The organism is Pseudoalteromonas sp. CO342X (genome assembly GCF_004208915.1).
GTDB classification, from domain to species: Bacteria; Pseudomonadota; Gammaproteobacteria; order Enterobacterales; family Alteromonadaceae; genus Pseudoalteromonas; species Pseudoalteromonas maricaloris.
Genome location: NZ_SGPH01000030.1, coordinates 1 through 57,671 on the forward strand (window position 1 = coordinate 1; position 57,671 = coordinate 57,671).

The 57,671-nt window shown below is 44.5% G+C and carries 56 protein-coding genes and 1 tRNA gene (1 of these 57 running past the window's edge); 24 read left to right on the plus strand and 33 right to left on the minus strand.

What is annotated here, in order from left to right; genetic code table 11:
• Positions 1–254: 254 nt before the first annotated feature.
• From parC to EXT47_RS13465, 7 genes are all read right to left on the minus strand, one after another.
• Positions 255–2,558, minus strand: coding sequence for a DNA topoisomerase IV subunit A (gene parC / locus EXT47_RS13435; protein ID WP_039494472.1), 2,304 nt, complete (start codon positions 2,556–2,558; stop codon positions 255–257).
• Between the two features lie 8 nt (positions 2,559–2,566).
• Entirely contained in the window at positions 2,567–3,676 is a 1,110-nt protein-coding gene (locus tag EXT47_RS13440) for a sorbosone dehydrogenase family protein (protein ID WP_130126807.1), read from the minus strand.
• A 1-nt stretch (position 3,677) separates the two neighbouring features.
• Positions 3,678–5,567: a DNA topoisomerase IV subunit B gene (parE, locus tag EXT47_RS13445; RefSeq protein WP_095727170.1), complete on the minus strand. Its 1,890-nt coding sequence runs from the start codon at positions 5,565–5,567 to the stop codon at positions 3,678–3,680.
• Between the two features lie 77 nt (positions 5,568–5,644).
• Positions 5,645–6,208, minus strand: coding sequence for a YqiA/YcfP family alpha/beta fold hydrolase (locus EXT47_RS13450; protein ID WP_045989149.1), 564 nt, complete (start codon positions 6,206–6,208; stop codon positions 5,645–5,647).
• A complete protein-coding gene (locus EXT47_RS13455) occupies positions 6,193–6,969 on the minus strand; it encodes a metallophosphoesterase (RefSeq protein WP_130126808.1) in 777 nt (258 codons plus the stop codon). The genes EXT47_RS13450 and EXT47_RS13455 overlap by 16 nt, the downstream gene beginning before the upstream one ends.
• Positions 6,956–7,411 carry a DUF1249 domain-containing protein gene (locus tag EXT47_RS13460; protein WP_039494466.1) on the minus strand — a complete coding sequence of 152 codons (456 nt, stop codon included), beginning with the start codon at positions 7,409–7,411 and terminating at the stop codon, positions 6,956–6,958. The genes EXT47_RS13455 and EXT47_RS13460 overlap by 14 nt, the downstream gene beginning before the upstream one ends.
• 22 nt (positions 7,412–7,433) lie before the next feature.
• The gene (locus tag EXT47_RS13465) at positions 7,434–8,036 is read right to left on the minus strand and encodes an NUDIX domain-containing protein (protein ID WP_039494465.1); all 603 of its coding nucleotides are present in this window, start codon (positions 8,034–8,036) and stop codon (positions 7,434–7,436) included.
• 247 nt (positions 8,037–8,283) lie between these two features.
• On the opposite strand from EXT47_RS13465, the gene tolC reads away from it, so the two are divergent.
• The 3 genes from tolC (at position 8,284) to EXT47_RS13480 (ending at position 11,294) form a co-directional block, all read left to right on the plus strand.
• The gene (tolC, locus tag EXT47_RS13470) at positions 8,284–9,630 is read left to right on the plus strand and encodes an outer membrane channel protein TolC (protein ID WP_069020922.1); all 1,347 of its coding nucleotides are present in this window, start codon (positions 8,284–8,286) and stop codon (positions 9,628–9,630) included.
• Positions 9,631–9,735: 105 nt separating this feature from the next.
• Complete coding sequence (gene lpxL / locus EXT47_RS13475; protein WP_130126809.1) at positions 9,736–10,659, plus strand: LpxL/LpxP family Kdo(2)-lipid IV(A) lauroyl/palmitoleoyl acyltransferase; 924 nt, start codon at positions 9,736–9,738, stop codon at positions 10,657–10,659.
• 26 nt (positions 10,660–10,685) lie between these two features.
• Positions 10,686–11,294, plus strand: coding sequence for a TcpQ domain-containing protein (locus EXT47_RS13480; protein WP_128728608.1), 609 nt, complete (start codon positions 10,686–10,688; stop codon positions 11,292–11,294).
• Here EXT47_RS13480 and glnE read toward each other — a convergent pair.
• A complete protein-coding gene (glnE, locus tag EXT47_RS13485) occupies positions 11,291–14,086 on the minus strand; it encodes a bifunctional [glutamate--ammonia ligase]-adenylyl-L-tyrosine phosphorylase/[glutamate--ammonia-ligase] adenylyltransferase (protein ID WP_130126810.1) in 2,796 nt (931 codons plus the stop codon). The genes EXT47_RS13480 and glnE overlap by 4 nt on opposite strands.
• A 79-nt stretch (positions 14,087–14,165) precedes the next feature.
• On the opposite strand from glnE, the gene EXT47_RS13490 reads away from it, so the two are divergent.
• The 6 genes from EXT47_RS13490 to ruvX all read left to right on the plus strand — a co-directional run bounded on the left by EXT47_RS13490 (position 14,166) and on the right by ruvX (position 18,451).
• Positions 14,166–15,059 (plus strand): hypothetical protein, encoded by an 894-nt coding sequence (locus EXT47_RS13490; RefSeq protein WP_045989157.1) that lies wholly within the window; start codon positions 14,166–14,168, stop codon positions 15,057–15,059.
• Between the two features lie 11 nt (positions 15,060–15,070).
• Positions 15,071–15,568, plus strand: a complete 498-nt coding sequence (locus EXT47_RS13495; protein WP_039494456.1) for a hypothetical protein — start codon at positions 15,071–15,073, stop codon at positions 15,566–15,568.
• Positions 15,569–15,630: 62 nt separating this feature from the next.
• Positions 15,631–16,365 (plus strand): 16S rRNA (uracil(1498)-N(3))-methyltransferase, encoded by a 735-nt coding sequence (gene rsmE, locus EXT47_RS13500; protein ID WP_010379040.1) that lies wholly within the window; start codon positions 15,631–15,633, stop codon positions 16,363–16,365.
• A 57-nt stretch (positions 16,366–16,422) separates the two neighbouring features.
• Entirely contained in the window at positions 16,423–17,382 is a 960-nt protein-coding gene (gshB, locus tag EXT47_RS13505) for a glutathione synthase (protein WP_130126811.1), read from the plus strand.
• A 19-nt stretch (positions 17,383–17,401) separates the two neighbouring features.
• Positions 17,402–17,959 (plus strand): YqgE/AlgH family protein, encoded by a 558-nt coding sequence (locus EXT47_RS13510; protein WP_130126812.1) that lies wholly within the window; start codon positions 17,402–17,404, stop codon positions 17,957–17,959.
• A 42-nt stretch (positions 17,960–18,001) separates the two neighbouring features.
• Entirely contained in the window at positions 18,002–18,451 is a 450-nt protein-coding gene (gene ruvX, locus EXT47_RS13515) for a Holliday junction resolvase RuvX (RefSeq protein ID WP_017217006.1), read from the plus strand.
• Between the two features lie 316 nt (positions 18,452–18,767).
• Here the strand turns inward: ruvX and EXT47_RS13520 are convergent, their stop codons facing one another.
• From EXT47_RS13520 to EXT47_RS13530, 3 genes are read right to left on the minus strand one after another with little or no spacing between them, the layout of a single operon-like run.
• Positions 18,768–19,652: a hypothetical protein gene (locus EXT47_RS13520; RefSeq protein ID WP_130126813.1), complete on the minus strand. Its 885-nt coding sequence runs from the start codon at positions 19,650–19,652 to the stop codon at positions 18,768–18,770.
• Positions 19,630–20,751 carry a PilT/PilU family type 4a pilus ATPase gene (locus tag EXT47_RS13525; protein ID WP_010607713.1) on the minus strand — a complete coding sequence of 374 codons (1,122 nt, stop codon included), beginning with the start codon at positions 20,749–20,751 and terminating at the stop codon, positions 19,630–19,632. The genes EXT47_RS13520 and EXT47_RS13525 overlap by 23 nt, the downstream gene beginning before the upstream one ends.
• 14 nt (positions 20,752–20,765) lie before the next feature.
• Positions 20,766–21,812: a type IV pilus twitching motility protein PilT gene (locus EXT47_RS13530; RefSeq protein ID WP_130126814.1), complete on the minus strand. Its 1,047-nt coding sequence runs from the start codon at positions 21,810–21,812 to the stop codon at positions 20,766–20,768.
• A gap of 30 nt (positions 21,813–21,842) precedes the next feature.
• Here EXT47_RS13530 and EXT47_RS13535 point away from each other — a divergent pair, with 30 nt between their 5' ends.
• The 7 genes from EXT47_RS13535 (at position 21,843) to EXT47_RS13565 (ending at position 28,002) form a co-directional block, all read left to right on the plus strand.
• Positions 21,843–22,526: a YggS family pyridoxal phosphate-dependent enzyme gene (locus tag EXT47_RS13535; RefSeq protein ID WP_130126815.1), complete on the plus strand. Its 684-nt coding sequence runs from the start codon at positions 21,843–21,845 to the stop codon at positions 22,524–22,526.
• A 13-nt stretch (positions 22,527–22,539) separates the two neighbouring features.
• The gene (gene proC, locus EXT47_RS13540; RefSeq protein ID WP_039494449.1) at positions 22,540–23,361 is read left to right on the plus strand and encodes a pyrroline-5-carboxylate reductase; all 822 of its coding nucleotides are present in this window, start codon (positions 22,540–22,542) and stop codon (positions 23,359–23,361) included.
• A 9-nt stretch (positions 23,362–23,370) separates the two neighbouring features.
• Positions 23,371–23,904 carry a YggT family protein gene (locus EXT47_RS13545; protein WP_010379021.1) on the plus strand — a complete coding sequence of 178 codons (534 nt, stop codon included), beginning with the start codon at positions 23,371–23,373 and terminating at the stop codon, positions 23,902–23,904.
• Positions 23,905–23,914: 10 nt separating this feature from the next.
• Positions 23,915–24,349 carry a DUF4426 domain-containing protein gene (locus EXT47_RS13550; RefSeq protein ID WP_130126816.1) on the plus strand — a complete coding sequence of 145 codons (435 nt, stop codon included), beginning with the start codon at positions 23,915–23,917 and terminating at the stop codon, positions 24,347–24,349.
• An 8-nt stretch (positions 24,350–24,357) separates the two neighbouring features.
• Positions 24,358–24,951, plus strand: coding sequence for an XTP/dITP diphosphatase (locus EXT47_RS13555; RefSeq protein ID WP_039494445.1), 594 nt, complete (start codon positions 24,358–24,360; stop codon positions 24,949–24,951).
• Positions 24,948–26,084: a radical SAM family heme chaperone HemW gene (gene hemW / locus EXT47_RS13560; protein ID WP_039494444.1), complete on the plus strand. Its 1,137-nt coding sequence runs from the start codon at positions 24,948–24,950 to the stop codon at positions 26,082–26,084. The genes EXT47_RS13555 and hemW overlap by 4 nt, the downstream gene beginning before the upstream one ends.
• Positions 26,085–26,169: 85 nt before the next feature.
• On the plus strand, positions 26,170–28,002 hold the full coding sequence (locus EXT47_RS13565) for a DUF885 family protein (RefSeq protein ID WP_039494442.1): 1,833 nt from the start codon (positions 26,170–26,172) through the stop codon (positions 28,000–28,002).
• Positions 28,003–28,403: 401 nt separating this feature from the next.
• On the opposite strand, the gene EXT47_RS13570 is transcribed toward EXT47_RS13565, so the two are convergent.
• The 5 genes from EXT47_RS13570 to EXT47_RS13580 all read right to left on the minus strand — a co-directional run bounded on the left by EXT47_RS13570 (position 28,404) and on the right by EXT47_RS13580 (position 32,618).
• Complete coding sequence (locus tag EXT47_RS13570; protein ID WP_039494441.1) at positions 28,404–30,206, minus strand: HAMP domain-containing sensor histidine kinase; 1,803 nt, start codon at positions 30,204–30,206, stop codon at positions 28,404–28,406.
• Between the two features lie 44 nt (positions 30,207–30,250).
• Positions 30,251–31,642 (minus strand): diguanylate cyclase, encoded by a 1,392-nt coding sequence (locus EXT47_RS13575; RefSeq protein WP_039494440.1) that lies wholly within the window; start codon positions 31,640–31,642, stop codon positions 30,251–30,253.
• 329 nt (positions 31,643–31,971) lie between these two features.
• A complete protein-coding gene (locus tag EXT47_RS24195) occupies positions 31,972–32,103 on the minus strand; it encodes a hypothetical protein (protein ID WP_276319736.1) in 132 nt (43 codons plus the stop codon).
• 57 nt (positions 32,104–32,160) lie between these two features.
• Positions 32,161–32,307 (minus strand): hypothetical protein, encoded by a 147-nt coding sequence (locus EXT47_RS23855; protein ID WP_165383816.1) that lies wholly within the window; start codon positions 32,305–32,307, stop codon positions 32,161–32,163.
• 226 nt (positions 32,308–32,533) lie between these two features.
• A tRNA-Leu gene (locus tag EXT47_RS13580) sits at positions 32,534–32,618 on the minus strand.
• A 317-nt stretch (positions 32,619–32,935) separates the two neighbouring features.
• Between EXT47_RS13580 and EXT47_RS13585 the strand changes: the two genes are divergently transcribed.
• Positions 32,936–33,433: an RDD family protein gene (locus EXT47_RS13585; RefSeq protein ID WP_130126817.1), complete on the plus strand. Its 498-nt coding sequence runs from the start codon at positions 32,936–32,938 to the stop codon at positions 33,431–33,433.
• Positions 33,434–33,526: 93 nt separating this feature from the next.
• Here EXT47_RS13585 and lptG read toward each other — a convergent pair whose 3' ends face one another.
• Together lptG and lptF are read right to left on the minus strand one after the other, a co-directional pair.
• Positions 33,527–34,594 carry an LPS export ABC transporter permease LptG gene (lptG, locus tag EXT47_RS13590; protein ID WP_017217017.1) on the minus strand — a complete coding sequence of 356 codons (1,068 nt, stop codon included), beginning with the start codon at positions 34,592–34,594 and terminating at the stop codon, positions 33,527–33,529.
• Positions 34,591–35,703 carry an LPS export ABC transporter permease LptF gene (lptF, locus tag EXT47_RS13595; RefSeq protein ID WP_039494438.1) on the minus strand — a complete coding sequence of 371 codons (1,113 nt, stop codon included), beginning with the start codon at positions 35,701–35,703 and terminating at the stop codon, positions 34,591–34,593. Before lptF ends, lptG begins: the two co-directional genes overlap by 4 nt.
• Positions 35,704–35,899: 196 nt before the next feature.
• Between lptF and pepA the strand changes: the two genes are divergently transcribed.
• The 3 genes from pepA to EXT47_RS13610 all read left to right on the plus strand — a co-directional run bounded on the left by pepA (position 35,900) and on the right by EXT47_RS13610 (position 41,393).
• The gene (gene pepA, locus EXT47_RS13600) at positions 35,900–37,411 is read left to right on the plus strand and encodes a leucyl aminopeptidase (RefSeq protein ID WP_010377415.1); all 1,512 of its coding nucleotides are present in this window, start codon (positions 35,900–35,902) and stop codon (positions 37,409–37,411) included.
• A 665-nt stretch (positions 37,412–38,076) separates the two neighbouring features.
• Positions 38,077–38,523: a DNA polymerase III subunit chi gene (locus tag EXT47_RS13605; protein WP_010377414.1), complete on the plus strand. Its 447-nt coding sequence runs from the start codon at positions 38,077–38,079 to the stop codon at positions 38,521–38,523.
• Between the two features lie 20 nt (positions 38,524–38,543).
• Complete coding sequence (locus tag EXT47_RS13610; protein WP_039494436.1) at positions 38,544–41,393, plus strand: valine--tRNA ligase; 2,850 nt, start codon at positions 38,544–38,546, stop codon at positions 41,391–41,393.
• A gap of 88 nt (positions 41,394–41,481) precedes the next feature.
• Here EXT47_RS13610 and rpoS read toward each other — a convergent pair whose 3' ends face one another.
• From rpoS to EXT47_RS13660, 10 genes are all read right to left on the minus strand, one after another.
• Entirely contained in the window at positions 41,482–42,462 is a 981-nt protein-coding gene (rpoS, locus tag EXT47_RS13615) for an RNA polymerase sigma factor RpoS (RefSeq protein WP_017217021.1), read from the minus strand.
• A gap of 63 nt (positions 42,463–42,525) precedes the next feature.
• On the minus strand, positions 42,526–43,347 hold the full coding sequence (locus tag EXT47_RS13620) for a peptidoglycan DD-metalloendopeptidase family protein (RefSeq protein ID WP_130126818.1): 822 nt from the start codon (positions 43,345–43,347) through the stop codon (positions 42,526–42,528).
• 125 nt (positions 43,348–43,472) lie between these two features.
• Positions 43,473–44,111, minus strand: a complete 639-nt coding sequence (locus tag EXT47_RS13625) for a protein-L-isoaspartate(D-aspartate) O-methyltransferase (protein WP_130126819.1) — start codon at positions 44,109–44,111, stop codon at positions 43,473–43,475.
• A 9-nt stretch (positions 44,112–44,120) separates the two neighbouring features.
• Positions 44,121–44,861 carry a 5'/3'-nucleotidase SurE gene (gene surE / locus EXT47_RS13630; RefSeq protein ID WP_010377409.1) on the minus strand — a complete coding sequence of 247 codons (741 nt, stop codon included), beginning with the start codon at positions 44,859–44,861 and terminating at the stop codon, positions 44,121–44,123.
• 35 nt (positions 44,862–44,896) lie between these two features.
• Positions 44,897–45,934, minus strand: coding sequence for a tRNA pseudouridine(13) synthase TruD (truD, locus tag EXT47_RS13635; RefSeq protein ID WP_130126820.1), 1,038 nt, complete (start codon positions 45,932–45,934; stop codon positions 44,897–44,899).
• Positions 45,931–46,407, minus strand: coding sequence for a 2-C-methyl-D-erythritol 2,4-cyclodiphosphate synthase (gene ispF / locus EXT47_RS13640; RefSeq protein WP_130126821.1), 477 nt, complete (start codon positions 46,405–46,407; stop codon positions 45,931–45,933). Before ispF ends, truD begins: the two co-directional genes overlap by 4 nt.
• Complete coding sequence (gene ispD / locus EXT47_RS13645) at positions 46,400–47,098, minus strand: 2-C-methyl-D-erythritol 4-phosphate cytidylyltransferase (RefSeq protein ID WP_130126822.1); 699 nt, start codon at positions 47,096–47,098, stop codon at positions 46,400–46,402. Before ispD ends, ispF begins: the two co-directional genes overlap by 8 nt.
• Complete coding sequence (gene ftsB / locus EXT47_RS13650) at positions 47,082–47,375, minus strand: cell division protein FtsB (RefSeq protein WP_010377404.1); 294 nt, start codon at positions 47,373–47,375, stop codon at positions 47,082–47,084. The genes ispD and ftsB overlap by 17 nt, the downstream gene beginning before the upstream one ends.
• Positions 47,376–47,407: 32 nt before the next feature.
• A complete protein-coding gene (locus tag EXT47_RS13655; protein ID WP_205991262.1) occupies positions 47,408–48,052 on the minus strand; it encodes a hypothetical protein in 645 nt (214 codons plus the stop codon).
• Between the two features lie 84 nt (positions 48,053–48,136).
• The gene (locus EXT47_RS13660; RefSeq protein ID WP_045962078.1) at positions 48,137–48,607 is read right to left on the minus strand and encodes a DUF2947 domain-containing protein; all 471 of its coding nucleotides are present in this window, start codon (positions 48,605–48,607) and stop codon (positions 48,137–48,139) included.
• Between the two features lie 84 nt (positions 48,608–48,691).
• On the opposite strand from EXT47_RS13660, the gene EXT47_RS13665 reads away from it, so the two are divergent.
• Genes EXT47_RS13665 through EXT47_RS13675 form a run of 3 tightly spaced genes read left to right on the plus strand, consistent with a single transcriptional unit; the run spans position 48,692 to position 50,995 of the window.
• Positions 48,692–48,928, plus strand: a complete 237-nt coding sequence (locus tag EXT47_RS13665; RefSeq protein WP_130126823.1) for a DUF1653 domain-containing protein — start codon at positions 48,692–48,694, stop codon at positions 48,926–48,928.
• Positions 48,929–48,974: 46 nt separating this feature from the next.
• Positions 48,975–49,808, plus strand: a complete 834-nt coding sequence (locus EXT47_RS13670) for a MoxR family ATPase (RefSeq protein ID WP_130126824.1) — start codon at positions 48,975–48,977, stop codon at positions 49,806–49,808.
• Between the two features lie 2 nt (positions 49,809–49,810).
• Positions 49,811–50,995 (plus strand): VWA domain-containing protein, encoded by a 1,185-nt coding sequence (locus EXT47_RS13675; RefSeq protein ID WP_130126825.1) that lies wholly within the window; start codon positions 49,811–49,813, stop codon positions 50,993–50,995.
• A 47-nt stretch (positions 50,996–51,042) separates the two neighbouring features.
• On the opposite strand, the gene EXT47_RS13680 is transcribed toward EXT47_RS13675, so the two are convergent.
• Together EXT47_RS13680 and acs are read right to left on the minus strand one after the other, a co-directional pair.
• Positions 51,043–51,696, minus strand: coding sequence for a response regulator transcription factor (locus tag EXT47_RS13680; RefSeq protein ID WP_010377395.1), 654 nt, complete (start codon positions 51,694–51,696; stop codon positions 51,043–51,045).
• An 86-nt stretch (positions 51,697–51,782) separates the two neighbouring features.
• Positions 51,783–53,723, minus strand: coding sequence for an acetate--CoA ligase (gene acs / locus EXT47_RS13685; RefSeq protein ID WP_017217030.1), 1,941 nt, complete (start codon positions 53,721–53,723; stop codon positions 51,783–51,785).
• A 319-nt stretch (positions 53,724–54,042) separates the two neighbouring features.
• Here acs and EXT47_RS13690 point away from each other — a divergent pair, with 319 nt between their 5' ends.
• Positions 54,043–55,203 carry a DcaP family trimeric outer membrane transporter gene (locus tag EXT47_RS13690; RefSeq protein WP_039494423.1) on the plus strand — a complete coding sequence of 387 codons (1,161 nt, stop codon included), beginning with the start codon at positions 54,043–54,045 and terminating at the stop codon, positions 55,201–55,203.
• 432 nt (positions 55,204–55,635) lie between these two features.
• On the opposite strand, the gene EXT47_RS13695 is transcribed toward EXT47_RS13690, so the two are convergent.
• The 3 genes from EXT47_RS13695 to hflK form a co-directional block, all read right to left on the minus strand.
• Positions 55,636–55,914 carry a hypothetical protein gene (locus EXT47_RS13695; protein ID WP_039494421.1) on the minus strand — a complete coding sequence of 93 codons (279 nt, stop codon included), beginning with the start codon at positions 55,912–55,914 and terminating at the stop codon, positions 55,636–55,638.
• 91 nt (positions 55,915–56,005) lie between these two features.
• Positions 56,006–56,884: a protease modulator HflC gene (gene hflC, locus EXT47_RS13700; RefSeq protein WP_039494419.1), complete on the minus strand. Its 879-nt coding sequence runs from the start codon at positions 56,882–56,884 to the stop codon at positions 56,006–56,008.
• Between the two features lie 5 nt (positions 56,885–56,889).
• Positions 56,890–57,671: the 3' portion of an FtsH protease activity modulator HflK gene (hflK, locus tag EXT47_RS13705; RefSeq protein ID WP_039494418.1), read on the minus strand. 394 nt of this gene lie beyond the right edge of the window; 782 of the gene's 1,176 nt are visible here — the last part of the coding sequence; the start codon falls outside the window, past its right edge; the stop codon is at positions 56,890–56,892.

Here is a 57,671-nt window from a genome sequence, read left to right on the forward strand (position 1 = left end):
CAAGAGCCCGGATATAAGCACGCAATCACACTAATAATGCTAAAAGTGGCTTGTACAATTGGAGGAGTCCATATAAGCGAGTTCACCTCGCGATGTTCTAAACTGCTAAAAGATCGCCGGGTGAACCGGCTCAGACACAAAGTTCAATGGGTGAACAGACACCTACACTGAGTGATTAATTTGGTGGCAGCGAGTTTACCTCGCGATGGTTTTCAAGAGATAAAAATAAGGCCGCGGTGGGCGGCCTGTATCGGTTATTCTTCGGTATCTACGCTAGCGTCATTGTCTTCTGGTGTCTCGACACCATTGTGCTCCAGATCATAGCTATCAACGCGCTGTAATCCGCGCGGTAACTTATTACCTCTGCGCCCTCGCTCGCCGTAATAGTGCTCTAAATCACTCGGCTTTAAGGTTAGCTTGCGCTTACCTGCATGTAAGGTAACAGAAACGCCTTCAGGTACTACCGCTAACACTTTGACAAACTCTTCGCGGCTTTGCACTTTCGCGCTAGGGATAGAGATAATCTTATTCCCCTTACCTTTACCAAGTTTAGGTAAATCACGTAATGGGAATAGCAGCATTCTGCCTTCGCTCGAAATCGCCATACACATATCGGTGGCAACATCGAATACCTGAATAGGTGCCATCAAATGCGCACCTTTTGGCACGCTAACAAACGCTTTACCATTTTTGTTTTTGCTCACCATATCAGCAAAGTCACTGATAAAACCGTAACCGCCATCGGTCGCCATCAGGTAAGTCGACTTCTCTTCGCCCATGACCACATGTTCAAAGTTACATCCTGACGCCAAGTTAAAGCGGCCCGTCATCGGTTCACCCTGACTCCGAGCTGAAGGTAAGCTATGCGCATCGGTTGCAAAGGCTCTCCCTGAGGTATCTAAGAACACCGCAGGCTGATTACTCTTACCTTTTGCAGAGGCTTTATAACTGTCTCCTGAGCGGTAGCTTAGCCCTTCGGCATCGATATCATGGCCCTTCGCAAAACGCGCCCAGCCTTTTTCAGATAGCACAACAGTTACAGACTCTGATGGGATCAAATCCTTTTCGCTAAGCGCTTTGGCTTCGCCACGCTCAACTACCGGTGAGCGTCTATCATCGCCATACAATTCAGCAGCTTCTTGGATTTCCTTTTTCATTAATGTCGACATGCGACGCTCAGAGCCTAAGGTTTTTTCCAATCCATCACGCTCTTTTTCAAGCTCATCCTGCTCACCACGGATCTTCATTTCTTCAAGCTTTGCAAGGTGGCGTAATTTCAGGTCTAGAATTGCTTCAGCCTGCTTATCTGAAAGACCAAAACGCGCTATCAACTCTTCTTTTGGTTTGTCTTCGTTGCGAATGATTTCGATGACTTCATCGATATTCAAAAATGCAATCATCAAACCTTCAAGAATATGCAAACGCGCAAGCACTTTGTCTAAACGATACTGCAAACGTCTACGCACCGTTTCACGACGGAATACTAACCACTCAGATAAAATCTGACGCAAGTCTTTAACTTGTGGACGCCCGTCTAAACCAATCATGTTGATGTTAACACGGTAGTTCTTTTCAAGATCCGTCGTGGCAAATAGGTGCGCCATTAATGGCTCGACCTTAACTCGATTTGAGCGCGGTACGATGACGATACGCGTCGGATTTTCATGATCCGATTCGTCACGTAAATCCGCTACCATAGGGAGTTTCTTCGCTGTCATTTGTGCCGCTATCTGCTCTAGCACCTTGGCACCCGAACATTGATGTGGCAACGCGGTGATCACCACTTCGCCTTGCTCTTCGGTGTACACAGCACGCATCTTGATTGAGCCACGACCTGTGGTGTAAAGCTTTTTGATCTCTTCTTGCGGCGTAATGATTTCCGCATCGGTTGGATAATCTGGCGCTTTGACCAATTCTAGAATTTCTTCTAGTTCGGTTTTAGGCTTATCCAATAACAAACAACAAGCTTCAGCAACTTCGCGTACGTTATGCGGCGGAATATCGGTTGCCATCCCCACCGCAATACCTGTCACCCCATTCAGCAGGATATGTGGTAAACGCGCGGGTAACACTTGTGGCTCATCTAAGGTGCCATCAAAGTTAGCGGTCCAATCAACCGTACCTTGACCAAGCTCTTTCAGCAGTACTTCTGAGAACTTAGATAAACGCGCCTCGGTATAACGCATCGCAGCAAATGATTTAGGATCATCCGCAGCACCCCAGTTACCTTGGCCATCCACCAGCGGATAGCGATAAGAAAACGGCTGCGCCATGAGTACCATGGCCTCATAACAAGCACTGTCGCCATGAGGGTGATATTTACCCAATACGTCACCGACGGTACGGGCAGATTTTTTGTATTTTGCTTGAGCAGACAAGCCCAGCTCACTCATCGCATATACAATACGACGTTGTACAGGCTTCAGGCCGTCACCAATATGTGGCAACGCCCTATCCATGATCACATACATGGAATAGTTCAGGTAGGCGTCTTCAGTAAAACGCCCCATCGGAAGTTGTTCAATGCCTTGCAAGGACAAGGCTTGAGGATCTGTCATGTTACACCTTACTTGTTGTTGTAGCTGATGCGATATATCGCATTGGCGTAATCATCGGAAACGAGCAGGCTACCGTCATCGAGCTCTGCAATTGCGGCTGGTCGACCATAGGTTGTTTCGTTTTCCATAAAGCCGGTAAGGAAAGGCTCATAGCCTCGAATTTGGCCATCTTGCACGTTTGCTCGCATTACTCGATAGCCCACTTTTTTGCTGCGGTTCCAAGAACCATGTTCAGCAACAAAAAGCTGATGCTTCATTGCCTTTGGAAATTGCTCGCCACGATAAAAGTGAATGCCCAGCGGTGCAACGTGCGCTTGTAGTGCAAGTGCTGGCATGGCGTAGTCAGTCACCGATTTACCCTCACCAAATTCAGGGTCTAGCACACTGCCGCCATGAACATACGGGAAGCCAAAATGCTGACCTATTTCGTCAACGCGGTTGATTTCACATGGTGGAATATCATCTCCCATCATGTCGCGACCGTTATCGCTAAACCATAACTTTCCGGTTACTGGGTGATAATCGAAACCCACTGAGTTACGCACACCTTTGGCAATCGTCGAAAGCTTTTTTGTCTCAAGATTTAGTGAAAATATACGGCCAAACTTAGGGTCTTCGGCACAAATATTACAAGGCACGCCAACAGGAATGATCAGTTCGCCTTCAGGCGATACTGTTAGGTACTTCCAGCCGTGGTGGCGTTTGTCAGGCAAATCATCAAACACCACTTCTTTTACCGGTGCCTTAAGGTTTTTTGCAATTTGCTTAAAACGCACAATACGCTCTACTTCAGCAACGTATAAGTCACCGTCTTTTAGAGCAATACCAGAGGGCATATTCAGCCCTTCAGCAACCAAGATTTTCTTGTCGGCTACGCCATCACGGTTATTGTCAATAAGTGCGTGAACTTTACCTGCTTTGCGAGAGCCAACATACACAGTGCCATCTTTGCCCACCGCCATTTGTCTTGCATTTTCAACATCTTTCGCAAAATAGCTCAGCTCATACCCTTTAGGTACTGAAAGGCGCGAAAGTATATCGTTTGCCAGCGCTGGTGAGCTTAATAACGCAACTGCCAGTGTCGTCGCTACCTTGGTCAATTTGCTATGTATTTTCATGTTAAACCTCTGCCTTATCTCCGTGCTGCTCAAGCCAAACTTTACGGTCGCCAGAGCGCTTTTTAGCTAACAGCATATCCATCATTTCGAGGGTTTGTTCAGGCTCATCTAATGTCAGCTGAACTAAACGTCTAGTATTTGGATCCATGGTGGTTTCACGCAATTGCAACGGGTTCATTTCACCCAACCCTTTAAAGCGCTGTACGTTGACTTTACCGCGTTTCTTTTCGGCCTCAATACGATCTAATATGCCCTTTTTCTCATCTTCATCAAGGGCGTAGTAAACTTCTTTACCAACATCAATACGAAATAGCGGCGGCATGGCAACAAAAACATGGCCCTTACGAACAAGCTCTGGGAAGTGCTTCACAAAGAGTGCGCATAATAAAGTTGCAATGTGAAGCCCGTCAGAATCCGCATCCGCGAGGATACATACTTTGCCATAGCGCAGGCCTGATAAATCTTCAGAGTCTGGGTCAATACCTAAGGCAACAGAAATATCATGTACTTCTTGCGAGGCTAAGATCTGTCCAGATTCCACTTCCCAAGTATTTAGGATTTTACCGCGCAGTGGCATGATTGCTTGAAACTCACGATCTCGTGCTTGTTTTGCCGAGCCACCTGCTGAGTCCCCTTCCACCAAAAAGATTTCTGAGCGTTCGGTTTCACTTCCAGAACAATCGGTTAATTTACCCGGTAAAGCTGGACCCGAAGTGACTTTTTTACGAACCACTTTTTTCGCAGCACGCAAACGTTTTTGCGCATTGCTGATACACAGCTCAGCAAGTAACTCTGCCGTTTCAGTGTGTTCGTTTAACCATAAACTAAAGGCGTCTTTGACAATGCCTGATACAAAGGTAGCGCACGAACGTGATGACAGCTTTTCTTTGGTTTGACCGGCAAATTGTGGATCTTGCATTTTAACCGACAAGACATAACTACAACGGTCCCAAACATCATCAGGCGTCAGTTTAACGCCACGCGGGATCAGGTTTCTGAATTCACAAAACTCACGCATCGCTTCAAGTAAGCCTTGGCGTAACCCATTTACATGAGTTCCGCCTTGTGCCGTTGGAATAAGGTTTACGTAGCTTTCAGCGATGGATTCGCCGCCCTCTGGCAACCAATGAAGCGCCCAATCAACCCCTTCGGTTGAGCCACTGAAACTGCCTGTAAATGGGGATTTCGGCAGCACTTCATAGCCTTCAGCGCTGTCTTTTAGGTAATCCTCAAGACCTGCCTCGTAGTGCCATTCTTGCGTTTCTTTCGTCTGTTTATTTACAAAACGAATTCTAAGCCCAGGACACAATACAGCCTTGGCTTTGAGCAAGTGGTTTAACTTAGTAATTGAGAAGTTAGCTGAGTCAAAATAACTCGCGTCGGGCCAAAAGTGTACTGAGGTGCCGGTATTACGCTTACCAACACTGCCGGTCACTCTTAAGTCTTCGACTTTATCGCCGTTTTCAAATGCCATTTCATAGATTTGCGCATCGCGTTTAACGGTAATTTCGACTCGAGTCGACAACGCATTAACAACCGATATACCCACCCCATGTAGACCACCGGAGAACTGGTAGTTTTTATTGGAAAACTTGCCCCCAGCATGAAGTTTGGTCAAGATCAATTCAACCCCAGGCACGCCCTCTTCTGGGTGAATGTCCACTGGCATTCCTCGACCGTCGTCGATGACTTCAAAGGAGTTATCTTCGTGCAAGATCACGTCAATCTTGGTGGCATGTCCGGCTAAGGCTTCATCGACACTGTTATCGATAACCTCTTGACCTAAATGATTAGGTCTGGTGGTATCGGTATACATGCCAGGACGGCGCTTAACTGGCTCTAAGCCATTGAGTACCTCAATAGCTTCGGCATTATAGTTTTGCTGACTCATAGGCTAGTTCTAGTTATCTTTTTATCCGCTAGTATATGCACAACGTACAGTTTTGAGCAGAGCTTTGTGCATAAATTCTAATTTTTGATAGTTAAAAATTTGGTGATGGTGTCAAAATAGCGTGGAAATTCAACAAAGCTATGATCCCCACCAAACTCAATAATTTGACGACAATGGCTATAATAACGCACCGCCTCTTCAAAAGGCAGCACCTCGTCGCCCGTTTGTTGCAATAATAGCAAGTTTTCTGGATTACTAAGCTGCTCGACATACATGGATTTTAACGCATCAATATGCTCATGCTGCAGCTCATAATGACAATCCTGATAAGGATTGTATTGTGGTCCAAGGTAGTCATTTAATAATGAAAAAGGCCTAACTGCAGGGTTTATCACCACTGCTTTACAGCCAAGGTGTTGCGAAAAATAGGTGGCGTAATAGCCGCCTAACGAGCTACCTAATAACACAGTATCAGAATCAATGACGCTATCCAACTGTGCCAATGCGACTCTCGGATCATAATGCAGCCTTGGGACAAAGTATGGCGTTTGTTTATCCATCATATATTCACCAAATGCCGTTGCTTTATAGGATAGCTCTGAGCTATTAAAGCCGTGTATATAAACTACTTTCCGAGCCATTTTACCTCTGTTGTTATAGCGCTTTTACTAAATACGATGACACGATAAGCGGGACCCAAATCAGACTGACACCAGTCCTTTGTGTGCTTTTCAAATTGGATTGATGTTGCAGGCGTCGCATAGATAGGCAAAGTGCGAAATTGTTGTTGATATTCATTGTGCACATGACCATGAAATAGCCCTAAGACTTGCTCTGAGTCCACCAGCAAGTTTAACAGTGCAGGACCATTTTCGAGCATATGTTTATCTAAATAGCCATCTATCGGCCTAGGATGGTGGTGAGCAAAAACAATCGTATTGTCGTTGATACTATTGTTAAGCTTGTTTTTGAGCATCTCTAAATGTGACTTAGCGCACCATCCGGCGGGTGTTTCACCTTTTGAGTTTAACAGTAGCACCTGACCAAATGGACCTGAGATGCGCTTATGACGAACGATTTGCCCAGCACTTATTTCTTCAAGTAACGCTAGCTCGTCGTGGTTACCCGGCACCCAAAGCACAGGGCATTGCAACTCACTCTCACTCACTAAACGGGCAAACTCATGATAAGAAGCCGCACTGTGATCTTGTGTTAAATCACCGCCAAACACCACACAATCAAAATGCTCTTTTGCCATCGCGGCGAGAGTGCGTTCAAGGTTAGCGGCGGTATTTACCGCAAAATATTCCCCAGAGGGCATGGCAAACAAATGACAATCCGTAAAATGGCCAATACGAATTTGCGCTTTATCGAATTGCAGCTCAAGATCAAACCAAGCCATTGTTTACATCCCAGTTTAAATGTACGCGGCCTTTTTCTAAACACACCATAAGCCAATCAGCTAAAAACGCATTTATTTGATACTTTTCATCTTTTTGGTGCATATCAGGATTTGGGTAACCATAGGATGGCTTTATTCGACGATGATAATCACGGTGAATTACTTCAGCCACTTTAGCATCATGGTAGAGGCGCACAGACAACGAAAAGTGTGGCAGATGGGCGCTTATCGTCGCCATCTGCTCGATGTGAATGTCCGTTGTGTATTTACTGACCCCAGCGACGCTCAAACAGTAGCGTGCAGAGGCTAAGTCAATCACTCGGCTTTCGCCGACCACTTCTTCAGGTAGCAATTTTAGCGCCCGTAAATAATTACGTTCGCACAGCGTGATGTAACGGGGCAGAGATTGAATATACTGCTTTGAACTCAGCACTTGTGACAAAAATACGACTCCTAAACTGCTTCTATATCCGCGCTTTATTTAATGCCAACCATTGTAGACTAATAACAGTGGCAGCGTTATCGATTTCCTCATTATCAAGGCGTGCAAGGGCTTCATCAAGTGGCATCACATGCACTTTAATGTCTTCACCTTCTTCAGCCAATCCATAAACCCCACCCGCTTCAGATAAATCAGCAAGCGCTAAATACAGATATAGTCGCTCTGTTGTACCACCTGGACTTGATAAATAAGAGCGCATATAAATGAGCTTATCAAGCTCAAGTCCAGCTTCTTCTTTAGCTTCTTTTCTTGCTACACTCTCATAATCTTCGCTCCCTTCTGCCATTCCTGCAATGCATTCCAAAAGCCAAGGAGAGTGTTTTGAAGCCAACGCCCCTATGCGAATTTGCTCAATAAGCAACACGCTGTCTGTAACAGGATCGTACGGCAATATTGCAACCGCATGACCACGCTCTAATATCTCGCGAGTTATCGGCTCTGATACCCCACCATTAAATAAGGCGTGAGTAAATTGGTACTTGTGAATGGTGAAAAAACCATTGAAGATTGTTTCTGTTGAAGAAACATTGACGTCGACTTTGTTGAACTGACTCAAAGGTTTCATAAAATAATCCTGTATTTTTTAATAGCAACGGTTTAAAAGCTAACCAATCGCCCTTATAGTAGGGTCATACCTGAATAAGTAAACGAAGTCGTTTACCTTTAACTTTTTCCACTTTACAATACCCAAGTGGTATTAATATATTCTGTTACACTTGTTGGCGATGTTTTACGCATTTGGTCTTTAATTGGGCCGCAAAAACAGGGTAACATGCTGACAGTATAAAAATTGTCTAAGGACTGAGCGAAAAATGAAAAAAACTCTACTATCATTAGTTGTTGGGTTGTCGTGCGCACTTTCAAGCAGCCTGTCCCACGCGGAAGACCTACTGCAAGTATACGACATTGCAACGGCTAACGATCCTACCGTATTAAAGGCTAAAGCGCAGGCTGATGCGCAAAAATATGCACAAGACCAAGCGTTAGGCGTATTGCTACCTCAGCTTGGCTTTCAAATGAGTTACACAGACGTAAACTCTGAAGGTCCATCGAGCCAGCAAAATGACTCGACAGGCTACACCATGTTTGAGTCTGACACTGACACCTTTCAGCGTTCAATCTCTCTAAGCCAGACCATTTTTGATATGGCATCTTGGCAGGGTCTTTCAATTGCAGAAAAACGTGCAATGCAAGCATCGACTCAATATGAGCAGCAAAAGCAAACTTTGATTGTCCGTATTGCTGAAGGTTACTTTAATGTGCTAAGCGCATTAGATAGCCTAGAGTTTGTACAAGCCGAGAAGCGCGCTATTGAACGTCAACTAGAGCAGACAAAACAGCGCTACGAAGTAGGTTTGACTGCAATTACAGACGTGCATGAAGCAAGAGCGCAATTTGACCGTGCAGTTGCAGACGAAATCATAGCAGGTAATGCGGTTGAAACAGCACGTGAAACATTACGTACAATTACGGGTAAGTATCACGCTAAGCTAGATAAGTTAAATACTGAAACCTTCTCAACAGTTAAGCCTACGCAAAATACCAATGATTTTATCGAGATTGCAAAAGCGAAGAACTTAGACCTTCAAGTTGCAAAATCTGCGGTAGACATCGCAAAAGATCAAATTGATTTAGCAAACGCGGGGCACTACCCAACACTAAACTTAAACGCCTCTTATTCTGATTCTCTAGCTGACAGTGCTGGTAGTCAACACGCACCACGTAGCGACAGAACTTCAGTAGGTTTAACGTTAGACGTACCAATTTACACAGGTGGCCGTACGGTTGCAGCAACCGACCAAGCTCGCGCAAACTTTGTTGCTAGCAGCGAAGATATGGAAGCGGCAATGCGCAACATGACACGTTCAGTGATCACGTCTTATAATCAAGTGGTTTCAGACGTTGCAACTTACCGTGCGCTAGAGCAAGCGGTTGTTTCAGCAGAAAGTGCGTTACAAGCAACTGAAGCGGGCTTTGATGTAGGTACTCGTACTATCGTGGACGTACTCGTAAGTACGCAAAACCTGTATAATGCGAAACGTAACTTAGCTGATATTCGTTATCGCTATGTACTTTCGTCGCTGCGTTTAAAACAAGCTGCAGGTACACTATCTCGTACCGATCTTGAAGCAATCAACCAAGGTTTAATTGAAGGCTAAGTACTTCGATTATCACCTCTGAAAAGGCCAGCTATGCTGGCTTTTTGTATTTTTACAGCAATATAGATAAACTAGCCGCTTCAATTAAGTCTTAGGTATATTACTTTGGTTACTCACTCACCTTTCAAATGGTCATTCTTAGCACCTAAATTTTGGCTAACTTGGCTTGGTGTTTTCGCCCTGTATTTAATCTCATGGCTCCCGCAAGGTGTTCAATTTGCACTGGGTAGAAGCCTTGGACGTCTAGTCCATAAATATATGAAACGTCGCCGTCATATTGCTGATGTCAATTTGAAACTTTGCTTTCCACACCTAAGTGAAGCAGAACACAAAGCTATGCTACTAAAAAATATGGAAAACACCGGCATAGCAACACTTGAAACGGGGATGGCATGGTGGTGGCCAAAGTGGCGCATCAATCAGGTGGTGGGCTCGATTAAAGGGCTAGAGCATATTGAAGCCGTGCAAAAACAAGGAAAAGGGGTACTTATGCTGGTCCCCCATATGTTGCATCTTGAAATGGCAAGCCGAGTGCTAGGCACAAAAATGCAAGGTGTTGGCTTTTATCGCCCACACAATAATCCACTTATGGAGTTTTTTATGACCCGTGGGAGACTGCGCTCAAATGAGTATCTAGTCACCAAGCGAGACGTTAAAGGGTTATTGAAAACGCTCTCGAGCAAACGCGTTTGTTATTACCTTCCGGATCAAGATTATGGCCGCAAACGCTGCGAATTTGCCCCTTTCTTTGCGGTTCCTGATGCTGCAACAACAACTGGTACTTTATTATTTTCTGCTAGCAAAAAGGCTGAGACTTTAAGCTTACACTGTACGAGAGACGCAAAAGGGATGTATCATTTAGACATACAACCTATTTTAGAATCATTCCCAAGTGGCAATGATCTTGCGGATGTGACTCGCGTCAACGAGAGAATGGAGCAAGCAATCAATTGTGCGCCGGATCAATATATGTGGGTGCATCGTCGCTTTAAAACGCGACCTGATGAAAAGGCACCTTCGTTTTATTAGGGCCTAGAGTCTTGGAGTAGTTTGAAATGGCTAAGAAGAAAAAAAATAAATTATCGTCAATCTGGTTTTGGACTAAACACCTATCACTAGGTGTGTTACTCATTTGGGCTGCCTACTATTTTCTTTTTGGTGCCTCTAAAGACATGAACTTTAGGGAAACCACCAATGTTGCAGCGCAAGGCCTGTCGCAATTTTACGAAAGCTTTAGAAATAGCATGAGCAATCGTGATACTGATCGTGAAAAGTACGTTATCACGCTCGGCAAGCCCACCTATCCGCTTGATGACGCACTCGCGCAAAGAGCGCTTGCTGTTAAGCCATCTAACCCTAAATGGACCGGTGAAAAACAACCAAGACGCTTTGATACAGGCGATACTTTAAAAGATGTGCTTACCAAGCAAGCCAAAGAAGAAGGTGTGGAACTGTTCTGGTATCTAGAGCGTGATTATGTGGTGAAATACAACTTCCGTCTTGATACTGACTTTATTACGGCTCTTTACCAAGTTGGAACGGCGATAAACGACGACTTTGAATTTCAAGTCTATACTTTTTTCTGCCCGCGAGAGCGCGCCGCGGTTATCACCGAAAACCCACCAATCTATGTACGTGAAAACTGCCGTAAGCTAGCGGGTTAAGCCAGTACCCGCAGCCAAATTTGAACGACTTGTTGAGCGTGTTGGTCAAATGCTTCACGCTCCACAACTCTACCTAATTGATTTAAGCTATTAAAATGGTATTGATCTCTAAACAAACAATATGCAGAGATTAAGTGCTTCATTTCATCCCCATCAATCACTTCAACTTCACCCGCTTGCTCTAAAATACGTATATTATCTGGATAAGTACAAAGTGCTGGATACTGACTGCTATATCGCAACACAATGTACTGACTGATAAATTCAATATCCGTCATGCCGCCAATTCCCTGCTTTAAGTCAATGTGACTGTCACTATCTTGGTTAAGATGGGCTCGCATTTTTTCACGCATATTGCGAACATCTTCCGCTAGTTTAGGCACGTCTCGCTGCTGCATTAGTATTGCATGGCGTATTTCATCAAATCGTACGGCCATTTTCGGCTCACCTAACACCATACGAGCTCTCACTAGCGCCTGATGCTCCCATGTCCAAGCTTGTTCTAACTGGTATTGGTAAAAACTTTCTAGATTGATAGCGAGTAAGCCCGAGTTTCCTTCAGGGCGAAGTCGAGTATCTAATTCGTAAAGCATGCCAGAGAGCGTTTTGGTATTGAACAAATGCATTAAACGCTGTGCCAGCTTCATATAAAACTGTCTTGAAGAGATAGGTTTATCACCCTGAGTTTGGCTTTCTCCGTCACGATTATGCACAAACACTAAGTCTAGATCTGAGTTGTAACCGAGCTCATACCCCCCCGCCTTACCATACGCTATTACAGCAAAGCCTTTTTCTTCTATTGTTGCACCTTCAGGCGCACCAAAACGCGCCACCATATGCCCCCAGGCAATATCGACGGCCTTTGCGATAATCGCCTCAGCAAGCGCAGTTAAGTGATCGCTCACCTTCATAATATCCAACACGCCAGTGGCGTCTGCAGCCGCAACTTTTAGCTGATGCGTTTGTTTAAATTGTCGCAGCGCTTCCATCTGTAGCTCAACATCTTGCTCATCTATACGCAAAAATGCTTGCTGGATCTCGTTTTTATAGGCCGTTAATGGCAAAGGTTTATAGAGAGTTTGCGGGTCGATAAGCTCATCAAGAAGGATCGGGTATTTCGCAATATGCTCAGCAATCCATGCGCTATGACAACAAAGTTTGATAAGTTGAGTCAACGCACCGTGATTTTCATACAGTAGCTCCAAATATGCTGTACGAGAAGCCACTTTATTGATCACACTGAGCACGCGAGCGAGCGCCGGCTCCATGTTTTGTTTACTGAGCTCTCGTAGCAAGGCTGGCATTAATTTGTCGAGAATATCGCGACCACGAGTGCCCGCCTGCTTTTTACTTAGCCCTTGTTTAAACTCCATCAAGTCAGTTTGCCAAGTCTCAAAACACGGCGCAGCTCGGCACTGGCCCAGCTGAGCAATTTCTCCCGTTTGCCACGCATAAACTGCGCTATCGTCTTCATCTAATTCTTCTTCAGGCGGTTCACCAATGACTTGACTAAACTCAGCCCGGATATGCTGCGTCACAACCTTTAGCATTTGCTCGACTTCGGCGTAATCGTTACATTGCAATAAGTAGCTCAGGCGCAGGCAGTCTAAGTTGTTGTCGGGTAAAGTTTGCGTTTGTTTGTCGTCAAATGCTTGTAGATATTGCTCAACTTTACGCAGAACTAAATAGTTCTCATGCAGACGGTTTTTGACCTCGATAGGGACAATTTCAAGCGTTTCAAGCTCTTCTAATGCCTGTAACAATGAAGGGGTTTGTAATGGCGTTTCGCGACCGCCGCGTATCAGTTGCAAAGCCTGCACAATAAACTCTACTTCTCGAATGCCACCAGCGCCCAGCTTTATGTTATTCGTTAAGCCTTTGCGTCTCACCTCTTGGGCAATCATGTTTTTCATCTTTCGCAGTGAATCTATCACAGAAAAGTCGATATAACGGCGATAGACGAACGGCCGGATTAAGTCGTAAAACTCTTGCCAATACAGCGACGGTTCACCAATTGGCCGCGCCTTTAACATCGCATAGCGCTCCCATTCTCGACCTTGATCTTGGTAATAATCTTCCATCGCGGCATAGCTCATCACCAAAGGACCACTGTCCCCAAATGGTCTTAAACGCATATCGACTCTAAATACTTGGCCATCAATGGTAACTTGATTAAGTGCTGAAATAAGTTTTTGTGCCACTCGAGTGTAAAATACTTGCGCCTCAATGCTACGCCGACCACCTGATGTGTCGACACTTCTTGGATAGGCAAAGATCAAATCGATATCAGAGGAAAAATTCAGCTCCTTACCGCCAAGCTTTCCCATGCCCAATACCGTCATGGGTATCGAGTTATTAGCCTCATCTTTTGGTGAGCCTGATTGCGCTTCTACGCTTAAGTACGCCCATTGATAAGCATTTGAAATCAAGGTATCGGACAGCTGCGAAACGTAGCGGATGCTGTCATCAATCTCATTGCCTGCAACCAAATCCAGCCACATCACTTTAAGCCAATACTTTAAGCGATAGTGACGCAGCTGCTGCCAAGCTTGTTTTTCTTCAACTAATGGCGCGGCAAAGTCAAACACATCAGGGCAGTCGCGCATTTGCATCTGCGTATCATCGAGCAGCCAAGCTCCCCACTCAGGAAATCGTGCAAGTGTACGCTCGGCAAAGTCACTCAACGCCAGTAACCGTGCTAGTTTGGGCTCCATCGGCGCATCACCATAAATCATTTGGTAACGCTCTTGAGCAAGCGTATTCAGCGCTGCTTGAACAAACAATTCCGACATAAAAAACTCCACGGTAGACTGGCTCTCTTTGTGAGCAGTGTTATAGTAACTCTATCTAAAACACAACCTTACACTGAGTATGAGTTATTTGTCTTTAAACAATATCAACTTTTTAGCGATTTTGATTTGCTTTGTCATTGTCTGCGGTTTGACTATTTTGCTGCGTTTAATGATCCAGCGTAGCGCCAACAATCTTCTGGATGACGAGCTCGCACAACGTGACAACTTTGCACTTGGGATCAGCTATGCCAGTCAAGTGACGATGCTGTGTGTTTGTGTTGCATATTTATTCAATGATTTAGGTGTAGTGAGAGCGCAGGCACACCCTCTGCAAGTGGCCTTACATATTGGGTTGATTATTGCCTTTGTATACTTCGGCCAATGGATCCATCGCAAATGGATTTTGTATCAGTTTGACGAAGAAGAAGCGATTTTAAAGCAAAATATCTGCGCCGCGATGGTGGACTCAGGCATGTTACTCGGTAACACCATATTGGTGCTTGGTTTATATCATTGGGTGCATCCGAAAGGCTGGAGCGATCTATTAGTCGTAGCCCTTGGCTTTATGCTATTGCAACTGCTTTATACGCTAGATAGTAAAATCAGAGAAAGTCGCTTTGCCAAGTTTAACCAAGGGGCTTCTTTACAACAAAATTTTAATCTCAGAAACACTTCGATTGGTATTCGTTATGCGGGCAAATCCATCGGCCTCTCTTTAGCCATGTATGCGGGACTGCACAGCGCTCCCTACCATGGTGCAAAAGTGGTAGAAAACTTGTTTTCGGTTGTCATGCATTGCGGTGTAATGTGGCTTTTTCTTTACATTGGTAGCTACGTCTTACTGCATTTATCCTTACCTAAGGTCAATATTGGCCTAGAGGTAGACCACCAAGATAACGTTGGCATCGCATGTCTGGAGTTTGCGGTTTTCTGCTCCATAGGCTATTTACTTATTAACTTGTTTTCGGTGTAACGCAATACTGCATGAATGCTTTAAGTGATGGATTTTTACTGGTAGATAGCAATTGGGATTTTAGCCAAGAACTCGTCGAGCATTTGCAAAACGTGCGCTCTAGCCAAGCCAGTAATATTATTATCGCAGGTGACAACACCAAACAAATGCTCAAGATGATGTTTAAAGAGCAAATAAAAGACTACTGTTATTGTGACTTTGACAATGAAATTAGCGTTTCTGAACTTGCCAGCTATTTGCATCGTCACCATAACATTCATGCCGTGCTGCTCTATTCTCTGGACTATCATTTAGCCACCGAGGAGCAGCGCTTTATTTTTGATTCTCTTCACCCCCATCGGTTTTTAATCGAACAATCCCCGCAAGGTTTTCAGATCACTAAACTGCACTCACAAGCATTAATCAATCACTTATCTTGTCATCCGGATACCGCCGGCCTCCCTGACCCTGACTTGATGCTTGCCAAGCTCACCGGATTACTATGCGGTAAAGCTAAAGTGGCAGGATGATGTAGACTAACCGTGCGCGAGCGCTTACCATTGCCACAAAACAGCAACTGAATAATTGAATTATGCGTATTCCACATATTTATCAAGACTCGCCTTTGGCCATTGGTGTGCCAGTTACTTTGGATGATGACGCCGCAGGACACATAGGCCGAGTACTTAGAATGACAACCAAAGATAAAGTCAGCCTGTTCAACGGACAAGGCGGCGAGTACCTATGTCAATTAAGTGAAGTTGGGAAAAAGAAAGTTGTTGCTGTACCTGAATCATTTGAAGACAAAAATGTAGAATCTCCTCTTGCCATACATCTTGGGCAAGGGATTTCTCGCGGTGATAAAATGGACTTCACTATTCAAAAGTCGGTAGAGCTGGGTGTGAGCGAAATTACCCCTTTGTTTACCACTCGCTGCGGCGTTAAATTAAGTGGTGAGCGTCTAGCAAAAAAACACCAGCAATGGCAAAAAATAGCAATTGCCGCGGCCGAGCAATCCGGACGTAATACCATCACTGTTATTCACCCGCCGATGGAGTTGTCTGAGTGGCTGGCACAGCAAAGCGACGAGTTAAAAATCACACTACATCCTCGCGCCGAACATTCAATAAAAACACTGCCGTATACCCAGTCTGGGATCCGCTTTTTAGTGGGCCCTGAGGGCGGCTTTACCGATGAAGAGCTCGACGCCACCGCTCAACAGCGGTTTGTTGATGTCCGTTTAGGCCCACGTGTACTACGTACAGAAACCGCAGCGCTCACGGTACTGAGCGCACTACAGCTGCAATTTGGCGATTTAGCACTTTAAATACACAGAGCAACCCCCATATCATGGGTTAACTCAGCAAGCGCAATGGGAGCGTCTATGACGATTAAATTAGGGATCATTTCCGATCCAATCAGTGGCTTTAACATTAAAAAAGACACCGGGTTTGCCATGATGCTGGCGGCACAGCAGCGCGGCTATGAATTGTATTACATGGAAATGAATGACCTTTTCTTGTACCAAGGCGTTGCCAAAGCGACCGCAGCAAAAGCGCAGGTATTTGACGATACTTCCCATTGGTATGAACTAGCTGAGAAACAAGAAATCGATTTAGGCGACCTTGACGTTATTTTAATGCGTAAAGATCCGCCTTTTGATACTGAATATATTTACGCCACTTATATTCTTGAGCGCGCTGAACTTGCGGGATCGCTTGTAGTAAATAAGCCACAAAGCCTGCGCGACGCCAATGAAAAGCTCTTTACTGCGTGGTTTAGTGAACATACTCCAGATACTTTAGTTACGCGTAATCAATCACAAATTCGCGAGTTTTTAGCTAAACATGGCGATATCATTCTCAAGCCTTTAGATGGGATGGGCGGCGCGTCTATTTTTAGAGTGAAACAAGATGACGCAAATATTGGCGTGATCTGCGAAACGCTTACCGAGCATGGTTCTCGCTATGCGATGGCGCAAAACTATATCCCAGCCATTAAAGACGGTGATAAGCGCGTGTTAGTGGTAGACGGTGAAGTGATACCGTACTGCTTAGCTCGCATCCCACAAGGCGGGGAAACTCGTGGTAATCTCGCGGCAGGTGGCCGTGGTGAAGCAAGACCTATTAGCGAATCGGACCGGAAAATTGCCGAAGCCATTGCCCCAACGTTGAAGGCAAAGGGCCTGATATTCGTTGGCCTAGATATCATTGGCGATAAACTTACCGAAATCAATGTCACCGCACCAACCTGCGTGAAAGAAATTGAAGCGGCGTATGACATTTCAATTATGGATAAGTTTTATGATGCGATCGAGCGAAAACTCGACCATACTAAAAACTAACCATTAAGGGGGTCTGGTTATGAAATCACTCGCTAATCACTTTTTAGTGGCAATGCCCAGCATGGACGACCCTTTTTTCAATCATACGGTAACCTATCTTTGTGAACACAGCGAAGATGGCGCGATGGGGTTGGTCGTAAACCACCCTATCGATATCACCGTGGGCGAATTGCTTGATCAAATTGATATCGATAACGACAAATCTAGCCAAGCGGCTAAGGTAAATATTTACGCCGGTGGGCCTGTTCATACCGATAGAGGCTTTGTATTACATACACCAAAACTTGGTTACGCCTCAAGCCAAGAGCTTAGCTCTGAGATTATGATCACCACATCAAAAGATGTCTTAGCTTCTTTAACATCATCACACTCTCCCGAAGGGTTTATCATCACCTTGGGCTACGCCGGATGGGTAAGTGGTCAACTTGAGGAAGAGCTGAAAGAAAACACTTGGTTAGTCGTTGAGGCTGACCCCGAAATCATATTTAATACGCCACCCGAAAAGCGTTGGGAAAAAGCAGTGCAAATGCTTGGTATCGACGTTGCACAATTAAGCTCGCAAGCGGGTCATGCGTAACTAGCCTGTCATTTTGAGCTTAGGTTAATAAACGAAGTATTCATGGAAAACAAAAAAGAGAAAGTGCCTAAAGGTAAACGTAGCGTCATCGGGTTTGACTTTGGCACTAAAAGTATCGGCTTGGCTATCGGCCAAGAAATCACTGCAACCGCATCAAGTTTAGGTGCTGTAAAGGCAAATGATGGTATTCCAAATTGGGATGACATCGCCGTATTTATTAACGAATGGCAACCTGATTTATTAGTGGTTGGTCTACCGCTGAATATGGATGGTACCAATCAAGATTTAACATTCAGAGCAAAAAAGTTTGCCAACCGCCTGCATAACCACTTCCGCTTGCCGGTAGAAACACAAGATGAACGTTTGACGACAGCTGACGCCAGAGCACGCTTATTCGAACAAGGTGGCTATAAGAACCTTGCCAAAGGTAAGGTAGATGGTATGTCTGCTTGTATCATTCTTGAAAGCTACTTTGAAGCAATGTGGGAATAGCCCGACTAACTCTTGGGCCTGTTGAGCTTTATGGCTTTATTTTCCACCAAGTGAATTGATATTTATGCACGGCATAGTCGGTGTAGTGATAACACACTAAAAATATCAATCTAGCGCCGACCTTTAATATCAAAAATTCAGTACTGATATTAAAGGTACGGCTAACTGTCTGTAAAAGCCCATAATATTTAGCGAACTCTCAACGCTTTCAATCACCAGCAGTAAGGCAACTCTTATTCCCCTAAACACTATGGTGAAATCGCTATTTTTGTACACCTAGCAAAGCAACTCTAGCCGCGAGTAGGCGTATAAATGACTAGCGAAGCTCCTGTGCAGGGTTTACGACTTGGTACTTCTTCAAATCAGGTATTAACCCTGCTTGCTGATATGCGCTAGTGATCCGGCCTTGCTCACGTAGTATTGCAAGGCCTTTTTGTAATGCAGCAAACGCTCGTTCACCTTCAGGGTGAAGCCGAGACACCGCAAAATGTCTGCTGTCGTTTAACAGCACGACTAGATGCTCATTAGCAATGAGCTCAACATCTTCCAAAACAAAGCGATTATCTAGCTTCGGCATAAGCGGCATCAACATGAAGTCGACCCAACCTTTGCTCACCATACGCGCTTGTGACATCCAATCTGGTTCAGCATGAAGCTGTTTAAGCGGAAGTGACTCCAAGGTCTGCCAATCGGTCTGCCACTTAGGGTTCGATACCGAAGTTAGCTGGGTGAGCCCTTGCTCCGCTTGTAGCTGCTTTACTTTTTGATTATCTATCCCGTGATAAATACCAGCAAAATACTGACCTTTTTGAATAACCGGCTCACTGATAAAAAGCAGCCGACCTTTATTTTCAAGGTCTGCTTTCCAATAACTATCAAAGTGAAGTAGTTGTTCCCCTTTTTCAAGCAAATTGGATTCACGAAAACTGACAAAGCCTGGTGTAAAAATAAATACTTTGTCGAAGCCACCTTTTTGCAAGGCTTGCTGTGCTATCACCATATCGACAACATCACGGCGTAAATACTGGCCACTAAAATCGGTAATTTTTGTGACGTCGCGTTCACCAACAAAACGTTGATAATCAGCGAGGACATCATCTCTAATAAAAACATTAAGTGCTTCGCTGGCATTAAGTACACCAGCAAAGCTCAGCACAAAAGCGAATAGGTAGCTGCGTTTAGTTCTTCGAATCCAACCCATCTACCGTAACCCCTTGTAGGAAGCCCGCACCTTTTTGTTCATTATTTTGCAGCTTGATCATCAAGCGCAGATCGTTTGGCGAGTCAGCATGATGTAGTGCGTCGGCATAGTTGATCCGCTGCTGCTTATAAAGCTCAAACAACGCTTGATCAAAGGTTTGCATGCCCATGTCTTTCGATTTTGCCATTGCCTCTTTAATCGAGCCAATATCGCCTTTTTTAATAAGCTCGGCAACGAGTGGGGAATTCAGTAGTACTTCAATGGCTGCTTCTCGACCTTCACCTTTTGAAGAAGGCACTAGTTGTTGCGCCACAATAGCGCGCAAGTTCAGCGCCAAATCGTACTTCAGTTTATCGTGCTTTTCTTTGGGGACTAAGTGCATGATACGGTCGATGGCTTGGTTAGCATTATTGGCGTGTAAGGTTGCAACGCATAAATGCCCCGTTTCAGCAAAGCTCAGTGCATACTCCATGGTTTCTTGCGAGCGAATTTCACCAATTAAAATAACATCTGGCGCTTGGCGTAATGAACTTTTTAAGGCAGATTCAAAACTGTCAGTATCAATGCCCACTTCACGCTGAGTAATGATGCTTTTTTGGTGTTGATGCACAAATTCGATGGGATCTTCAATGGTCAAAATATGGCCACGTTGGTTACGATTGCGATAACCGAGCAGTGCAGCAAGCGAGGTTGACTTACCCGTGCCCGTACCACCTACAAATAACACCAAGCCACGTTTGGACATGATCACATCGGTCAGTACCGACGGCAAACCTAGCTCATTGACATCGGGAATCGCGGTAACGATACGGCGAATAACCATACCCGCACAATCCCGTTGCCAAAATGCAGAAACACGAAAACGCCCGATATCATTGGCAATCGCAAAGTTACACTCTTTAGTGTTAAAGAATTCTTGCTTTTGCTTGTCGCTCATAATCGAGGTAACAAGATTCAGTGACTGCTCGGCATCTAAGCTTTCTTCACTTAACGCTCTAAGTTCGCCATCGATTTTGGCGCTCACCGCAAGCCCTGCCGAAACGAACAAGTCGGATGCTTGCTGATTGGCCATCGTTTGCAAAAATGGTTCTATATTCATCGCTACACCACTACTTAATAGCCGCTATTAAACTGATTTTTGTCATGCGCTTTTGCACGCGCATCTTGCTGTGTGATCAAACCACGGTTTAATAAATTTGTAAGGCATTGATCCATGGTTTGCATACCGTGCATTGCACCGGTTTGAATTGCCGAATACATCTGTGCAATCTTGTCTTCACGAATAAGGTTACGAATAGCAGGGATCCCGAGCATGATTTCATGCGCTGCTATGCGCCCGCCGCCAACTTTTTTCACCAGTGTTTGTGAAATCACCGCTTGTAGCGACTCTGACAGCATAGAACGCACCATGTCTTTTTCTTCACCTGGGAACACATCCACAATACGGTCGATGGTTTTAGGTGCTGAGGTAGTATGCAAAGTACCAAATACTAAGTGACCTGTTTCCGCGGCAGTTAGCGCTAAACGAATGGTCTCAAGATCACGTAATTCACCAACTAAAATAACGTCTGGGTCTTCACGGAGTGCACTTCTCAGCGCCGCGTTAAAGCTGTGCGTATCTCTATGTACTTCACGTTGGTTAATAAGGCTTTGCTTGTTGTCGTGAACAAATTCAATCGGGTCTTCGATGGTTAGAATATGGTGATGTTTGTTGTTATTAATATAATCCACCATCGCAGCCAGCGTGGTTGATTTACCAGAGCCTGTCGGGCCGGTTACCAATACTAAGCCACGTGGGTTGTCGGAAATTTTGGTAAAAATGTCTGGTGCCCCCAAATCATCTAAGCTCAGCACTTGATTTGGAATGGTACGGAACACCGCAGCAGGACCACGATTTGAATTAAAGGCGTTAACACGAAAACGCGCCAGATTTGGTACTTCGAACGAGAAATCTACCTCAAGGTTTTGCTCATAGTCACGACGTTGATTATCATTCATAATATCGTAGATGAGGCTGCTGACGTCTTTTACTTCTAACGGCGGAATATTCACCCGGCGTACGTCCCCGTCAACACGGATCATAGGGGAAACACCTGAAGAAAGGTGTAAGTCAGATGCTTTGTGTTGAACACTAAAAGCCAATAATTCTGTAATATCCATTTATAACTCCACAATGAGCACTAGTACTATATGGTTACAATAGCAGAACGCTTAGATAACGCCTACGGCAGGATAGAAAAAGCCAAGCAAAACTGTCAATTCAGCGAAACAGTACAATTACTCGCGGTTTCTAAAACCAAACCTATCGCCGATATTGAGGCTGCGATTGCGGCAGGTCAAACCCAATTCGGTGAATCTTACGTACAAGAAGCGGTTGATAAAGTTACCTATTTTAAACAAAACAAAGCGCTTGAATGGCACTTTATTGGTCCAATCCAGTCCAATAAATCAAGATTAGTCGCCGAAAACTTCCATTGGGTACAAAGCGTGGATAGAGAGAAAATCGCACGCAGGCTAAATGAGCAAAGACCAACAAACTTAAAGCCACTCAAGGTGCTGTTGCAGGTCAATATTAGCGGTGATGACAACAAATCAGGTTGTCATCCCGATGAGGTTGATACGCTGGCGCAGTTTATTAATGACTGTCGTCAATTGGAGCTTCGTGGCTTGATGACTATCACAGAACAAACCGATGATAAACAAAAGCAATTACAATATTTCCAGCAAATGCGCGCTTGCTTTGATAGACTAAAGGACCAATATCAACAGCTAGATACCTTATCGATGGGAATGAGTGGCGATTTAGACACTGCGATTGCAGCAGGCTCCACTATGGTTCGCATTGGTACTGATATTTTTGGCAAACGACAGTGAGGTGAATAACACAATGTCAAACAAGACAATTGCATTTATTGGAACGGGAAATATGAGCTATGCCATTATCGGTGGCATGATCAAAAGTGGCTTTGACGCGCAGTCTATTATTGCCACCAACCGCAATGCAGAGAAACTTGCCAAAGTCGCAGAGCAATTATCGGTAAGAACAACACAAGATAATCTAGAAGCAGTCGCCGCGGCTGACGTCATTGTCTTGTCTGTAAAACCACAGATGATGGCCGAGCTGTGTCAGACCTTTCAAGATGCAGATATTGATATTAGCAATAAACTGTTTATCTCTGTCGCCGCCGGAATTACCGTTGCACGACTGAGAGAAATGCTCGGCCAACCGGTAAAAATGGTGCGCTGTATGCCTAACACGCCATCACTGCTTGGGCGCGGTGTATCTGGCCTGTATGGCGTAGATATCAGCGATGAAGAAAAAGACTATGTTGAGCAAGTATTTTCATCCACGGGTATTGCCCTGTGGCTTGATGAAGAGTCGAAAATCAACGACGTTATTGCGGTAACCGGTTCGTCTCCAGCGTATTTCTTCTTATTTATGGAAGCCATTGAAGAAAAAGCTAAAGCCCTAGGTTTTAGTCCTGAGGAAGCCAGAAAGCTTGTGCAGCAAACTGCGCTAGGTGCGGCTGAAATGGCATTATCGCAACCAGAAATTAGCATCGCTCAGCTACGCGCTAACGTCACCTCTAAAGGTGGCACAACCCACGCAGCCGTTGAGCATTTAAAAGCACAGCAATTACCAAAAACCGTAGCGGACGCGATGGATGCATGTATCGCGCGCGCTGAAGCAATGGAAAAAGAAATCTAAAGGTGACCAATGAATGCCATGCAATTTTTAGTCGGGATCGTATTTGATCTATTTTTAATGGTCGTATTACTACGATTCTGGTTGCAGCTTGTCAAAGCGGACTTTTATAACCCGCTAAGCCAAGCGGTTGTTAAAGCAACCTCTTTTGCCGTGAACCCACTGAGAAAAATCATTCCGGGTGTGGGCGGTTTAGATCTTGCCTCTTTGGTGCTGGCATTCATTATTGGTTTTGCCAAAATGGCGACGCTGATGGCGTTATTCGGTGGTTACTTTGACGCTTTAGGCGCGCTGATTGGTGGCGCTATTACGGTAGTAAAAGAAGCATTTAGTTTGGTGTTCTGGATCCTTATTATTCGCGCCATTTTAAGTTGGGTAGCGCAAGGCTACAATCCAGTTGCCGCCGTATTCGAGCAATTAACAGAGCCGATGCTAAGACCTATTCGCAAGGTTATCCCACCGCTAGGCGGACTGGACTTATCTATTTTAGTCCTAATTATCGGCATGCAATTTTTGCAGATCCTAATGATGGATTTACTGAGATAGGAGCATCCCAATGAAATCATTGATTATTGCGTTAATGATGCTGCTTGCACCGGCCGCATTCGCTCAAGATGAACAAGGCGGCCAATTTAAAGACTTAGGTCCTTGGGAAGTGCATTATATCGCCTTCCCGTCCACCTTTGTTCAGCCCACAATTGCAAAAGCGTATGGCTTAATTCGTAGCGGTAACAAAGCGATTGTAAATATCTCGATCTTGGCCGACAAGCCAGGAAAACCCGCAGTTAAGGCACGCGTTGCAGGTAGCGCCAAAAACTTACTTGGTAAAACCGTACAGCTAGAGTTTAAAGAAGTCGTGGAAGGTGAGGCAATATACTATCTTGCCCAATTAGATTACGACGATGAAGATATTTTTCGTTTCGACATTGAGATCAGTGAAGGTAAGCAAAGCCGAAAACTCACGTTCTCACAAAAGTTTTATGTAGAGTAGAGAAACATATGTCAAATAAAGTGGTACTTGCCACGGGCAACCAAGGTAAAGTCAAAGAGCTTAGCGCGATGCTAAATCAGTATGACATTGAGGTATTACCGCAAAGTGAATTCAAGGTGCCAGAGGTTGCAGAAACCGGCACGACCTTTGTGGAAAACGCCATTATCAAGGCTCGTCATGCTGCTAAGATTTCTGGCTTGCCTGCCATTGCCGATGACTCAGGCCTTGAGGTAGACGCATTAAACGGCGCACCTGGAGTATATTCAGCGCGTTATGCTGGCGCAAACGCCGACGACCAAAAAAATATTGATCACTTACTCGCAGCGCTTGGTGAACAAACTGAGCGCAGCGCCCGTTTTTGGTGTGTTTTAGTTTATATGCGCCACGCTGACGACCCAACGCCGATTATTTGTCAGGCGAGTTGGGAAGGTGAAATCACCACAACACAACAAGGCCGAGAAGGGTTTGGTTACGACCCAATCTTTAAGGTACAAGGTTTAGACTGCACATCAGCAGAGCTAACCAAGGAAGAAAAAAACGCAATCAGCCATAGAGGACAGGCACTTAAACAACTCGTCAGTCACTTTCAAGGCCTCGCGTGAAACTACCTCCATTAAGTCTTTATGTGCACGTACCTTGGTGCGTGCAAAAGTGCCCTTACTGTGATTTCAACAGCCATGGTAAAAAGGGCGATATTCCTGAAACGGAATATATTCAACATTTGCTCCACGATATCAAAGCCGATCTTCACTATGTTCAAGGCCGTAAACTCAGTAGTATTTTTATTGGCGGTGGCACCCCTAGCCTGCTTTCCGGTGAAGCGTACCGCTATTTACTCAGTGAAATTGAGGCGCTAATTGGTTTTGAGGATGACATTGAAGTCACTTTAGAAGCAAATCCAGGCACAGTTGAGACAGATCGTTTTAAGCATTATGTCGCGGCTGGCATCAATCGTATTTCGATAGGAGTGCAAAGCTTACAACAGGAAAAGCTTACTCAACTTGGTCGTATTCATGGCGAGCAAGAAGCGCTCAATGCCGCTCAAGAAGCGCATCAAGCAGGATTAAATAGCTTTAATCTTGATTTGATGCATGGCCTTCCCAATCAATCTGTTAGCGATGCCTTAAGTGATTTAGAAAAAGCCATTGCGATGGCACCGCCACACCTTTCTTGGTATCAATTAACCATTGAGCCAAATACGCAGTTTGCCTCTAAGCCTCCGGTTTTACCTGAGGATGAAACACTGTGGGACATCCAAGAACAAGGTCAGGCATTACTTGCAGAGCACGGCTACCAGCAATATGAGATATCAGGCTATGCCAAAGCGGGATTTCAATGTCGACATAACTTGAATTATTGGCAATTTGGCGATTATCTCGGGATCGGCTGTGGTGCACATGGCAAAATCACTTTGCCTGAGCAGCAACAGATCTTAAGAACCGTAAAGGTAAAACACCCTCGCGGCTATATGGATCTGAGTAAACCCTATTTGTATGAGCAGTGGCATGTTGCAAGCGATGACAGACCATTTGAGTTTTTTATGAATGTGTTCCGTTTAAAAACTGCCGCATCAAAACAACAGTTTATTGACTACACTGGTCTTGAACTTAGCGCTATTGCAACGCAAATTGCTGAGGCCGTAGATAAGGGTTTGATTGAGGAAACCAACGATTCATGGCTAGTTACAAATAAAGGCCACCGATACCTCAACGATCTGCTAGAGTTATTTGTTTAATAAGATTATAGAAATTATGCGGGTGATATTCACTGCAACCCGCATGAGAACCGCCATTCGGCAACATATAATAAAAGGGTATAAAATGCGTAAATTAACCATTTTAGCAGCAGCGGTAAGCGTCGCGCTTTTTGCTGGCTGTCAACAAACCACACACTCTCCAGCACCTGCTCCAAAAGCTGAACAACAAGTTGTAAAAAGTGAAGTAGAAAAGGCAAACGCACTTTTTGAAGCGTCGTTTACCCGTGGCGTAATGCGTAGCCCAGTTTACCAAACTTATATGGGTATCAAACAAGACTACGACAAGTGGGATGACGGCAGCGAAGCACGCCAACTTGAAGATCTTGAACTGACGAAGCAAGACTTAGCTGCGCTTAATGCAATTGATCGCAGTAAGCTAGATGCCAATACGCAAGTGAGCTACGACTTATTCAAGCAAGGTCTTGAAAACACCATTGCTGATTTTAAATGGCGTTATCACTCATATCCGGTAAATCAGATGTATGGTACACACTCAATGGTGCCTGCATTTTTAATCAACCAGCATCAAATTACCGATGTGAAAGATGCCAAAGCCTATATCTCACGCTTAAACGGTGTACCAGCTGTATTTGATCAGCTCATCGTTGACTTAAAAGCGCGTGCGGACAAAGGTATTATTGCACCGAAATTCGTTTTCCCTCACGTCATTGAATCAAGTGAAAATATCATCAAAGGTGCACCATTTGCTGCGGGTGACGACTCAACGTTACTGGCTGACTTCAAACGCAAAGTAGCAACACTTGAAATCAGTGAAGACGAGAAGTCAGCGCTGGTAATAGAAGCAACAGACGCGCTAACAACAGCAGTAAAACCTGCTTATAACAAGTTGATTGGCTACCTACATAAACTTGAGAAAAAAGCAGACAACCGTGATGGTGCATGGAAGTTCCCTAACGGCGAAAAGTTTTATAATAACGCCCTAGCACGTACGACAACCACAGCATTAAGCGCTGAAGAAATTCACGAAATCGGTTTATCTGAAGTGGCGCGTATTCATGACGAAATGCGAGCAATCAAAGAGAAAGTGGGCTTCAAAGGCGATTTAAAAGCCTTTATGGAGTTCATGAAAACCGACAAGCAGTTTTACCTTCCAAATACAGAAGCTGGTAAGGCACAATATTTAGCCGAAGCCAAAGCGATGATCGATAATATGAAGTCACGCTTGGATGAGCTGTTTATCGTTAAGCCAAAAGCGGACATGATAGTAAAACGCGTAGAGGCATTCCGCGAAAAATCTGCTGGTAAAGCTTTCTACCAGCAACCTGCGCCTGACGGATCACGTCCTGGTGTTTACTATGCAAACCTTTACGACATGGAAGCGATGCCTACTTACCAAATGGAAGCCTTGGCTTATCACGAAGGTATTCCGGGTCACCACATGCAGATAGCGATTGCTCAAGAGCTAGAAGATATGCCTAAATTCCGTAAGTTTGGTGGCTACACTGCATACATCGAAGGTTGGGGCTTATATTCTGAGCTTGTACCAAAAGAAATGGGTTTATACGAAGACCCTTATTCAGATTTTGGTCGCTTATCGATGGAATTATGGCGTGCGTGCCGTTTAGTAGTAGACACGGGGATCCATGCAATGAAGTGGACACGTCAAGAAGGTATTGATTACTACGTAAATAATACACCTAATGCTAAGTCAGACGCAGTGAAGATGGTAGAGCGCCATATTGTTATGCCTTCACAAGCTACAGCGTATAAAGTGGGGATGTTGAAGATCTTAGAACTTCGTGAAGCCGCTAAGAAAGAACTAGGCGATAAGTTTGATATTCGTGAGTTCCACGACGTCGTACTGAAAAATGGCCCAGTTCCACTAAACGTGCTTGAATCATTTGTTGATGAGTGGGTAGCGAGCAAAAAAGGCTAATACCTACTGCCAATGAACCGAATAAAAGCCAGCATGATCAGTCATGCTGGCTTTTTTACTTTATTTACCTTACATAAGCTGTATTCAGATAAGCAAATCCGCATAAGAAATAACGGCCGCTAGAAAGCGAGTTGTTATCCCACGCTCCGGTTACTTAACCTGAGGTTTGGATAAGGAATGAGCTAACTAATTGCTTTTAAACTCACATTAAACTATTTCCTTATCTAGCCAGAGAGTTTTGGGGATAACCCCGCTCTCGCGTCCTGCTACCGCCCTGGTACCTACATCCTGTAGGCAAGACGAATTTATGCACCAATAGCTAGCTATTGGAAGTGAATTCAACGCAGTTAGCACAAAAACTGGCTGCTAGAAAGGCGTTAATTATCCGAAGCTCAGGTTACTCACTCTTCTGTAAAATTAAACTCTGTTCCGGTTAAAATAATATGTAAGCAGGCACCGCCATGCGCAGGGCTTTGCATTTTGATTTCACCCTTCAACTTCTGTGTTACTAAGTTATATACGATACTCAAGCCAAGCCCTGTCCCTCCCGAAAAACGCTTCGAAGTAACGAAAGGCTCAAAGATAGCGGGCAATAGCTCTTTATCTATACCGGCACCATCATCTTTAAAATAAAAATGGATATAATCATTAATTAATACGGTAGATACCACAATATTGAGCTTTTGCCCGTCAATCTTGGCGTGCTTGATGCAATTGTTAATACTGTACCCAACAACTTGGCTAAACACCGACGGGTAGCTGATCAAAGTTAGGTTTTCGGGGATTTCGAGTTCAATGGCATAGTCTTCTTGGTTTAATTCTGATTGGTAGCAATCAAAGACATTTTTAACTAAATGCTTAAGGTTGAACGTACTCTTTTCTTCAAACTCTCGATTCACTGCCACAAGCTTAAAATCATCTACCAGCGAGGCTGTGCGGTGAAGGTTATTTTCTAATAAATATAGCGCGGCTTCTGCCTCAGTAATTAGTGTCGTCAAGGTTTGCCGCTGTAACTTACCAAGTTCAAGTTGTGACTTTAGTGTAGCGACTTGCTCTTTTAAATGCGATTGGCTGGTAATAGCAACACCAAGCGGCGTATTAAGCTCATGAGCAAAGCCACTCACCATATTTCCTAGGCTCGCCATTTTGGCTTCTTCGATTAAGCGTTGCTGCGCTGCGCTCAGGCGCGCAAGCAAGGTTTCAATAAATGCTAATAGGTCATCGAGTTGATGAGCAATTTGTGCAATCTCATCGTTACCGTCAATATTCACCCTTAAACTAAAGTCTTCAAGCTTAGCAACTTTTACGAGTACTTTATTGATAGCCAGTATATGCCGTGTGACTTTGCTATTTTGATAATTCAGTAAGATAAGCACAGCAATATTCATCAGTACAATTAAAATGAGGCCATATAAAATGATACTTTCTTTACGTTCTTGCGTAACGGCTTGGGTACGGATTGATACTAGCTCAAACTGGCTTCGTAATTTTTGCTTCTCGGTGAATAGCTCCGCGCGTACGCCTTCACCATCGTGCAAACCTAGCTTTCGCAAAATAGCAACATAGCTTGCAAAACCCGCTTCATAACGTTTAAGCAAATTGCTTATCTCTTCACTTAGCGCGCTGTCTTTGATTAGTTGCTCAGCATGCATGACGAGTTGTTCATGTTGCTGCAAATAACTTAAGTCAGCTCTTAACAAAAAGTCTTTTTCTCGACGCCTTAATTCCAATATGGTAATTTCCAACTGAGGCATAGCCTTACCAGAAATTCGCTCCTGCAAGGCATGGGCGCTACGTCTGAACTCACCATAAATACCCGCATTTTCGTCATAGCCGAGTTGCTCATGCAAACGGATAAGTTCATCTAGTTTACCAAAGTAGGCTTTTGACAGTTCATCGAGCTGTAATAGCAAAGGCAGCAAGGCCTCTTCATTGGCCATAAAATTAAGCAAGTTACTAAAGCTATCCTGATAGCTGTACTTTAATTGTGGGATGACAGAAACATCATCTTTTTGTGCTCGAATAAGAATATGCTCTTCTTGATCCATGGTTCGTTGTAGAGCGGTTTGCAGCTGAGTAAGTTGTGCAGTAAGGCGAGCACTACGGCTCACTTCGTAATACAAAAACCAGCTGACGAAAATGATCACAATCGCAGAAGTCAACGCGGCAATTTTGAAAAATAGAACTGACTGCTTTAGCTGCACGGCACATTCTCACTTAATTGATACTCTGTAAGCTTAGTATAGTTCTAGTGGGTTTCCTGATTTGTTTCCAAAACCTCACTTTCTTTTTGCTGTCGTTGCGACAGATTTTTATCGTAATACATGCTGTGATCGGCGCGAGCCATGAGTTCCGAAACACTATCTTGATTTGCTGAAGGGAAAGCATAACCAACGCTTACCGTCGTTTGAATAGTGTGCCTATCAATTTGTAGCGGTTGCTTTTCAACCTGCTCCTTAATATTTTTTATAATTGAGTTAACCAAAGCGTCTTCTGACACTCTGTGCAAAATAATAACAAACTCGTCCCCCCCCAATCGCGCGATAAAGTCGTACACACGCACTGAGTTCATCAAAATTGACGAGACATGGAGTAACAGCTTATCTCCCACTTCATGACCAAACTTATCGTTTACTTGTTTAAAATTATTTAGATCGAGGTTAAGCAGCACAAATGACGGTTGCTCTGAACGACCAAGTAACGTATTGAGTTGCCTAATCGCATAGCGACGGTTGGGCAACTTAGTTAAATCATCTTGCAACGAGGCGGTATGTGCTAAGTGATACGAACGATAGAGTACTAATAACGAGAGAAACAATATTGAGGCAACAGCAGTAACCAAAATCTGAGCTTGTTGCCTTGCCTCCGCATAGGTGTTCTCGTCTATTTGATAATCAGCCACAAGCTGCCATTCACCAGATGGTAAATTGATTGGGATGACTAAATCTGGTGTTTCAAACAAGGTAGCAGAGCCATAAAATACATCCCCCTGTTCACCTAGTCCATCTCGACCTCGAATCGCTAAAGTGGCACTGTCCAACTCGTTAATGCCACTGTATTCAAGCAGCTTTTGATAATCTAGAACTACACTAATCGCGCCCCAGTAGTTTTCATTCCTCGGATAATCTGAAAACACAGGAAACCTCGCTATCAATGCTTCACCGCCTTGTACTAGCTGCAATGGACCGGCGATAAATACCTTTTGAGAGGCTCTTGCAATTTCAACGGTGCGAAACTGTTCAGGGTTAGTACGAAAATCGAAACCGATAGCCGCTCGGTTCCCTTCAACTGGATAGACATGACTGATGATATTATTTGGCGCGAGACCGACATGGCGAATCAGCGTCGACTTTTCAACGGCTTTAGCAACCACATGAGACCAATGCTCAATTGCAAAGTCAGGATCGATTGTAACAAAAGTCGCTAAACTCTCAGCTAGATAGGTGTCCATAAATATGGCGTTTTCAATTTTAGCGCGGACAAGTGAAATGTTAGACCTTACCGTTTCGGTTCTTTCGCTTACTTCCTGAACCACAATAGAGTGAGAAATAAGATTTACCGCGTAGAAAGTCAAACTCCAGAACACGATGGTAAACAACGATAACAGCACTATGGTTTGCTTTTCTACGGTTACCTTCATCGCCTCTCTTGCCTAATAAAATCTAGCTGCTTAAATCTACAATAAACCAATTTAATTACAAAAGCATAGGCAATTTACCGAAAACTGCCAGTTTTGTGAGGAAGTAACTGCCGGTTTAGAATAATGGGTTGAATCGTGAAGGTGGCTTGATTTGTAGCGGCGAATAACACATGTGATGTGACGCTTAAATCAATTCATCGAGATAAGACCAATTCGTTCGTCAAGATAAACCCAATTAGTCGAGATAAATCTCGACCTACGATTCAAGGCATAAAAAAACCCTTGCTAGAAAGCAAGGGTTATAAAAAGTGGTACCAGTGGGCGGACTCTTAACCTGTCTTAGCGCCACCCGCGTGGCGTCCAAGTCCAGTTGCACAAGGCTGGTCTGTAGAGAGAAACCAATCCACTGAGCCAATTAATCTAATTCGTCGAGATAAATCTCGACCTACAACTCGAGGCATAAAAAAACCCCAACCAATCGGTTAGGGTTATAAAAAGTGGTACCAGTGGGTGGACTCTTAACCTGTATTAGCGCCACCCGCGTGGCGTCCAAGCCCAGTTGCACAAGGACGGTCTATCGAGATAAACCAATCCATTGAGATAAACAAATCCATTGAGATAAAGCCAATTCGTCGAGATAAATCTCGACCTACAATTCGAGGCATAAAAAAACCCTTGCTAAAAAGCAAGGGTTATAAAAAGTGGTACCAGTGGGCGGACTCTTAACCTGTATTAGCGCCACCCGCGTGGCGCCCAAGTCCAGTTGCACAAGGCTGGTCTGTAGAGAGAAACCAATCCACTGAGCCAATTAATCTAATTCGTCGAGATAAATCTCGACCTACGATTCAAGGCATAAAAAAACCCTTGCTAGAAAGCAAGGGTTATAAAAAGTGGTACCAGTGGGCGGACTTGAACCGCCACGCCCGAAGGCAACGGATTTTGAATCCGTCATGTCTACCAATTCCATCACACTGGCATAATTTTTCTTTCATCTTCTAAAACAAGAGAAAATAAAGAAAAACCACTTTGAGCTCGGGCTTTTTTTATTTGCCTTCGTCTCTATGCATTGCATTATACAAAGGCGATTAAGAACGGCAAGTAATTTTTTTGCAATAAGGCGTTAACTGCTTGTTATTTGCGCACAATCAGTTAAATATTGCCCTAAAGTCAACTTTATTTCTGCTAAAACGGCAAAGACAAGGCGTTGCTAGTCCATTAGTTAACGTAATTCAGTAAACGTTTTACCGGTTTATGTGTAAAATACTCCGCAACCTTGTAATTATGAGAGTTGTTATGTCACATTTTGCTCCAGCGAATTTCAGCCGTCGCTTGGCTTCACTTATATACGACAGCTTAGTGGTCGTCGCGTTCGCAATGCTGACTACCGTGTTATTTTTACTAACCATCAATGCCTTAATTTCATTTAACCTGCTCGCGCTTGGCAATCATGAAGACGTATCGGCGCTGATCCAAGCGGATCCTATCTTATATACACTTAGAGCCACGTTATTGGTGTTGGTTTCGGTGCTATTTTTTGCCTATTTTTGGACTAAGAGCGGCCAAACTATCGGCATGCGCGCGTGGCGCTTAAAAGTGCAAACCCCCGACGGAGCACTGTTAACTTGGCCAAAAGCAATCGCTCGTAGCCTATGCGCGCTACTTGGACTGGGTAATCTGATAGTATTGTTAGACTTTAAAAAGAAAAGATCGCTCCAGGATATGCTGTGTGGCACTGAGGTAGTGCTACTGAGCAAAGAGGAAAATAAAAAGGTGTATAACAGCTTAGACTAATCTAAGCTTCAAATAGCAGCCTATTCCATTAGCCATGTCCATAAAAAATATAGGCCTCAATATGAGGCCTATATTTTTACTTAATTCAAAACGTTAATTTTGTTTCTTCAGCAGATGGATAGCCAATCCGATAAATAACAAGCTTGGCATTAACGCACCAACTACCGGTGGAACTTGATATACCATCACGATAGGGCCAAAAATTTCATTACTCAGATGGAAAGCTAAGCCTGTTACCACGCCCATAATAATCCGCGCGCCCATGCTCACCGTCCTCAATGGCCCGAAGATAAATGACAAAGCCACCAGCAGCATTACCCCAATCGTCAGCGGCTGCATCACCTTACGCCACAGCGCGAGTTCATAGCTACTTGAATCTTGCTCATTTTGCTTTAGATAAGCGAGAAATGACCATAACCCTGTAAAAGACAAAGCATCGGGCTCTATCGACACAACACCTAGCCTGTCTTCACTTAATTCAGACTCGTAGAGCATTGATTTTGAATAATGCGTTGTAATTTGCTGTTGATCGATATGCACTTCTTCCACATCTTGCAATTGCCAGCCGTTAGATATGCTTTGCGCCGACTGAGCGCGTACGATTTTTGCTAGTGTTAGTGAGTCATCGAAATAATAAATTGCGATATCTTTAAGCTTACCGTTTTTTTCAACATTACCAATGTTAATAAAATTGCCGCCGTCTTTCGCCCAAACACCACGCTGAGCGCTGTAGACTTCACCGCCATAAATTGCTTCGTTTTTTAACCGTTTTGCGGTTTGCTCCGCTTTTGGTGCGCCCCACTCTCCAAGCGCCATCATCAGTAATGCCAGCACCACTGCCGTTTTCATCACCGACATGATAATTTGAAAACGCGACCACCCAGCCGCTTGCATAACAATTAGTTCACTGCTTGAGGCAAGTGCACCAAGACCAATCAGGCCACCAATCAGCGCAGCCATCGGGAAAAAGACGACGATATCGCTTGGCATGCTGTAAATGGTGTAGAGCATGGCACCGAGTAAATCATAGCTGCCACGACCAACCGAGCGCAGTTGCTCAATAAACTTTATAAGCGTATTGATCCCAACAAAAACTAATAGCGCGAAACCCGTGGTTTGTAAGATGCTACGCCCTAAGTACCAATCTAGCGTCTTCATCATACCGTCGTCTCCCGTTTGATAAATACCGAGCGCACCCACACACCAAAAGGTCTTCCTTTCGCAATTAAATAAACGCCGATAAAGAGCACACTTAGGTGGATCCACCAGAGACCGACTGAAGCTGGCACTTTTTCTTCAGCTAACAAAAACTTGCCTGCATTGAGTAAAATGAAATAACCCAAATATAGCGTAATTGCTGGCACGAGCTTAGCGAACTTGCCTTGTCTTGGGTTTACCACACTCAAAGGAACCGCCAGTAAAGTGAGTAGCAAAATGGAAATGGGCACCGATAATCGCAACTGAAATTGTGCTTTTGCTTCTGGCGTATCCATTTCAAGTAACTGTAAGCTTGGAATAGCCTCTAATTTACGGCGCTGGTGTTCAATTTCTTGTTCTTTAATTTGCACTTGATAAGTACCGAATTCAGTGCGATTAAGTGCTTGGCTGAAACCATCGGTCTCGTACCGCTTACCTTCATGAAGGAGTAATTGCTGCTCACCACTATCAAGCTCAATCACTTCACCTTTTTGCGCATACACTAAACGAGCGGCTTGATTTGAGTCCTTCTCGGGCAATTGCGCGACAAACACTTTGTCTAATTCGCGGCCTTGTTCGCTAATACCGTGAACAAATACCACCGCTTTTTCATTGCCCGTTTGCTGAAATCTACCGGCTCTGAGAGTAGAAAGCCCCGATTCCGCATCAGCTTGCTCTCTTAATTGGTATTCTTTTTCGCTCGCCCAAGGTGCAATATACATGCTCACACAAGCGGCCAGTAATGCAAAAAATACACTAGAGACTAAAGTCACCCTAACCACATACCACTCACTGACCCCGCAGGCGCGCAGTACCGTCATTTCACTGTCGGCGTAAATACGACTATAAGCTAAAATGATCCCAAGAAAGAGACTAAGCGGTAAAATATAACCGGCCAACTGTGGCAGTTTTAACGCAAGCATAGCAAGTACTAACTTACCCGGTATACTCCCTTCAGACGCTGAGCTCAGAATGAGTACAAACTTTTGTGACAAAAATATTGTCATTAAGGTGAGAAAAACCGCAACCTGAGATTTTAGTACTTCACCCGTTAAATAGCGGAAAATAAGCAATGTTCGTCCCTATAAAACGTCTTGTTTCACTGGAATAGTGGGAAAAATTGAGTAAACTGATTATTTTAGTCACTTTATTATATGTCAATGCGCCGGAATATCCTACCTAAGGTTAAAGCATATTCATGACTTTAATGTAGGAAAGTGTGTTGGCGTAAAAAGTTCAAAATGACATGACAAAGACTCAGGAGTCGCAATGGAATTCAGCGTTAAAAGTGGTAGTCCAGAGAAACAGCGTAGCGCATGTATTGTTGTAGGTGTATACGAGCCACGCCGTCTCTCACCAATTGGTGAACAGCTGGATAAAATAAGCGAAGGCTATATCTCAAATTTACTCAGACGTGGTGATCTTGAAGGCAAACCAGGACAAGTTCTACTTCTTCATCATGTACCAAATGTACTAAGCGAACGCGTTTTGTTGGTGGGTTGTGGTAAGGAAAGAGAGCTCGATGATAAACAATACAAACAAATCATCTCTAAGACCATCAATACGTTAAATGAAACTGGCTCAATGGAAGCGGTATGTTTTCTGACCGAGCAACATGTTAAGGGCCGTGATACTTACTGGAAAGTTCGCCAAGCGGTCGAAACCACGCAAGATTGCCTGTATACCTTTAATCAACTAAAAAGCAAAAAGAGTGAGGCTAGACGCCCGCTACGTAAAATCGTCTTTAACGTACCAACGCGCCGTGAATTAACAATCGGTGAAAGCGCGATTGAGCACGGTCTTGCTATCGCAGCAGGTAGTAAGTTGTGTAAAGACGTTGCGAATATGCCACCAAATATCTGCAACCCTCGTTATTTGGGCGAGCAAGCACAACAGTTGGCTGAAGACTTTGATAACGTTACCGTAAACCTTGTTGGTGAACAAGAAATGGAAGAGCTGGGTATGCACTCATACCTAGCAGTTGGCCGTGGTAGTCGCAACGAGTCAGTGATGTCGGTTATCCACTATAACGGTGGTGACGAAGGCCAAGCACCAATCGTATTCGTGGGTAAAGGCTTAACATTTGACTCGGGTGGTATTTCTATCAAGCCTGGCGAAGCGATGGATGAAATGAAATACGACATGGGCGGAGCCGCAGGCGTACTTGGTTTAATGCGAGCTGTCGTACAAATGCAACTGCCACTTAATGTAATTGGTGTTTTAGCTGGCTGCGAAAATATGCCAGGGGGCGATGCTTACCGTCCGGGCGATATTTTAACCACTATGTCCGGTCAAACCGTTGAAGTACTCAATACGGATGCCGAAGGCCGCTTAGTACTGTGCGATGCGCTAACTTACGTTGAAGCATTCGAGCCAGAAACCGTTGTCGATGTAGCGACATTAACGGGGGCATGTATCGTTGCGCTTGGTAGCCATGCGACAGGTTTATTATCTAACCATAACCCGCTTGCCCATGATTTGCTAAAAGCGTCAGAACAAAGTGGCGACAGAGCGTGGCAACTGCCGCTTTGGGATGATTATCAAGAACAACTTGAAAGCCCATTTGCTGACTTTACGAACTTAGGTGGTCGCGCAGCTGGCACAATTACAGCCGCGTGTTTCTTGTCTAAGTTTACTAAAAAGTACAACTGGGCGCATTTAGACATCGCAGGTACTGCATGGCGCAGCGGCAAGAACAAAGGCGCTACAGGTCGTCCTGTGCCTATGCTGATGCAATATTTACTTAACCGCGCCAATATCACGGACGCACAGCAAGACTAATAGTCTGGTCGCGACACTTAACAAGCATAAGTCGCGACATAAAGTCGCTGCTACATAAGGTTACTCCAGACCGTAGCAGCGGGTTTATCCCTCGACATGTAGCAGCGGGTTTATCCCGCGACATGTAGCAGCGGGTTTATCCCGCGACATGTAGCAGCGGGTTTATCCCGCGACATGTAGCAGCGGATTTACCCCGCGACATAAAGTTGCAGCTCACAAGGTTAATCCAAACCGTAGCAGCGGGTTTACCCCGCGACATAAAGTCGCAGCTCACAAGGTTACTCCAAACCGTAGCAGCGGGTTTACCCGCGACATAAAGTCGCAGCTGCAAAAAGTTAATCCAAACCGTAGCAGCGGGTTTACCCCGCGACTATATCACGTACCAAATTAAGACTACAAAGCAACTAAACAACCTCAGCAAGCGCTTCCTACCACTTGCCATATTTTATTCTTCTTCGCTTGCTTCTTGATTGATGGTATTGCCTTTATATGGCAGAATACAGGCTTATTTATGTGCATTTAAGTGGCGCTATAATTAGTTTTAAACTAAGCCGCGCATACTGATTTTCTTCGTCTACGCTATCACGGTAAACAAGATTACAGATATTGAGCAGCTGTGGAGCCTGTGGCAAACCTCAGTACTCCTCGCAATTGGTATTATTATCATGACTATCAAAGCGCGCTTTTACGTGTTAAAACAAAACGATGAGCCGGGGATTAGCGTTCCGGCTCATTTTGATCTGGCAGCACAAACTGCGGCGAGCTTATATCAAGCTGGACACCGTATCTTTGTTAACGTCGATAATACTGACGACGCTCATTTATTTGATGAGCACCTTTGGTGTTTTGACGCAGACAGGTTTGTGCCCCACAACTTACAAGGCGAAGGCCCCAAAGGCGGCGCACCGGTGGAAATTGGCACTATGCCTCCTGCTGCTCGTCGCCCCGTGCTTATTAATCTAGCCCGGGTCGTCCCTGACTTTATTCGTCGCTTTGAACAGGTGATAGATTTTGTGCCTGTTGAAGCCAGCGCTAAGCAAGCCGCACGAGAACGCTTTAAGCAACTTCGTGCACTTGGCGCAACAATTTCCACTGAAGACATTGAGAAATAGCATTTTTAGGGTTCTGTGTAATGGATAAAACCTACAATCCACAAGATATTGAACAGTCTTTGTACCAAGACTGGGAGTCAAATGGCTACTTTAAGCCATCAGGCAATGGTGACGCATACTCGATTATGATCCCACCGCCGAATGTCACAGGTAGTCTACACATGGGCCACGCGTTCCAAGACACTATCATGGACACTTTGATCCGCTATCAGCGTATGAAAGGCAAAAACACGCTATGGCAAGTGGGTACTGACCACGCTGGTATCGCCACTCAGATGGTGGTTGAGCGCAAGCTTGCAGCCGAAGAAGGTAAATCACGCCATGATTTAGGCCGTGACGAATTCATCAATAAAATCTGGGAATGGAAAGAGCAATCAGGTGGCACAATCACCAAACAGTTACGTCGTTTAGGTGCGTCTGTAGATTGGGATAGAGAACGCTTTACGATGGATGACGGCCTGTCTGAAGCGGTAAAAGAAGTATTCGTTCGCCTATATCAAGATGACTTAATCTACCGTGGTAAGCGTCTAGTTAACTGGGATCCTAAATTACACACTGCGATTTCTGATTTAGAAGTTGAGAATAAAGACAAGCAGGGTCATATGTGGAACTTGCGCTATCCACTTGCGGATGGCGTAACCACTAAAGATGGTAAAAACTACATTATCGTAGCAACCACTCGTCCAGAAACCATGCTTGGCGACACTGGCGTTGCAGTAAACCCGGATGATGAACGTTACCAAGACTTAATTGGTAAAGAAATTCTACTTCCTATCGTCAACCGTCGCATTCCTATCGTTGCTGATGAACATGCAGATATGGAAAAAGGCACGGGCTGCGTAAAAATCACGCCAGCACACGACTTTAACGATAACGAAGTTGGTAAGCGCCATGAGCTGCCAATGATCAACGTGTTCAACAAAGACGCGGCAGTTCTGAATACGGGTGAGTGCTTTACTTTTGATGGTAAGCCACTTGAAGCGATGGACGCACCAATTCCAGAGCGTTTCCACGGCCTTGACCGTTTCGATGCGCGTAAGCAAATTGTTGACGAGTTTGAGCAGCTTGGTCTACTTGAGAAAATCGACGATCACAGTCTAACCGTTCCTTACGGCGACCGCTCTGGCGTAGTAATCGAGCCACTACTTACCGATCAGTGGTATGTTCGCGTTGCACCTCTTGCAGAGCCTGCTGTAAAGGCGGTAGAAGATGGCGATATTCAATTTGTACCTAAGCAATACGAGAACATGTACTTCTCTTGGATGCGTGATGTTCAAGACTGGTGTATTTCCCGTCAGCTTTGGTGGGGCCACAGGATCCCAGCATGGTATGACAGCGAAGGTAATGTATATGTTGGTCGTGACGAAGCTGAAGTTCGTCAAAACCATAACCTGGATGCGAGCGTAACGCTGACCCAAGATGAAGACGTACTAGACACTTGGTTCTCTTCTGCACTGTGGACTTTCTCAACGTTAGGTTGGCCTGAAAACACAGAAGATCTAAAGGTATTCCACCCTTCAGATACCTTGGTTACTGGTTTCGACATTATCTTCTTCTGGGTAGCTCGCATGATCATGATGACCATGCATTTCATCAAAGATGAAGATGGTAAACCTCAAGTTCCATTTAAGACCGTTTATGTGACTGGCCTTATTCGCGATGAAAATGGCGATAAGATGTCTAAGTCAAAAGGTAACGTGTTAGATCCACTAGACATGATTGACGGTATCGATCTTGAGAGCCTAGTGACTAAACGTACTGGCAACATGATGCAGCCACAGCTTGCGGCAAAAATCGAGAAGAATACGCGCAAAACATTTGTCGATGGTATTGAAGCACACGGTACTGATGCATTGCGTTTCACTCTTGCAGCAATGGCATCAACGGGGCGTGATATCAACTGGGATATGAACCGTCTTGAAGGGTACCGTAACTTCTGTAACAAGCTTTGGAATGCTAGCCGTTATGTATTGATGAACACAGAAGAACAAGACTGTGGCTTCAACGATAACGAAAAAGTGTATTCTCTTGCGGATCGTTGGATTTTAGGCCAATTCCAAAATACAGTTAAGGTGTTCTCTGAGCACTTGGATAACTATCGCTTTGACCTTGCGGCAAACACTATTTATGAGTTCACATGGAACCAATTCTGTGACTGGTATCTAGAGCTAACTAAGCCAATTCTATTTAAAGGCAATGAAGCACAGCAGCGTGGTACACGCCATACGCTTATCACTGTATTGGAAGGCTTACTACGTTTGATGCACCCACTAATGCCTTATATCACAGAGACAATTTGGCAACGTGTAGCACCAATCGCAGGTGTCGAAGCGAAGACAATTATGCTTGAAGCGTTTCCAGTATTCGACGAAAGCAAAGTTGATGCGCAAGCGATGGCTGATCTTGAGTGGGTGAAGCAGTTTATTATTGCTATCCGTAACATTCGTGGTGAAATGGACATCAGTCCAAGCAAGCCGCTAAACGTGTTACTTACTGGTGCAAGCGAAGATGACAAACGTCGTCTAGAAGAAAACCAAGCTTTCTTAAGCGCTCTGGCAAAACTGGAAACGGTAGATTTGCTTGCAAGCAAAGACGAAGCACCAGCTTGTGCGACTGCATTTATCGGCGACCTTGAAATCATGATCCCAATGGCAGGTCTGATTGATGTAGAAGCAGAGCTTGCGCGTATTGCTAAGCAGCTTGAAAAAGCAGAAAAAGGTCTTGAGCAGGTTGAAAAGAAACTCGCAAACGAAAAGTTTGTAAGTAACGCACCTGAAGCAGTACTTGCTAAAGAGAAAGCAAAATTAGCTGAGTTTAGCGATGCAAAAACTAAGCTACTTGAACAAAAAGCCAAGATAGAAAGCTTGTAATCGCTTTCTATCTTGGCTGGTTTTATACCATTTCAAGAATTAAAAAAGCCGCATATTGCGGCTTTTTTAATGAGTAAATCATACCAATTTACTGTTGCTCAAATAGGCTATCGGTACTTAACCCTTCGTGTTGTAAAATGTCTTTTAAGCGTCTCAACGCCTCAACTTGAATTTGTCTTACCCGCTCTCTCGTTAGCCCGATTTCGCGGCCAACATCCTCAAGCGTAGATGGCTCATAACCAAGCAAACCAAAGCGTCTCGCGAGCACTTCTCGCTGTTTTGGGTTTAACTCTCCAAGCCAATCAACAATGTGTTTGTTAATATCGTTGCTCTGTACTTCGGTTTCTGGACCACCGCCCTTTTCATCCGCGATAATATCGAGCAGTGCTTTGTCATTTTCACCACCGATAGGCGTATCAACCGAAGTGATCCTTTCGTTTAGACGCAGCATCTTACTGACTTCTTCGACGGGTTTGTCGAGACATTCAGCGATTTCTTCTGCGGTAGGTTCATGATCCAGCTTTTGCGTCAATTCACGTGCTGTACGTAGGTAAACATTGAGCTCTTTGACAACATGAATAGGCAAACGAATGGTACGAGTTTGGTTCATGATTGCACGTTCGATAGTTTGACGGATCCACCAAGTTGCATATGTAGAAAATCTAAATCCACGTTCTGGATCAAACTTTTCCACCGCCCGGATCAGGCCTAAGTTACCTTCTTCAATGAGGTCAAGTAATGCCAAACCACGGTTGTTATAACGACGAGCGATTTTAACCACTAATCTCAAGTTACTCTCTATCATCCGTTTACGTGAGGCTTCGCACCCCTTTAACGCTTTACGCGCAAAGTAAACTTCTTCTTCTGCACTGAGCAGTGGGGAAAATCCAATTTCACCTAAATAGAGTTGAGTAGCATCTAAGTTTTTAACCACTTCTTCTTTGGCAAAAACTTCTTCGTCGTCTTCGAGGTCTTCAAGTAATTCGTCTTTCGGTTCGTCAATATTATCATCTTCGAACTTGTCTAACTCTGGAGTAGATTTTGTAGGTAATTTTGCAGTGTGAGCCATAAGTATTCTCCCCAAGCGAATAAAAGTAAGGGTACTCGAACCAATCGATGTACTCGCATTACTTTATGGCAAGTATTTTGCCGGGTTTACAGCTTGACCTTTAAAACGGATCTCAAACCTAAGCGCCGTCTTAGAAGCATCTGTACTACCCATTTCGGCAATTTTTTCCCCAACTTTAACTTTTTGCTGTTCTCTGACTAGTAACTTAGCGTTGTGGGCATACGCACTTAGATAATCATCTGTATGTTTCAGAATGATTAAATTACCATACCCACGCAACGCACTCCCTGCATATACAACTACACCGCCAGCAGCAGCCTTAACTGAAGTACCTGGTTTATTAGAGATCTCCAATCCCTTATAACCATTCTCTTTAACAGAGAAGTGACGAGTCACTTTGCCTTCAGCAGGCCATTTCCATAGTACCTTATTATTATACAAAGCCTTGGTACTACTAGATTTTTGTGTGGCTTGTCTTTGAACATACTCTCGTTGATTTGGCTTATCAAGCTCTTTTTTGGGGCTTTTGTTACTTTTTTGTTTTAAAGACTGAGACTTGTGGTTTACTTTCGTGTATTTTGTGTTCTTTTTGTTTTTATTTTTGGGATATTCTAGACGAATGATCTGATTGGGGTAGATCGTGTACGGAGGCTTAATTTTATTGATTTGCGCGAGCGTTCTTACATCTTTGTTCGCGCTAAATGCAATTGCAAATAAAGTATCGCCTTTTTTTACTTTGTAACTGCTTCCGTTAATATTAATTTTATGTGACGAAGTGGTCTTACCAGAGTATAAAGTTGTTACAGGCGCAGGCGTATGATTCGATGAGCAGGCAACAAGCAGGCCGCTTAAACAAATCGATATGATGACCTGAGACTTGTACATTACTTATATTTTCCAGTGCTACTATCAACGACTATCATATCAATCTAACTTAATTTTGCTTGGTTTTCACATTCTACTGGAAAAAATAGTTATATTTTATGGAGTTGTTTTTTAAAGCTACAAAATTAACCGACTTCGCCAGCGACTAAAGGCACAAAGCGTACAGGTGCGAGGGCGTGACGAATAAACTGCTCCCCTTGTTTAACAAACAAGGTGAGTGTTTGCGCTTCAACCCCGATGGGAATGACCATAGCACCGCCATCTTCTAGTTGCGCCAATAACTCATCTGGTACTGATTGTGCTGCGGCAGTAACAATGATCCCTGCAAAAGGCGCTTTTGAAGCCCAGCCTTTCCAACCGTCTCCATGTTTCATCGTCACATTATATAAATCCAGCAAATGCAGCCTTCTGCGCGCTTGCCATTGCAGTGACTTGATCCGTTCAATGCTAAAGACCTGTTCAAACACTTGCGCGAGTACTGCGGTCTGATAACCTGAGCCCGTCCCCACTTCCAAAATACGCCCTTTAACACCCACTTGTTTTAACACTTCGGTCATTTTTGCAACGATAAAAGGTTGCGATATTGTTTGTCCTTGTCCGATAGGAAGAGCTGTATTTTCATATGACTTATGTTTAAGCACTTCATCGACAAACAAGTGTCTAGGCGTGTTAGCGATGGCACTGAGTACCACTTCATCCTCTACGCCTTGCTGTTTTAGCAGTTCCACTAGCGCATTAGCGCTGCCCTGATAATTACTCAGCACATACGCCTCTTAAGATAACCAGCTCGCCACAGCATCTAAGCTCTCGTAAGCCGTCATATCCACCTTGAGCGGTGTGATAGCGGCATAACCGTTGTTTACAGCGTGAAAATCCGTGCCCTCACCAGCGTCACTTTCATGACCTAAGGTGCCATACCAGTACACACTTCGGCCCCATGGGTCGATTTGTTCGGTCATGGTATCCGCTTTATGACGTGAGCCTAGTCGAGTGACTTTAATCCCTTTTAAGTCACTTAATGGAATATCAGGGACGTTGATATTAATGATTTGGTCTTTTGGTAGCGGATGGTTTGCAAGCTTTTTAATGATCTCTACCGTGACATGTGCTGCAGTTTCATAATGGGCTTCATTTTTAGAGCAAAGAGAAACGGCAATCGCAGGTAAGCCCACATGTCGACCTTCAGTGGCCGCCGCAACAGTGCCGGAGTACAGCGTATCATCGCCAAGGTTAGCGCCATTGTTGATCCCTGCAACGACTAAATCCGGCAATTCATCCATCAGTTTGTTCACTCCAAGGTGAACACAGTCGGTTGGCGTGCCATTCACAGAGATAAAACCATTATCTAGCGTAGTTGCTCTGAGCGGGTTTAATAAGGTTAACGAGTTACTCGCACCGCTACAGTTTCTATCTGGACCAATAACGGTTACGTCTGCGATTTGTGATAACGCTTGATACAAGATAGCAATGCCCTTGGCGTGAACACCATCGTCATTACTCAATAGGATCTTCATATTTCACCTCTTTTTCTTGTTAGACAATGAGTATCTCACTGCTGTATCGACTCTTCATGTTTATTAAACTTTTTACTGGCATCTTTATGATTAACAAGCTCTCTGAGCAGCGCCGTGGCAAAAGTTCCTTTTGGTAAACTGAATTCAAGGGTTAGCGTACTGTCGTCAGCCATACTCACCTTAAGCGCTTCGGGTATTAATCTAAGTGCTCTACGCTCATTTTTCATCCCAAATTCTGCCAATCCTTCGTGCCATTTAGCAAAAGGTGCCAACCATTCACGCTCTTGCGGTAATAAGCCCTTTTCACCTTTACCAACCAATGGCGCCGAAAGCAAAATATCGCCATTCAGTAACCGCTCAATGAGCTCGCAATCAATCTCTGAGTCAAAGAAGGCGTTACTACCGCTCAGTAAAAAGATTTCACGGTGCCAAGTCGTTGCCAAACCATGCTCTGCCACGCGGCGACTAACGACTTCGTTGAACAGGTGAGAACGAGCGGCTGAAAGCACCAGCCCTCTGAGCTTTTTATCGCGGATCTTTTCGCCGTCAAATAACCTATCTGCCATGGCTAAGTTGTGGCCATCATGACCAAAACGTTGCTCTCCAAAATAATTAGGAACCCCTTGGCGTACGGCATTAATACGCGACAGAATATCAAGTGGAGCAGTCACGTTTCTGAGGGTAATGGCAAAGCGATTACCCTTATGACAACCTGTTTTTAACTTTCGATTGTGCCGTATTTGCTGCACCACAAAAATAGAGTCACTATTTAATGCACTAAAATCTATCGACTTTTTAATTGGCACCGGCACGCTAAACCACTGCGTACATACGCCGTGTCTGTCTTTAATTCCTGCATAGCTGACATCTCGCGGTGAAATTTGGGCAAATTCTGCAAGCTTTTTAGCGACAAATGCAGTGTTTTCTCCCTTTTTTATGATCTGCAAGCAAACGTGCTCACCTTCGCCAGTAAAAGGAATATCTAAAATTTCTTCGACTCTAAAGTCTTCTGGTTGTGACTTATAATCGCCGTCAGATAACGGGTTGCCATAAAGATAGTTGAGTGTCTTCATGCTTTTACCAATAGCACCACAGCATGGCTTGAGATCCCTTCCTTACGTCCCTCAAAACCCAGTTTTTCAGTGGTAGTCGCTTTAACATTAACTTGGTCTAGCTGCGCTTCACAGTCCGCAGCAAGGTTAGTGCGCATCGCATCAATGTGTGGTCGCATCTTTGGTGCTTGTGCGACAATCGTGACGTCGATATTGCCTATTTGATAGCCAAGCGTTTTCACTTGTTCCATCACGCGGCGTAATAAAATACGACTATCGATATTTTCAAATTCACTCGCGGTATCAGGAAAGTGCTTACCAATATCTCCCAGCGCAAGCGCTCCCAACAAGGCATCACACAATGCATGAATTGCCACATCACCATCGGAGTGCGCAATAAAGCCCTGTTCGTAAGGAATTTTTTCCCCACAAATCGTCAATGGGCCAGCTCCACCAAACTTATGAACATCAAATCCGTGGCCAATTCTAATCATGCTGTTTACCTTGTTGTTGAATTATAAACTCCGCTAGAGGTAAATCCTCCGGCGTCGTGATCTTAATGTTATCCGTACGCGCGGCAATGAGTTGGACTGGCTGATTTTGTAATTCCATCGCTGATGCTTCATCTGTGATATTTGCACCTTGAGAAAGTCCAAGCTCCAATGCCGCCAATAACTCTTCATACCTAAACATTTGAGGCGTAAAAGCCTGCCATAACGACGCTCTAGGTACGGTTTCCTGTACCAACTCCGTACCGCGTTTGATGGTATCTTTAACCTTGGCAGCCAGTATGCCACCTTGCTGTTGGTTTATACATCGTGAAATCAGCTGATGAATATCGTCCAGCGCAACTAAAGGTCGAGCTGCATCATGAACTAACACCCAGTCAGGGCGACTTGGTGCCAATGCTTTTAGCGCCAATAAAACAGAGTCGGCACGTTCTTGTCCACCTTCGCAGTGGCTAAAACGGCTATCAGGCAGTAACGCCGATGAAAAATATCCATCTTCTTTGGAAACGGCGACCATAAATTGACTGACGCACTCAAGCCCGGCTAGTTTTTCCAGTGTGTGTACTAAAATCGGTTTGCCTAATAGTGGAATATATTGTTTAGGCATCTGCGCCTGCATACGACTGCCAACCCCAGCTGCGGGGATGACGACTGCAAGTTTATCGTTTCTTTTCATGAGGTACTTTCGGTAATACACGGATAAAAGTTTCGCCAGGCTTAATCATGCCGAGCTCATGACGAGCACGCTCCTCAACCCCTTCAAGGCCGAGTTTTAAATCGTCGATATCCGCTTTTAATAATTTATTTCGTTTACTGAGGTTGGCATTGGTTTCTTGGTGCGATTTAACCACGGATTTTATCCGAGTGTAGTCCTCCACGCCATTGTGGCCGAACCAAAGTCTGTACTGAATAAATAGCGCTAAAACCAACAGCGCTAACTGAAAAAATCGCATTGCTTAATCCAAACTTCTGTTTTTTGAGTCGATTAGGATAGTTGACTCATTTTTGTTTTTTGTACTTGTGGCCAATTAATTGAACTGGCAAGTAACATTTCTCTTAGCGTCAGCCTTCGTGGTACTACCGCTTTGCCAAAATACCAAGTATGGCCACAACAAGCCGCTGTCATTAACGCTTTCGTCGGTTTTAGCAATTGTACACGCGCTTCGTCGCTTGCTTGTAAGCTATTACCATTAACACTAAACCAGCCAAATTGGTTGCAGTGCAATTTGTCAGCCTCATTCACTTGGTCGACACTGTCGAGCCTTACGGTTGTCCCCGTCGAGTCTGCATATAGCACGGGAACCACCAGCCCCACTTTCACCTTAGTGGTAAAAAATGCTGCGTTGGCAGCGTCATCACATTTAGGCTGTGATTTTTGCTTTGCTAACCAACATCCATTGAAACTATCTAGCTCAAGCGGGACATCACCATGAATAATATGTGTGGCCGCGCGCTCAACATAATACGGCAGGCTGTTTAACAAACGCTGAAGGCGAGTATGATCTGAGAGTTCAGCAAGTTTCGGCAACTCTCTGGCATAAAATACGTTTACAAGCTCGGCAAATACAAGGCGAGATGCTTCGTCATACCAGATTGTATTTTGCTGTTGCTCCAAAACGCCTCCCGTCAATGCAATCTACTTTAGTAGACCGGTATACATCCTTTATACACTAGCCATGTTTCAAATCAAAGCAAACTGCTCTGCTGTACTTGCTTACGGCTTGGTTCCTAATTTTGCTTGCCCCTCAGCCATAAATTGTACTACCGAACTGCGTTTTTTTCCTATTAAGAAACTACCGTCAGTCAAAAACATAAAGTTCTGCCAACATCGCTTAAACACGTCAAAACGGGTCTCGATCACATCATCTCGAGAAAGACAAAAATACACAGTGGTATTGGCTTGCCAATCAAGAAATTGCTCGATAGTTTCAGGAAACGCTTCTCCTGCTTCCCACGGCTGCTCCCAATTGAGGGTTTCTTGCCATGAGTCCGCTTTACCAACCCAATCTGTTTTATCAAAGAAATCAGGGTGATCTTTTTCGTTGCTTACCATAGTGCTCCAAAGCACCGCAGCGCGCGCCGCTGACATCGGTTTTATCAATGCCAGGTCGGATTCTTCGATTGGAAGATCTTTATGTTTGAAAACCCAAGCTTTCTTATAATCGTCCAGCGCAATATAATTCATCTTTAAACACCTTCAGTCTTAATGGCACGGATTATAACATTTCAGTCCGTCACGTACGGCTTTTATTTTTTGGAGCTTGAATTAGTGGATATCACACCTGGAATTTACCGCCACTACAAAGGAAAATTATATCGAGTGCACGCCTTGGCAACGCACAGTGAAACGCAAGAGAAACAAGTGGTTTATCAAACCCTATATGGAGATATGAGCTTTTGGGTTCGACCGCTTGAAATGTTTTTAGAAGACGTTATGGTCGAAGGCGAAGCGATGCCCCGCTTCACCTTAATCGAAACCGAAGCGGGGTTGGCAGCGAAAAGCTGATTGTGGCAAGATAAGTCTATCTCATCTGACCACAAGAAGTTGAACTATGTTTAAAGGTACTGATCAATATATTGCTACCTCTGCTCTACAACAGGCCGTGAATGCGGCCATCGTTTTAGAAAAACCACTCCTCATTAAAGGTGAACCAGGCACAGGCAAGACCTTACTCGCCGAAGAACTGGCAAGAAGTTTAGATACCGAACTAATCCAATGGCATATAAAGTCAACAACCAAAGCCCAGCAAGGCCTGTACGAATACGATGCGGTCTCGCGTTTACGCGATAGTCAACTTGGCGATCCTCGCGTTAATGACGTTGGCAATTACATCATCAAAGGTAAGCTGTGGCAGGCCTTTACCGCCACAAAACGCCCCGTTCTGCTGATTGATGAAATCGACAAAGCCGATATTGAGTTTCCCAATGATCTACTGTTAGAACTCGATAAAATGGAGTTTCACGTTTACGAAACTAACGAGCAAATAAAGGCAAAGGTGCGCCCCATCGTTATTATCACTTCAAACAATGAAAAAGAGCTGCCAGATGCCTTTTTACGCCGCTGCTTTTTCCACTACATCGACTTTCCGAGCAAAGAAGAGATGCAGCAGATTGTAGACGTGCATTTTCCACATATTAAAGCGAATTTAGTCCAACGGGCACTCGAAAGCTTTTTCCAATTACGCGACACACCAAACCTAAAGAAAAAGCCAAGCACGAGTGAATTACTCGACTGGCTAAAACTATTATTAGCGGAAGATATTTCCCCTGAGGCGTTGCATGACAAATCTAACCAAGGTGGCCTAATGCCGTTATTTGGTGCGCTACTTAAAAACGAGCAAGATGTTTCTTTGGTTGAGAAGCTCGCCTTTATGAGCCGCCGCTGATCATGCTCATCGATTTTGTACTCACCCTTAGACGTTACGGTATCAAAGCGAGCCTGCGCGAATTACTAGACTGTTTAGAGGCGCTGGATAAAGAAGTTTGCTTTGCCGATCTGGACGGCTTTTACTTTTTGGCAAAAACCATCTTCGTGAAAGATGAAACCTTGTTTGATAAATTCGACCGTGCGTTTGCTGATTATTTTGAGGGGATAGAATCAATAGACCTCTTCTCACAACTTCAACAGCAGCAATTACCAGAGGATTGGTTGCGTAAAGAGTTTGAGAAGTCGTTGTCTGAAGAAGAAAAAGCCAAACTTAACGCCATGGGTGGACTCGATAAGCTCCTTGAAACGTTAAAAGCACGCTTAGCAGAGCAACAAAAACGTCACGCAGGTGGTAATAAATGGGTTGGTACAGGTGGCACTTCGCCTTTTGGCGCTTACGGCTATAATCCTGAAGGGATCCGTATTGGCCAAGATGGAAACCGTCATCGCCGAGCAGTAAAGGTCTGGGATAAAAGGCAATACCGTAATCTCGATAGCAATACTGACATCAGCAGCCGCAATATTAAGCTTGCACTCAAGCAATTGCGTAAATTTGCGCGCAGTGGAGCAAGCGATCAGCTCGATCTTAATGAAACCATTTGCGCTACCGCAAGACAAGGCGGCATGCTGGATGTGAAAATGGCTCCTGAGCGACATAACTCAGTGAAGGTATTGATGCTGTTTGATATTGGCGGCTCTATGGATGACCATATCCAGCTTTGTGAACAACTCTTTAGTGCCGCACACAGTGAATTTAAGCACCTTGAATTTTTTTACTTTCATAATTGTGTGTACGAACATGTTTGGCACGATAATGACCGTCGTGACAGCGAGTTGCTTGATACTTATCAGCTAATTAACCGTTACGGCTCAGACTATCGACTAATATTTGTTGGTGACGCGACAATGGGCCCCTATGAAATCACCTATCCCGGCGGTAGTGTAGAGCATTGGAATCAAGAAGCAGGAGCTACTTGGCTGAATCGTTTAACCAATCACTTTAGTAAGGTGGCTTGGCTTAACCCTCAGCCGCAAAGCTATTGGTCTTATTACCATTCGATAGAGCTAATAAATCAATTAATGCAAGACAGAATGTATCCGCTAACAATAGAGGGACTAAGTCAGGCGTTTAGAGAGTTAAGCTAAAGCAGTGCTGCTTGCAAGGTAAGCACCTTGCAAGCAATGATGCGAAGTTAGTCATTCGCTTCGATAGGTTCTAGTTGTAGTTTTGAAGCGATCAATACGGCTTGAGTACGGTTATAGACACCCAACTTTCTGAAGATAGCGGTGATATGTGCTTTCACCGTTGCCTCTGAAATATTTAGCTCGTAGGCAATTTGCTTATTCAGTAAACCTTCGTGTAAATATTGCAGCACTTTATATTGCTGCGGCGTGAGCGAGGCCACTTGTTGGGCAAGCTCTTTGTCTTCCCCTTCCAGTTCAGCCACTTTGTCTTTCATGCCTTCAGGCAACCACGTGTCACCTTCAAGCACTTGCTCTATGGCTTCGGTAATTTGTTCTACTGACGCCGCTTTTGGGATAAAACCCATCGCGCCGTATCCCATCACTTTAGAAATGATAGAAAGGTCTTCGCTTCCCGAAACCACAACAACTGGAAGACTTGGGTGATCCTCACGGATCCGAATTAGTCCATATAAATCACCATTGCCCGGCATATGTAAATCGAGCAGGAGTAGGTCTAGTTCTTCTTGTTGTTGTAAGACCGAGAGCGTAGTGTCAAAGTTTTCAGATTCGAATACCTCTAATCCTTCAAACTGCGCTTTTAGAGCCCCCTTAAGCGCCTCTCGAAATAGAGGATGATCATCCGCGATTAAAAACTGATACATGCTATGCTCCTAAAAAATCGGCTGTTATCGTAAAGATAACAGCCGTTATAGTATGTTTATATTAGGTCGCAATTCAAGTTATTCAGTTAACGATTCAATCTATTCTCGATTAATTCATCAACCACACTTGGATCGGCAAGTGTAGAAGTATCTCCTAACTGTTGATACTCGTTGGCCGCAATCTTACGCAAAATACGGCGCATGATTTTACCAGAACGGGTTTTAGGTAAACCTGGAGACCATTGGATCATGTCAGGGGTTGCAATTGGGCTTAGCTCTTTACGCACCCAATTTCTCACCTCTTTAGTTAACTCGTCAGATACCGTTACCCCTTCATTTGGCGTGATATAGACATAGATCCCTTGGCCTTTAATATCGTGTGGATAGCCTACCACAGCCGCTTCGGCAACCGCTTCGTGAGCGACTAACGCACTTTCGATTTCAGCAGTACCGAGGCGGTGACCTGAAACGTTAAGTACATCATCCACGCGACCGGTGATCCAGTAGTAACCGTCTTCATCACGGCGACAACCATCGCCCGTAAAATAAACGCCCGGATAAGCCGAGAAGTACGTTTGTTCAAAGCGCTCATGGTCGCCATAAACCGTACGGGCTTGTGAAGGCCAACTATCCAAAATCACCAGATTACCTTCGGTCGCGCCTGTCAGCGTATTGCCTTCCGCGTCAAACAGTGCAGGAGCAATACCAAAGAATGGACGGGTCGCAGAACCCGGCTTAAGTGCAGTAGCCCCAGGTAGTGGCGTGATCATGATGCCGCCCGTTTCGGTTTGCCACCAAGTATCTACGATAGGACAGTCACTATTACCAATTTGCTCATAATACCAAGACCAAGCCTCTGGATTAATTGGCTCACCCACCGAACCCAAAATACGTAAACTATCACGCTTGGAACTTGCTGTCGGCTCGTCACCTTTTGCCATCAGAGCACGGATCGCGGTAGGCGCAGTATAAAGGATAGTAACGCCATGTTTATCAACGATTTCACCCATGCGACCAGACGTTGGATAAGTTGGCACGCCTTCGAATACAACTTGAGTACAACCATTTACTAGCGGACCATAAGCAATATAACTGTGACCCGTGATCCAGCCCACATCCGCGCTACACCAGTAAATATCATCTTCTTGAAGGTCGAATACATACTCATGGGTCATTGATGCATACACTAGGTATCCACCCGTAGTATGCACTACCCCTTTCGGCTGACCGGTAGAGCCCGAGGTATAAAGAATAAAGAGCGGATCTTCCGCATTCATCATTTCAGGTTCACATTCGGCAGGTTTATCAGCAACTAATTCATGCCACCAGACATCGTGAGCATTCCATTCAACATCGCCTCCTGTTAATTGGTGTACAACCACATGCTCGATAGTGGTGACGCCAGCTTGCGCTACCGCTTCATCAACATTTGCCTTAAGCGGCACACAATTACCACCGCGACGACCTTCATCTGAGGTGATGACAACTTTGGCGCCAGAATCTTTAATGCGATCTGCAATCGCTGAAGGTGAAAAGCCCCCAAACACAACGGAATGGATAGCACCGATTCTTGCACAGGCCTGCATGGCATAAATTGCTTGTGGAGTCATCGGCATGTAGATAGCGACGCGGTCACCCTTTGCAACTCCTAGGCTCTTGAGGCCATTGGCAAGCTTTGCGACTTCATCATGTAGTTGTTGGTAGGTAATATTTTCTGTTTGTTCTGGGTTATCACCTTCCCAAATCAATGCAACCTTATCGGCGCGCTTTTCAAGGTGTCTATCGATACAGTTGTAAGAGGCATTTAGTACGCCGTCTTCATACCATTTAATATTGATATGGCCTTTGTCGAATGAGGTATTTTTAACTTTACTGTAGGGTTTGAACCAATCTAAACGTTGACCGTGCTCTTTCCAAAACTCTGCGGGGTCATCAACCGACTTTTGATATAGTTCTTGATATTGCTCGTCGTTGATTAATGCTGCGTTCTTGATTTTTTCAGGAACTGGATAAATGCTCTGTGACATAGTCATCTCCATTATATTTAGAGGTCTAGGTCTGCTAGACACGCTTTTCCTAAGGATCACCCAGCCTTGGGTGTTTAAGTATTAGACCTTAGTTGTAGAACACCTGTAAACGTAAAAGTTTCATACAACTTACCGGTTGTACCTAATTTAATACAAACGTTATGATCGCCTTATCTTCTACTCATTTACCGTATGCCACCTTAGTCTAATAGACCAATAGGTAATTGAGTAAAAACCAACCTTAAACAACAGTTAGTGATGATTAATATGAATATCGGCTGCTGCCAACTGCAAAGCACAGCTATTGAGGAACTGGATTATGACAACGAATAACATTAATAAAAAACTGCTCGCAGTTGCTATCAGTAGTCTCTGCGCTCTCCCTGCCACTGCGGCAGAGATTGGCGATACAAAAGTTAACTATGGTGGTTATATCAAGCTTGATGCCATTTGGAGTGACTTTTCTGACGGCGCGTTGGGTGCGCAAAATATAGGTCGAGATTTTTACGTTCCTGGTACGACTCCTGTCGGGGTTAACTCAGATAGCGACGCTGTATTTGATATGCACGCTCGTCAATCTCGCTTTAGCTTCGGGACCGATACTAAGCTTGACGATGGCAGCAGTATCAAGACTAAAATCGAGCTAGACTTTATTTCTACATCTGGAGGAAATGAGCGTGTTAGTAACTCCTACTCACCTCGTATTCGTCAGGCCTTTGTGAGTTACAAGGGCTTCTTGTTCGGTCAGGCTTGGTCAAACTTCCAAAATGTTAGTGCGCTACCAGAGACTTTAGATTTCGTCGGCCCAGCTGAAGGTACCGTTTTCGTACGCCAAGCCATGGCTAAATACACCACAGGAAACTGGTCTTTCTCTATTGAAAACCCAGAAAGCACAGTTACCACTGCAGATAGTGGCCGTGTCGTCACTGATGACGCTAGCATGCCTGATTTCACTGCACGTTACACACACAATGCTGATTGGGGTCATATTGCGGTAGCGGCACTTGCGCGCCAAATTACCTATAAAGTCGGTGGAGCTGATGAGTCTGAAAGCTCATTTGGGGTTAGTGCGTCTGGTCGTGTTAATTTTGGTGACAATAACTTGAAATTTATGCTGACCCAAGGTCAAGGGCTTGGTCGTTACGTAGGCCTAAACGTTGCTAATGGCGCGGTATACGACGGTAACTCGTTACATGCAATTGACTCGACATCGGGCTTTATTGCTTATCAACATAGCTGGAATGAACAATTCCGTTCAACATTCTTATACTCTTTCTTCAATGCTGATAACGAAAGCGATTTGCTGGCGGTGACTGGCGATCCGACAAAATCAAGTATGAGTTACAGCGCAAACCTACTTTATTCACCCGTGAAAAAACTTACCTTTGGTGCTGAATATAAAATGGGTACTCGGGAAACAGAAAGTGGCCTCGAAGGTGATTTAGACAGACTGCAACTTTCAGTGAAATACGTGTTTTAAGAGTTTGTTATTTTAATAGACTACTACCAATTCACTTCCTAACTGCGGCCTATTGGCCGCTTTTTTATTGTTAGTCGCGACATAAAGTCGCTGCTACGATGTGTTTTTTCGCGGTATAAAGGCTCTGTTATAGAGTGTTTCTTCGCGACAAAAAGTCGCAGCTATGGTGTGTTTTTCGCGACATAAAGTCGCTGCTACGACATGTTTTATCGCGACATAAAGTCCGCTGCTACGATTTGTTTATTCGCGACATAAAGTCGCTGCTACGGTGTACTTTTTCGCGACATAAAGTCGCTGCTACGGTGTGCTTCTTCGCGACATAAAGGCGCTGCTACGATGTGTTTTTTCGCGGTATAAAGGCTCTGTTATAGAGTGTTTCTTCGCGACAAAAAGTCGCAGCTATGGTGTGTTTTTCGCGACATAAAGTCGCTGCTACGGTGTGCTTTTTCGCGACATAAAGTCGCTGCTACGTGTGCTTTTTCGCGACATAAAGTCGCTGCTACGGTGTGCTTTTTCGCGACATAAAGTCGCTGCTACTGTGTGCTTTTTCGCGATAAAAAGTCGCTGCCACGTTGTACTTTTTCGCGACATAAAGTCGCTGCTACTGTGTGCTTTTTCGCGACATAAAGTCGCTGCTACGTGTGCTTTTTCGCGACATAAAGTCGCTGCTACGGTGTGTTTTTTGCGGTATGAAAGATCGCGGCTACTCATGGGATTTCATCGTCTAACGTTGTGGCCATATCGCGCCAATAAAAAACCCCGCTGGCTGGCGGGGTTTTACAATCATCTCAAAAGCATCATCTTATTGAGCTTTTGCATCCTTCATATAATCAAAGAACTTGCTGTCCGGTGATAACACCATAACGTCATTCTTATCTTTAAAGGTATTTTTATATGCTTCAAGCGAACGAACAAACCCGAAAAACTCAGGGTCTTTATTATATGCTTTAGCGTAAATGTTTGCCGCCGTTGCATCACCTTGACCGCGAACCGCGCGAGCATTACGCTCGGCATCTGCAAGCATGACTGTCACTCGACGATCAACATCAGCGCGGATGGTCTCCGCCTTTTCTTGACCTTCTGAACGGTGCTCTTTTGCCACAGCTTGGCGCTCAGCACGCATACGTTGGTAGATTGAGCTGCTTACTTCGTTAGGCAAGTTAATCTGCTTAACACGGACATCCAGCACTTCAATCCCAAGCTCACTCGCGCTTTCCGACGCTTGAACTAACGCTTCTTCCATTAGCTCGCTACGTTCACCAGATACTATTTCTTTAATAGTACGCGAACCGAAGTTTGTTCTTAGACCGTTGTTCACCTTTTGCTTAAGTAGCGTTTCCGCATACTGCTTATCACCACGCGCACGTAGGTAATAAGCACTAAAATCATTCACGCGCCACTTCACGTAAGAATCCACGATTAGATCTTTCTTCTCACTGGTTACAAAGCGATCAGGTTGACCATCTAGGGTTTGGATACGTGCGTCTAATTTACGTACTTGGCTAAAGAAAGGCACTTTCAGGTGAAGACCAGGTTCATACACCAAAGCATCGCCATTCGCGTCTTTTTGTACCTTACTAAATAGCAGTACAATTGCTCTTTGACCTTCGTTTACTACAAAGATACCAGAAAACGACATGATCACGGCAGTGACTAATAGAAGTAGACTAAAATTCTTCATATTGATTATCTCCCGTTACCAAATCTGTCGCGATTAAATCTATCGCCGCCTGAATTGACAGAACTATTTTGCTGTTGAGTACCTTCAATCGTTCTACGAAGCTGCTCAATATCGCTCTGATTTGGCAAACGTACTGGTGACGAAGCGTTGTTATGGGATTGCATAATCTTATCAAGTGGTAGATACAACATGTTATTACCACCTTCAACATCAACCAATACCTTTGAGCTTCGGCCCAAAATCTGCTCCATTGCATCAATATATAAACGTTTACGCGTTACTTCTTTTGCTGCTTGGTACTCAGGAAGTAGCTTTTCAAAGCGCTCTACTTCACCTCGAGATTCAAGGATAATACGTTCGCGATAAGCTTCTGCTTCTTGCGTCATACGAGTCACTTGACCACGCGCACGCGGTTCAATTTCCCTTGCATAAGCTTCTGCTTCACGAATGAAACGCTCTTCGTCTTCTTGTGCAGCAATCGCATCATCAAATGCGTCTTTTACTTCTGCTGGTGGACGAGAATCTTTAAAGTTAACGTCCGTAACAATCAAACCAAGGTTGTATGGTTCGATAATACTGTTTAGCTCTTCCCAAGTGCGCTGACGAACCACTTCACGACCCGTAGTTAACACTTGGTCCATGCGAGCATGACCCACAACATAACGCAGAGCACTGTCTAGCGCTTGTTGTAAGCTGTGGTCAGCATCGGTCACACTGAAACGATAAAGTGTTGGATCAACAACACGATATTGCACTTCAAACTCAACGCTTACTACGTTTTCGTCTT

Excerpts from the sequence above, each read along its gene's own strand:
- parE (WP_095727170.1), bottom strand. The coding sequence starts at position 5,567 with ATGAGTCAGCAAAACTATAATGCCGAAGCTATTGAGGTACTCAATGGC.
- acs (WP_017217030.1), bottom strand. The coding sequence starts at position 53,723 with ATGTCACAGAGCATTTATCCAGTTCCTGAAAAAATCAAGAACGCAGCA.
- EXT47_RS13565 (WP_039494442.1), top strand. The coding sequence starts at position 26,170 with ATGCGTAAATTAACCATTTTAGCAGCAGCGGTAAGCGTCGCGCTTTTT.
- EXT47_RS13695 (WP_039494421.1), bottom strand. The coding sequence starts at position 55,914 with ATGAGTAGCCGCGATCTTTCATACCGCAAAAAACACACCGTAGCAGCG.
- lptG (WP_017217017.1), bottom strand. The coding sequence starts at position 34,594 with ATGATGAAGACGCTAGATTGGTACTTAGGGCGTAGCATCTTACAAACC.
- EXT47_RS13670 (WP_130126824.1), top strand. The coding sequence starts at position 48,975 with ATGTTTAAAGGTACTGATCAATATATTGCTACCTCTGCTCTACAACAG.
- EXT47_RS13575 (WP_039494440.1), bottom strand. The coding sequence starts at position 31,642 with ATGAAGGTAACCGTAGAAAAGCAAACCATAGTGCTGTTATCGTTGTTT.
- EXT47_RS13440 (WP_130126807.1), bottom strand. The coding sequence starts at position 3,676 with ATGAAAATACATAGCAAATTGACCAAGGTAGCGACGACACTGGCAGTT.
- EXT47_RS13545 (WP_010379021.1), top strand. The coding sequence starts at position 23,371 with ATGAATGCCATGCAATTTTTAGTCGGGATCGTATTTGATCTATTTTTA.
- EXT47_RS13680 (WP_010377395.1), bottom strand. The coding sequence starts at position 51,696 with ATGTATCAGTTTTTAATCGCGGATGATCATCCTCTATTTCGAGAGGCG.
- EXT47_RS13520 (WP_130126813.1), bottom strand. The coding sequence starts at position 19,652 with ATGGGTTGGATTCGAAGAACTAAACGCAGCTACCTATTCGCTTTTGTG.
- EXT47_RS13530 (WP_130126814.1), bottom strand. The coding sequence starts at position 21,812 with ATGGATATTACAGAATTATTGGCTTTTAGTGTTCAACACAAAGCATCT.
- ispF (WP_130126821.1), bottom strand. The coding sequence starts at position 46,407 with ATGATTAGAATTGGCCACGGATTTGATGTTCATAAGTTTGGTGGAGCT.
- parC (WP_039494472.1), bottom strand. The coding sequence starts at position 2,558 with ATGACAGATCCTCAAGCCTTGTCCTTGCAAGGCATTGAACAACTTCCG.
- EXT47_RS13455 (WP_130126808.1), bottom strand. The coding sequence starts at position 6,969 with ATGGCTTGGTTTGATCTTGAGCTGCAATTCGATAAAGCGCAAATTCGT.
- EXT47_RS13490 (WP_045989157.1), top strand. The coding sequence starts at position 14,166 with ATGAGTTATTTGTCTTTAAACAATATCAACTTTTTAGCGATTTTGATT.
- EXT47_RS13510 (WP_130126812.1), top strand. The coding sequence starts at position 17,402 with ATGAAATCACTCGCTAATCACTTTTTAGTGGCAATGCCCAGCATGGAC.
- EXT47_RS13605 (WP_010377414.1), top strand. The coding sequence starts at position 38,077 with ATGACTATCAAAGCGCGCTTTTACGTGTTAAAACAAAACGATGAGCCG.
- EXT47_RS13555 (WP_039494445.1), top strand. The coding sequence starts at position 24,358 with ATGTCAAATAAAGTGGTACTTGCCACGGGCAACCAAGGTAAAGTCAAA.
- tolC (WP_069020922.1), top strand. The coding sequence starts at position 8,284 with ATGAAAAAAACTCTACTATCATTAGTTGTTGGGTTGTCGTGCGCACTT.
- EXT47_RS24195 (WP_276319736.1), bottom strand. The coding sequence starts at position 32,103 with ATGCCTCGAGTTGTAGGTCGAGATTTATCTCGACGAATTAGATTAATT.
- ftsB (WP_010377404.1), bottom strand. The coding sequence starts at position 47,375 with ATGCGATTTTTTCAGTTAGCGCTGTTGGTTTTAGCGCTATTTATTCAG.
- pepA (WP_010377415.1), top strand. The coding sequence starts at position 35,900 with ATGGAATTCAGCGTTAAAAGTGGTAGTCCAGAGAAACAGCGTAGCGCA.
- EXT47_RS23855 (WP_165383816.1), bottom strand. The coding sequence starts at position 32,307 with ATGCCTCGAATTGTAGGTCGAGATTTATCTCGACGAATTGGCTTTATC.
- EXT47_RS13675 (WP_130126825.1), top strand. The coding sequence starts at position 49,811 with ATGCTCATCGATTTTGTACTCACCCTTAGACGTTACGGTATCAAAGCG.
- glnE (WP_130126810.1), bottom strand. The coding sequence starts at position 14,086 with ATGTCGGAATTGTTTGTTCAAGCAGCGCTGAATACGCTTGCTCAAGAG.
- EXT47_RS13495 (WP_039494456.1), top strand. The coding sequence starts at position 15,071 with ATGAATGCTTTAAGTGATGGATTTTTACTGGTAGATAGCAATTGGGAT.
- hflC (WP_039494419.1), bottom strand. The coding sequence starts at position 56,884 with ATGAAGAATTTTAGTCTACTTCTATTAGTCACTGCCGTGATCATGTCG.
- proC (WP_039494449.1), top strand. The coding sequence starts at position 22,540 with ATGTCAAACAAGACAATTGCATTTATTGGAACGGGAAATATGAGCTAT.
- rpoS (WP_017217021.1), bottom strand. The coding sequence starts at position 42,462 with ATGGCTCACACTGCAAAATTACCTACAAAATCTACTCCAGAGTTAGAC.
- EXT47_RS13535 (WP_130126815.1), top strand. The coding sequence starts at position 21,843 with ATGGTTACAATAGCAGAACGCTTAGATAACGCCTACGGCAGGATAGAA.
- EXT47_RS13620 (WP_130126818.1), bottom strand. The coding sequence starts at position 43,347 with ATGTACAAGTCTCAGGTCATCATATCGATTTGTTTAAGCGGCCTGCTT.
- ispD (WP_130126822.1), bottom strand. The coding sequence starts at position 47,098 with ATGAAAAGAAACGATAAACTTGCAGTCGTCATCCCCGCAGCTGGGGTT.
- EXT47_RS13450 (WP_045989149.1), bottom strand. The coding sequence starts at position 6,208 with ATGGCTCGGAAAGTAGTTTATATACACGGCTTTAATAGCTCAGAGCTA.
- truD (WP_130126820.1), bottom strand. The coding sequence starts at position 45,934 with ATGAAGACACTCAACTATCTTTATGGCAACCCGTTATCTGACGGCGAT.
- EXT47_RS13550 (WP_130126816.1), top strand. The coding sequence starts at position 23,915 with ATGAAATCATTGATTATTGCGTTAATGATGCTGCTTGCACCGGCCGCA.
- rsmE (WP_010379040.1), top strand. The coding sequence starts at position 15,631 with ATGCGTATTCCACATATTTATCAAGACTCGCCTTTGGCCATTGGTGTG.
- surE (WP_010377409.1), bottom strand. The coding sequence starts at position 44,861 with ATGAAGATCCTATTGAGTAATGACGATGGTGTTCACGCCAAGGGCATT.
- EXT47_RS13690 (WP_039494423.1), top strand. The coding sequence starts at position 54,043 with ATGACAACGAATAACATTAATAAAAAACTGCTCGCAGTTGCTATCAGT.
- gshB (WP_130126811.1), top strand. The coding sequence starts at position 16,423 with ATGACGATTAAATTAGGGATCATTTCCGATCCAATCAGTGGCTTTAAC.
- EXT47_RS13585 (WP_130126817.1), top strand. The coding sequence starts at position 32,936 with ATGTCACATTTTGCTCCAGCGAATTTCAGCCGTCGCTTGGCTTCACTT.
- EXT47_RS13465 (WP_039494465.1), bottom strand. The coding sequence starts at position 8,036 with ATGAAACCTTTGAGTCAGTTCAACAAAGTCGACGTCAATGTTTCTTCA.
- ruvX (WP_017217006.1), top strand. The coding sequence starts at position 18,002 with ATGGAAAACAAAAAAGAGAAAGTGCCTAAAGGTAAACGTAGCGTCATC.
- EXT47_RS13660 (WP_045962078.1), bottom strand. The coding sequence starts at position 48,607 with ATGAATTATATTGCGCTGGACGATTATAAGAAAGCTTGGGTTTTCAAA.
- EXT47_RS13480 (WP_128728608.1), top strand. The coding sequence starts at position 10,686 with ATGGCTAAGAAGAAAAAAAATAAATTATCGTCAATCTGGTTTTGGACT.
- EXT47_RS13610 (WP_039494436.1), top strand. The coding sequence starts at position 38,544 with ATGGATAAAACCTACAATCCACAAGATATTGAACAGTCTTTGTACCAA.
- EXT47_RS13525 (WP_010607713.1), bottom strand. The coding sequence starts at position 20,751 with ATGAATATAGAACCATTTTTGCAAACGATGGCCAATCAGCAAGCATCC.